We start from the raw sequence: 57,671 nt of genomic DNA, 5'->3' as shown, positions 1-57,671 counted from the left end.
GGGAGAAGCCGTGGGCCCGCGGTCGTGGTGAGGAAGGCGTTCTCGGCCGCCCCGCCCGCCGCCTGCAGGAACTCGGAGCTGTCCGACTGCGAGGAGGCCATGAAATAGCCGGTGTAGCCGGCCTGACGTAGTGCGCTCACGAGCCGTCCACCCGGTCCCGCCGCTCCCGTCCAATAGACGAAGTCCGCCTTGGAGCCGGCGACGGTGCCGGCGAGCTCCGCGAGCTCCGGCTCCTTCACTCCGGCGCTCCGGCTGCTCACTTCCAGGCCGTCGGCTTTGACCCGGTCGGTCACCAGGCCGGACAGCCGCCGCGAGGCCGGCGAGCCGTCACCGAGCACCGCCACCCGCTGCGGGCTCCGGTAGCCCATCCAGTGCACCGCCGCCATCGCCTCCTGGTGGACCGTGCCCTCCATCAGGAACACCGACGGCAGCCCGGCCCCGACCAGCCGGTCGGCACGGGCGGAGGAGACCAGGAACGGCGTACCGTCCGCGGCCACGGCCTTCGCCGCCGCCACCGCCGCGTCCTCGCACAGACCGCCGATCACCCCCACGACACTCTTCGCGGCAAGCCCCGTCGCCGCCTGCTCCGCGGTCGCCGACGCGCAGCCGCCGTCCTCGACGGCCAGGCTCACCTGCCGCCCCAGAACCCCGCCCCGATCGTTGATCTCAGCGGCAGCCAGCCGCGCCCCATCGACGAGGTCTTGTCCACGCTCGGCCATGTCGCCCGAGAGCGGGGCCAGCACCCCGAACGTGATCTCGCCCTGCGGCCTCGGGGCGTCCCTGCCCTCATCGGAGGCAGAGCACGCGTCAAGCAGACCGCTCACTACCAGCACGGTCGCGCCCAGCGCGACCGTGCGCATGGCACCTCGGCGTCGCACCGTCTACCTCCATGCCCGTCGCCATCGAAAGCCGGCCCGAGCGCAGCGTTCCACGCTCGGGCCGGGTGCTTTCAACTCAGACGGTTACTTGTCGCAAGAGTTCCAACAGATCTTCTTGTCCGGCTCGCCGGACAGCTTGCCATCGAACCGCAGCACGTCGACGCCTCGGTTGTAGTCCGCGACGTACACCAGCCCGTTGTGCCAGTAGACGGCCGACGCCGAACCGGCGGTCACGCCCTGCCCCGCCGGCACGCGGAAGTAGCCGACCTGGGTCGGGTTCCTCGGGTCCGACACGTCGATGAAGCGGGTGCCCTGCCCGTACCATCCCTGCGCCACGATGTTGCCGTTCACCGTGAACCAGTGCGAGGAGCAGTTACCGCTGGTGGCGGACCCCTCCTTGCCCCACGGCGACCAGTGGCTGATCAGCTCCAGCCGGAACGGCTTCTCCGGCGTGGACCGCCAGCCCTCGCCGTCGTAGCTGCCCTTCAACGAGGCGATCTTGAACTCGCCCGCCCGTGAGCAGGCCGTGATGTTCTCGTTGGCGATGTAGAGCAGCTCGCCCTTGTCGAAGTCGCCGACCTTCTCGGTGTTGTGGTAGGCGTTGTGGTCGAAGAAGTCGAAGAACTCGGTGCCCGCCGGGTTGGTCGGGACGACGGTCCCGCCCGCGTACGGCACCGGGTCGTACGCCGTCGCGACCCTCTTGCGCTTCTGCACCGGGTCGTAGTGGTTACCCTCGGTCCAGTAGCCGCGTACACCACCCTCACCGGAGACCCAGGCGACACCGTCCTTGTCGACGTCGACACTGTGCACGTAGTCCGTGACCCCGTCGAACCGGCCGAGATCGACCGCCCGGTCGAAGGTGTACGGGTGCTTGATGTCGTGGATGTCGGTCACCCGCACCGGCACGCCGTTCCAGGAGGGGTCCTGGCCTGGCGTACCCGTGTTGGCCGGACCGACCGACCACAGGTACTTGCAGTCGTTGATGCAGGTGGCCGTGTGTCCGGCCGGGACCGGGTGGAAGATGACCGTTTCCGGCTTCCACGGGTTCTTGACGTCGACGATGTAGACGCCGGACTGGCCGGTCGTGACGGTGCCGCCGAAGCCGCGCGGGTCCCGGGTGAGGAAGACCAGCTTGCGCTTCGGGTCGACGGTCATGTTCTCGCCTTCCCAGAACCTGTCCTGGGTGTCCCCCGGAAGGCGCAGCTCGGCTGCCGTGATCTTCGAGACCAGGGCCGGGTGCTCGGGGTCCTTCAGCGACCAGACGGCGAGGCCGCCGGTGCCGTTGGCGACCATGAAGTCGTAGCCGTACTTGTCATAGTGGATGAAGTTCAGCGCCGAGTAGCCGCTGACTCCTTTGACGTTGTCGAGGAACGTGACGTTGCCTGCGACAGCGGTCGTCGGGACGTTGTGGACGTCGTCGAGGATCGGACCGCCGTGGGCGGAGTTGTCCGACGGGCTCGAGTTGGGCGGCGTGTCAGCGAATGCTGAGCCGGCTCCAGACAGCTGCAGTGCCGCAGCCATTGCCAGAGCAACCGCACCCGCCACGAGGGGCTTCGTTTTCACCAGACCCTCCTTGGGGTCTATCAGTGCAGGTTGAGAACCGCGCGGTCGAAGATCGCACGTGGCACGATCTTAGAGAGCGGTACGAACGGCCGTCATGGTGCAAATGTCGAAAATGTCGCCTTACGGCTCCGTCATTTGTCGTGATCGTGCCCTGACACGCCCTTACGGCCGCGATCGTCACCAGTTGGTCGGTTTGCCGGAGCGGTAGAGCCAGACGCCGAAGGAGCCAGATGAAAGACGGGTTCCCGGCGGACGCGTACCTGCGGGTCACGCTGGACTTCCACCGCCACCCTGACATTCCTGAGGACGCTTCCCCGCTGCCTGTGGACAACGTCCGTCCCGTGTTCACCACCTCCGTGCCCGGGTCCGTCGGGTGCCGTCGCCCTCGTCCAGCAACACTCATGCGGGAAAGCAGTCGCCGGCCTGCCGAGGCTTCCGCCACGGCAGGCCGGCGATTTTTCTACGCTGCGCCCTTGACGAGGACGTCCAGCCTCTTGGCCCGGTAGTTCTCACCGTTGCCATTCGGGTCGTAGTTGTTCTCGACGTTTCCTGCCGGATCGACCGAGAACCACTTCACCGTCGCGTTCCGTGGGACCAGCAAGGTCTCACCGCCCTCACGGATGCCGCTGGCACGGTACTTCGACGACTGGAAGCTCGGCCGGCTGCCGTCCATCGTGTAGTAGACCGTCGCCGGCTTGTCGACCTCGAAACGCACCTCGACCATCCCGCTGTCACTGGTGCCGTCGACCACCAGCTCGGACTTCGGGCGCTTGTGGTCCTTGCCGTAGTCCATCGCGATCTTGAACATTTCCATGACGCCGTTGGAGTACTCCAGGGCCTCTTCGTAGGCCTCGTCCCAGGCGGGCTGGAACGAGCCGCCGACCCAGCGGCCACGCTCCGGGTCCCACAGGGACCCCCCGACCTCCCAGCCGAAGGCGTAGATGCCGTACGTGTAGTAGAGGTGCTCACGTACGTTGCCCGACGAGGAGTAGAGCACGTCCGCGGACGCGCCGACGTTGCCCGGCTGGACCACGGTGTCCCGGTGCGCCTTCACCTGCGACAGGATCTGCCCGGCCATCTGCCAGTAGTAGGCCTCGTCGCGGTACTGCGGTCGCGGCAGTGTCTCCCGGCCCGCGTCCTTGTACGCGCCCGGCTGCCAGAACAGCTGGCCCCCGTTGCTGTGGATCGTCATGTAGAACTTGATGTTCGGGTTGTTGTCGACGACCCAGACCGTGTTCCTGGTCTCCGGCTCGGACAGCTTCGCCGGGCCGGCGTAGGTGTCGCTCGTGCAGCTCGCGGAGCCGCCGGAGTAACCGTCGTGCGACGACGCGACGCCGTAGTTGCGGTTGAGGTCGACCCCCCACGAGTTGCGGTAGCCGGGGTCGGACTGGTTGGGGCCGCAGTGGTTGGTCATGTTGCGGCGCTGCATGTTGTAGTCGAAGAAGCTGTAGTGCGAGCCGTCCGGATTGTTCGACGGGACGATGAAGATGTCGGTGTTGTTGACGATCTGCTTCGTCTCCGCGTCGGTCGCGTAGTTGCGCAGCAACCGTTCCGCCGACTCGAGCGCGATGAGTGGGGGCACCCATTCCCGGGCGTGGTCCTCGGCCTGGATGAGGACGCCCGGCTTCGAGCCGTCCCGGTGCTTGCCGATGCGGATCGCACGGATCGCGAACGGGTCGCGGGAGATCCCGGCCGGCGCCTTGAGGAAGTCGGTGAGCGCGATCGGGCCGGTCGGTGCGACGATGCCCGTCCCGGCGTTACCGCGGTAGGTCGTCGCCTCAACGGGCATGCCGGTGCCGGCGTTCAACGCGTTGACCACGTCCACGGCACGGCTGGTGGGGCTGCCGTTCGAGTCGGTGGCAAGGGTGACGACGACCGCCTTCCCTTCGACGCGGACCGCGAGCCGCTCGCCGGGCCTGCCGGTCGACTCCAGCTGTACGGTCAGGTCATTGCCGCCTTCGTGTCCCCACTTCTTCGACGTGACGACCACCGACTGGGCAGCCACCGTGCCGAGCACCGCCTGCGCGTGGCGCCGGTAGCCGTTCGTCTTGTTCGGCATCTCCACGATCTCCGCGAGGTCCGGATACGCCTTCGCCAGCGCCTCGATCCGGTCGTAGAGCTCGGTGGCGTTCATGTAGTGGTCGACGAAGCCGGTCCGGTAGCCCTTGCGCGTGCTGGGGGGCGTCACGTCGTACAGCCAGTCCGACACGTTGGCGGTCGCCTCGCCGCCGAGGCTGCTCGTCACGCGCACCAGCGACGGCCTCGCGCCGACCGGGATCAGGACGTTGTGGTACATGTACACACCGGCGTCGACGAAGCGTGACATCACGGTGGTGCCGCCGGCGCCGGGTGCCGTGCCCGGTCCGGCGTCCCAGACCAGCGTCATGCCCGCACCCGGATCGCTGCCCTTCGAGGTCTTGGCCTCGACCGAGATGAAGCCCTGCCCCTTGGTCGTGAAGTAGTCGACGCGACCGATCTTGACCGTGTCGGCCGCCTCGGCGGCACCGGCTGAGTGCGGCGCGGCCGCTCCGTCTGCGCGGGTCGCCATCGTGGGGCCGGATCGCGCGGAGTCGACGACCCGAGCGCCGAGCCCCCGCACCGCCGCCAGCTCCTCGGCGGTGAGGACCGCGTCGACCTCGATGCCGTCCTCGACCCGCTCCAGGCCGCCGGCCAGGTCGTACCCCGCCTCGACGACCTCGTCGAGCGCGTCCTTGCCGGATAGGTGCAGGCGGACAAGGGAGGTCGGCTCGGGGCTCTCCAGCGGGGACCGCGCGGTGGCCACCGGCGCACCATCCGCTGGCTCGCCCGGCTCGGCGGCCATGGCCGCAGTGCCGGACAGGATCAGGCCGGCGCCGAGTAATCCGGCCAGGGCTGCCGCCAATCCACGGCGTCGACGTCTGTGCGTAGTCATCTGGACCCTTCTGTAGGTCTACGGTGAGTGAGCGCCCCCTCCCGGCACCCCGGAAGAGGGCACTCACCATGGCGGTTAGTGAAGTGCGGGTACGCCCTTACAGGCGGCCTCGAACACGGCCGAGCCCACGAGTTCCAGCCCCATCTGCAGCCGCCCGGTGGCTGCGGGTCAGGTCACAACCCCGCGCACTGGCCGGCCTTCGGGCCCTGCACCGAGTTCGACAGCCCGAGGTTGACCGGTCCGGGGGTGTTGCCGCTGCACTTCAGCGGGCCGCCCACGGTGTTCCCGGCCACGAGGGGCGGGTCGTCCCCGGTGTGGTTGCCCGCCAGGTCGACCGGCCCGGCGATCTTGGAGTCGGCGATGGCCACCGCGCCGCTGGTGTCCGAGATCCGTACCGGCCCGTTCACCGTGGTGTCGGACAGCACGACCGCAGCGGCGCCGGTGGCGGTCACCGGCCCACTGATCGTCGCGCCGGTCGCGATCATTGCGGCGCCCGGCTTGACCGTGACCGGGCCTGACACCGTCGCGCCATCGAGGCAGGTGACACCGGAGGAGACGACCAAGGGACCGGTGTGGGGGCCCGACATGGTCGGGTAGACCCGCTCGGCTCTGACCAGCCCCTCAACGGCCTGGGAGTCGAGGAGCAGAGGGATCAGCCCCCGCTCGGGTTGGGCCATGGGGACGATGTACTCCTTGCCGACCTTCGCGACCTTCCAGCCGTGTGCCGCGATGCGCTGCGCCGCCGTGGTGCGCTTGCCGGCGGGACCGTCGGTGCGCGGCCCGTTGTACTGCTCCTCGGTCAGCTTGTAGGCGCACGGCACCTGCTCGAGGATCTGGGAGTCCTTGGGGGCGTCAAGGGGGGGCGGGCTCTCTCCCGGATGCGGCGCGGAGAACGCCGGGATGGGGCGCGACCCCCGGAAGACGATCCGGCCGGTGTTCGAGACCTGGAAGCTGATCGCCTCCGCCCGCGCCTTCTTGATCGCCCCCAGGTTGGCCGGGTGGTAGTCGAGGAACTGGTTGAAGGTCCACATGGCCGAGTACGTCTTGCGCCGGCGGTTGTTCGCCGCGTTGCCCTCGTCCGGGCGGGTCGCCCCACCCGAGCTACGCAGCTCGAGCAGCGAGTTGACCACGTTCTTCAGACCCAGGGTGTTGCGCAGGATCGTCTCCTCGCTCAGCCCCACGTTCCCGCCGTTCGCGCATCCATAAGGACACGGCCACCAGCCGTCCTTCGCGCCCTGCTCGTACATGTGGCCCACGATCATGTTCTGGGACTCGTCGAAGATCGGCTGAGCCACGTTCTGGTGGCGCGGTGGCAGCATCGGCAGGTCACCAGCGCTGGAGTTGCCGAACTCGTGCCCGTCGTAGCCCGCCACGGGCTGGTAGTCGCGCAGCATCTTCACGAACGCGAACGTCTCGGGCTCGCGGATCAGCGAGTAGTCGCGGTTCAGATCCTGACCCGTGAAGTTGCCGCGGGTGTTGTTCGCCCGGCCGTCAGCGTTGATGGTGGGGACGATGAGCACCGTCGTGTGCGACAGCAGGTCGATGGTCCTGGCGTCGTTGCTGAACGCGAGCTTGCGGGCCATGATCAGGCAGCCCTCGCGGTCGCTCGACTCGTTGCCGTGCACGTTGCAGTTGATCAGCAGCGGCGATGTGGCCGCGACCCCCTGTGGGGTGGCCGGTGGGGCCGGATAGCCGATGATGAACATGTTGATCGGCCGGTCCTGCACGGTCCGCCCGATCTCCGCCACCCGTACCCGATCGCTCAACTGATCGATCGCCGCGGTGTAGGCGTACTCGTTCACGTCGCTGGTGAACTGCGCGGCCTGCGTGGTCTCCCACTGCGTACGCAGGTTCTCGCCCGGCACATTCGGGTCGCCCCACGGCGGCGACGTCGTGTCGGACAACGGCTCCGAATAGGGCTGCCCGGTGGTCCCGAACCGAGCCCGCACCCGCCACTGGAAGCGGGCGCCGGGATTGAACCCCGCGTCGGCGAAGGTCGGCGACTCATTGTGCACCTGGCGGTTCGGCAACCAGACGCCGGTGATCACCGACGCGCCCGTGGCGACGTTCTGGTCGTTCACGGGCGTGCGCTCGATCTGGTAGTCCGTGGCGCCGTCGACCGGGATCCACGCCAGGGTGGCGTATCCCTCCCCCTGCACCACCGTGAGCCCCTGGACCTGATTCGGGTCCTGCGCCACCTCCTGGGCGCTCGAGACCGACGGCAGCCCGATCACCATCAAGAGCGCGGACAGCCCCGCGATGGTTAACAGCCTTGCCCGACCGCGGGCTCGGGACCCGACCGGGCCCCTCTCCTCCCGGTGCGCGGGGGGTCGGCCACCCCACGTCCTTCTGAGGCCGACCCTCGCAAGGATCGTCCACCTCGCTCCGTGCGGCATGCATCTTCCCTTCTCTTGTTCCGTGCCGAGTTGGTTCTGTGCCGGGTTTTCGGTAAGGACCGGACGCCGTCTCACTGCGGGCGCGGCAAGCAGCGGCACAGAGGCGAGGATGAGGAGACGGGCAGCGCGCGGGGCGCGGCTGCGCGAGGAGGCTCTTGCCTGGATCGGGTCCGTCGGAATCCAGGGATGCGTGACACTTTCATGATCGTGCACTGACCTCGTAGTACGTCGTCGTCTGAATCCCCAAGAGCCTGAGCGCGCGCCAGCCGATCGTCACGGTTGGTTAAAATGAGACGTAATCAGCGGATTTGACACCAGTCAAGAACTGTTGAGGAACCCCTGAGGTTCCTCTGCGGTAACCTCCGCACCCCGGCGGCCCGGGGGCGGCGCCAACGGCTGGGGGACGGCGGCGGAGCGCCCGCCGGCGGGTCCGCTGGTATCGTCGCGGGATGCTCCTCCCCGAGCTGACCCGCCGTGGTCTGGGGCTCTTACTGACCGCCGCCCTCACCGCGTGCTCGGCCTCCAGCGATGGCCGCACGATGGCTCACGTACGCGTCGCGACGGGTGGCACGAAGGGTGTCTACTACTCCTACGGCCAGGAGCTGGCCAAAGTGCTCAATGGCCGGCTCGAAGGGGTCGACGCGTCGGTCGACCCCACCGCCGGCTCCGTGGAGAACCTGCAGCGCATCGCCGACAGCCGGAGCACACTCGCCTTCGTCGCCGCCGACGCTGCCGCCGACGCGGTGGAGGGCCGCGGCCCCTTCTCGGAACCCCTTCCGATCAGGGCGGTCGCCCGCGTTTACGACGACTTCGTCCATCTGGTCGTAAGCTCTGCCAGCTCCGCGCGCGACATCACAGGCCTGCGCGGTCTGCGCGTGTCCGTGGGGTCCCCGTCATCCGGTACCGAGCTGATCGCGAACCGGATGCTGTCCATCGCCGGGCTCGACTGGAAAAAAGACATCCGGCGGGTCCGGCTCGGCATCAACGAGTCGGCCAACGCGCTCCGCAACGGCGACATCGACGCCTTCTTCTGGTCCGGTGGCCTGCCGACCAGCGGAGTGACGGAGCTGTCCCAGAGCGTGCCGGTCCGGCTGCTGCCGCTCGGTGAGCTGGTCGACGAGATGCGGGAGCGGTACGGCCCGTCGTACCGCCGCGCGACCATACCCATCGGGACGTACAGCACCGCGGCCGAGGTCACCACCATCGCGGTACCGAACTACCTGGTGACGAACGCCTCGACGGACAGCGGGCTCATCCGTCGCCTGACCTGGGTGCTGTTCGCCCGGCGTGACGAGATGGCCCGCGCGGTGCCCGCGGTGGCGCTGCTCGATCGGCGCGCCGCCATCGCCACCGTGCCGGTGCCGCTGCATGACGGGGCGCTCCGCTACTACCGCGATGTCAAGCGGTGACCGCCGGGACGAGTACGGCCACGACGAGGCCCCGCTCCGCGCCCGGCCGCACCTCGAGCCGTCCGCCCGATGGGGTCAACAGCGTCTTCGCGATGGACAGGCCGAGCCCTGTCCCCTCGATGTTCTGGTGCCGGGGGCTGCGCCAGAAGCGGTCGCCGACCCGCGCGATCTCCTCCGGAGACAGCCCCGTCCCTTCGTCCCTCACCCGGACCTCGACCCCATCCTCGGCCTGAGCCACCTCGACGCGGACCCGGCTGCCCGGTGGGCTGAACTTGAGCGCGTTGTCGAGCACGGTGTCCAACGCGCCGCTCACCGCCGCCCGGTCCGCGATCGCACACACGGGCTCCGATGCATCCACTTCGAGGTCGATTCCGCGTCGGTCGGCGACGACCCGCCACACCGCCAGCCGCTCGCCGACGAGGGCCGCGAAGTCGAGCCGGTCGGGCGCGTGGGCGCAGTGCTCGGCCCGTGCCAGCACGAGCAGCTGGTCGAGGATGTGTGTCAGCCGGCGGCCCTCCGCCCGGGCCAGGTCAAGATCATGGCTCCACTCCTCGCCAAGGCCGGCGCCCAGATACTCGAAGCGCAGGAGTAAGGCGCTGAGCGGGTTGCGCAGCTCGTGGGAAGCGTCCGCGACGAACGCGCGCTGCTCGTCGAGCAGGGTCTCGACGTGGTCGGCCATCTCGTTGAACGTCGTGACGAGGCTGCGCAGCTCCGGAGGGCCGCTCGCGCCGGACACCCGTGCGCCCAGCCCTCCGGTCGCGATGACGTGCGCCACCCGGCCCAGGGTGTGCACCGGCTTGAGCACCCACCGGGTGAACCGGAGGGCCAGCAGAACGCAGACGGCCAGCACGACAAGCTCGCCGATCGCGAGCAGCGCCCACCAGCGCAGGACCCGGCCGGCGAGGGCGTCGGTCGGCGAGACGGTCATCACCACCCCCACGACGTCGCCGCCTTGGAGCACCGGCTCCGCGACGACGATCGGCCTGCGGTCCCACGGCCAACGGAGATGCGGGTTCTCGCTGCGCCGCCCGCTCAGCGCCGCACGCACCGCGGACCGGCCTGATCCGTCAAACGCCGGCATCAGGGCCCGCGATGCCACCCGGACCTCGCCGCCCCTGTCGAGCACTGCGCCGGCGATGCCGTACACCTGGTCGTACCTCGCGAGCTCGTCGCCGAGCGTACGCAGATCGGTGGCCGTCATCCCCTGCTGTGCGATCGCGGCGAACCGTGTCGTGTCGCCCAGCCGGTCGACGTACATCGCCTGCTGCTGGCCCTCAGCGATGCTCCGTGCGAGCAGCATGCCCAGTACGAGGACAATGCTGCCCATGAGCCCTACGAGCAGAACGAGAAGCCGGGTGCGCACGCAGGGGCCTTAGATTACGGACATCGCCAGCCGGTAACCCACACCGCGTACGGTCTCGATGACAGCCGGGACGCCGAGCTTCGCCCGCAGCGAGGCCACGTGTACCTCCAGCGTGCGGCCCGCCCCCTCCCAGCTTGTCTGCCACACCTCGGCGAGGATCCTCTCCCGGCGCACGACCACGCCGGGCGCGGACGCCAGCAGGTCCAGCACGTCGAACTCCTTGCGGGTGAGGGAGACCGGCGCGTTATGTACGGTGACCTGCCGGCTGCCGCGGTCGATGCGTACGCCCTGAACCATGACGACCTGAGTCCGGCCCCGGCCGGGCTGCCCGTCGGTGCCGACACCACGGGTCCGGCGAGTGACCGCGTGGATGCGTGCCATCAGCTCCCGAAGGTCGTACGGCTTCACCATGTAGTCGTCAGCGCCGATGCTCAGCCCGTGGACACGGGCGTTCAGCTCCGTACGCGCGGTCACGACGATGATCGGGACGTCGTACGCCCGGCGCATCCGGCCGCACACCTCCAAGCCGTCCCGATCAGGGAGGCCGAGGTCGAGCAGCACGAGGTCGATCGGCTGCCGTTCGAGGGCCTCGAGGCCGGCCCGCCCCGTCGCCGCTCGTACGACGCCGAAGCCGTGCATGCGCAAGACCGAGGACAACGCGGCGGCTACACCATCGTCGTCCTCCACTACGAGCAAGCGCACCGGCTCTCTCCTCGCCTGCCATCGAGCCGTCGCAGGGCTTGACGTCGAATGTCGAAATTTCGCTTAATTTTGCTGAATGCGGCCGACTGGCGTCAATAGGACAGCGTGGCCGATATGTCTAACTTATCCCTAATCACGGTAAATGTGGATGTTGGCGGTTAAAAAGCAAGCCGAGAAGATAATGTCGGAAAAGTCGGAATTCTCGTGCTCTTAGGGTCTGCTCGGTAGTCAGTTCGTCGTCCCCGCTCCGGATTCTCCGTACGCGGCAGAAACGCCAAGGCGGCTTCCGTGAACGCCTCGGGCTCGGCCAGGCCGCGGTGTGGGACGAGCACGGCGTAGATGAAGGAAGATCGCGCGCAGTGGTCCGGCATCTGTCGAACGGACCCGCACGGGCTATAGGATCCCCCTCCGAAGACTGACGAAGGGTGCGTCGACATCTACTGCTATCACTCATCCGGCTTGCCAACCGCTGAGGATGGTGTTCGGTGAGCGGCGGGGTGGCCCTGCAGGCGTTCCTGAGCGGGTTGGCTCTGGGTGCGGCCTACGGCTTGATCGCGATGGGGTTCAGCCTCGTCTACCGGCTCACCAGAGTGATCGCTTTCGCGCACGGTGATCTCGTGATCGGTGGCGTGTTCATCGGTGTACTGGTGGTGCTCGGGTCCACGCCGGTGGCGGCAGCCCTGGACGTGACGCACTCTGTCGGGCTGGCGGTGCTGGTCATCGCTGCCGGAGCCGCACTGTCAGCGGGTGTCTACCTCATCGCCGTAAGGCCCTTCCTACCAGGAGTCGGGCGCCAGTCCACCCGCGGGGACGTCCTGGGCTGGGTGGCGGGTGGCCTGGCCGCTGGGCTGCTGATCCGGGAGGTTCTCGGGCTGGTGCTCACTCAGAACGCCTACGCGGTGCCGGATCCGTTGCGGCTGGGTCGGTTGACGCCTTCAGGGGTGCTGCAACTACCCGGAGGAGGGACGGTGGCGGTCCGTGCTCTCGGTGTCATAGGGATCGGGCTGGCTGTGGGGATCCTGGTCGAGCGGCTGCTCGTGCTCACCCGGACCGGCACGGCGATGAAGGCGGTCAGTGAGGATCCCACTGCTGCCGCGCTGCTCGGACTTCCGGTGCAACGGCTGGTGCTCATCGCTTTCGTGGTGGCCGGCGCATTGGCAGGTCTGGCGGGGCTTCTGATCTCGCCGGACCGTTCGCTTGGTGTTGACGATGGCGTCATCCTCGGCCTCAAGGCGATAGCGGCTGCGCTGTTGGGCGGCCTGGGATCGGTGCGTGGCGCGCTGGCCGGAGGGCTGGCGCTTGGTGTGATCGAGTCGTTCATTGTCACGTCGAGCGTTCTTGGCCCGCACTACGCCGATGTGGTGCCGCTGGCGATCCTGCTGATCGTGCTGGCCCTGGGGCGGCAGGGCCTGCGACTGCGGCTGCGTGAGGACCCGGAATGATCGTCGACCTGGCACACCATCTGTATCTGTTGGTCGCGGTGCTCGGGCTGGCTCTGTCCGTCTCGTACGGAGGGCAACCCGTCCTGTGCCAGGGCGCGTTCCTGGCCGTGGGCAGCTTCGGTGTCGTGCATCTGGAACGCGCCGGATTGCCGCTCGTCGCGGCCGCGTCCGCCAGCGCCGTATTTGCAGCGTTCGCCGGCTACCTGGTCGGCCTGCTCACGGCTCATCTGCGCGGCGCGGCGGTTGCGCTGTCGACGTGGGCATTTGCCTGGCTCGCGTACGCAATGCTCCATGCGTTTCCCGCCGTGTCCGGTGGGAGCCAAGGGCTGATCCGTCCGTCGCCGGCCCGCCTGCACTCACAGATCTTCGGGGTGACCATCACTCTTACACCGCTGGCGCACGTCGCCGTGGCGGGGTCGGTGTGTCTGCTCTTGCTGGCCGCCATCGCCCGATTGAACCGCGGGCCGGCCGGACTGGACTGGGCAGCCCTCCGTGAAGCTCCTGCGCTGGCCACATCCCTCGGAGTACCGGTGCTTCACCGCAGGGCGGCCCTCTTCGCCACGACCGCGGCCATCGCAGCAGTGTCCGGCGCGGGCATCACCGTACTGCTCGGGGTCGCCGCCCCGTCCGACGTCTCGCCACTGCTGTCCCTCCAGTTGTTCGTGGCGGTGCTGATCGGGGGTACGGCACGGCTGTGGGGGCCGGTGCTCGGCCTGCTCGTGATCGCCGTGATTCCACCGCTGGCTGACACGCTTGCCGGCACGGTTGGTCTTCCGTCTGAACGATCCGGTGGCGTGCTCACCGCCTTGGCGCTGGTCACAGTCCCCTTCCTCCGCGGGCCGATCGAACGGCTGGCCGGCCGGTGGCCCGAGCGCGCGGAGCGCCCGCGTGGGCCAGTGGAACTTTCCGGGGAACTCGCCACCCGCACCGCTTCCCGAGAAGGGGTGATGTTGGCTGCCCAGGGGTTGGATGTCCGTATTGGGGAGACGCACATCCTCACGGAGGTCGATCTGGAGGTACGAGCCGGAGAGGTCCACGCGCTCATCGGGCCTAACGGCAGCGGCAAGACGACGGCCTTACGTGCCCTCGCCGGCGCCCTGCAGCCCACGGGCGGCCGGATTCTGATGGAGCAGACCGACGTCACCGGGGCCGGCCAGCTCGAGATGGTCAGGAGAGGAGTGACCCGCACGTTCCAGCGCACGGTCGGTCTGGAGCGGCTCTGTCCTTACCGTCAGGTGCTGCTGGGAGTGCGCGGAGGAACACCGGTGCCGTTCGCCGCCATCCGACACCTTCTCGGAAGTACGTCGGCACGGGACCACGCAGCCGCCGCTGACCGCGAGGCGTGGAGGGCGCTGCATCTGACGGAACTCGCCGAGCGCGCGTTCGACCGCCCAAGGGAGCTCGGCGCCGGCGAACAACGCCTCCTGCAGGTGGCCCGGGCCGTGGCGACCGGGGCGCGCGTGCTGCTGCTCGACGAACCAGCCGTCGGCATGACCGGGCCGGAACGAGCCACGTTGGCCCGTGTCCTGCGTCGCCTCGCGGAAGGCGGCGCGGCCATTCTGCTGGTCGAACATGACCTGGCGCTGGTGTACGGCGTCGCCGACAGGATCACCGTCCTGGATCGCGGCCGGGTGCTGGCGGGCGGAACCCCCGAGTCGATGGCCGCCGATCCTGCGGTACGTCGGGTCTACCTCGGCGATGTCGATCTATCGTCCGCGCACGGCTGACGTACTGAGAGGAGACTGCGTGGCGCTACTCGAGGTCCGCGGACTATGCGTCTGCTACGGCGCTGTCCAGGTGCTGGACGGCGTGTCCTTTCACGTCGAGCGCGGCGAGATCGTCGCGTTGCTCGGCGGCAACGGCGCGGGCAAGACGACCATCGCCCGTTCGGTGTCGGGCCTGCATCGGGCGAGCTCGGGCGAGGTGCTGTTCGACGGCCGGGACATCACCCGGTGCGGTCCGCGGCGGATCGTCCAGTGGGGACTGAGTCACGTACCCGACGGTAGACGCGTCTTCCCCAGTCTCACGGTCGAGGAGAACCTAGACCTCGGTGCCTATCTCGACGGCCGCCGAAAGAACATCGTCGCCGAGCGCCGGGAGGGCGTCTACCGCACCTTTCCGCGACTGGCGGAGCGGCGTACGCAGCGCGCCGGCAGCCTGTCCGGCGGAGAGCAGCAGATGCTCGTCATCGGCCGTGGCCTCATGTCGGAACCCTCGCTGCTGATCCTCGACGAACCGTCGGCTGGTCTGGCTCCTACGTCGATCGCCGCGCTTAGCGAGGGCATCGCTGCCATTCGAGCAGGGGGCACGGCTGTTGTGCTCATCGAGCAACACCTTCAGTTGGCTTTGGGGCTCGCCGATCGGCTCGTCGTGCTGCAGGAAGGGCACGTGATCCTCAGTGGGCGCACTGCGGCGGTGGCGGCCGATCCGCGGATCGGGCAGATGTACTTCGGAGACAGAAACTCCCTGAAGACTTAGCTTCAGGCCGTGATCATGCGCTTTTCGCCCTTGGCGGATGGGCCGGAACGATCGTCACCGCCACATCGCAAGAACGCGGTCAGGGCCTCCGGGTGGGTGCGGGTAGCTGCTTCTTGTGTCGCGTGCGTCCCCAACACCTCGCCCGAAGGCCCTGACCGGTCATCGAACGGTGGCGACCACCGAACCGGTCCCTGGATGACCTGCATCACCGTCGTAGCCCGCGTCGGTCTTGACCACGATGATGTGAGCGGTGTCGCCGGAGATGGCCGAGCCGGTCTTGGAGATCGAGCTCGAAACAATCACTCCCATATAGTCGGGTAGTGGTCCCTTCGGAGGGTTCGATCCGTTGCCGGGGTCCGACCTCCAGTTGGTGCCGTGGTCCGGGTTCGCTGGAGCGTTGGCGTATCCCTTGAACGATGCGGGGGCCGAGCCGCCGCTGAGGAGATTGGCCTTCGCCCACTGCGCGCCCCAATACGTGACCGAGTTGCTCGCGCTCTCGTCCCCGACGACGAACGCTCCACCCCCCGGCGCGAAATCGTAGATCAGGGTCGTCGAACTGGCTGAGCCGGTGCTGCCGCCCCTGTCATGGACGCTGGTTGTGATGGTGAAGTTTCCCGTGCCCGTGTACGTGTGCGCGGCCGCCACCTTGAAATTGCCCTCGCCGCCGGTCACCGTCCCGGGCGAACTCGAGCCGTCGCCCCAGTCGACCGTTGCGGTGAAGTCGGATGGATCCGCAAGGCGGTTGCCGTCAGTGAAGGTCGCAACGGTTCCGCTGAGCTCCTGCGTCGACAGCGCCGGAGCGGCACCAGTCGCGGCGAGTGGCGCGTCAGCCACGACTACGGTCGACGTCACCGAGGCTTCCGAGCCATCCTCGGCGGCGATCGACACGGTCGCTTGGAATGTGCCTTCCTCGGCGTAGACATGCGAGCCGCTGACGCTGAACTTGCCGTTGCCGCCACTCACCGTTCCGACCGACGGCTTCGAGCCGTCGCCCCAGTCGATCGATGCGGTGAGGTCGGACGGCGTGGAGTCCGATACGGCATCTGTGACGTTCGCGATCTTGCCGGAGACCGCACTGCCTTCGATTCCGTGGAGGGTCTCGCCGCCGGCGTCGAATCGGCAGGTGGGCAACCGGAACGAGCCGATCCACGTGCTCCAGCTCTGACCGCTGACCTTGTAGTACTGGCCGACATACCAGAAGGTGCAGTCGTCGGCCGGGTCGAGTTCCATGCTGGTGTAGTCACCGTAGCGGTACTGGCTGCCGGTTCCGGTCCGCACGGAGATGCCGTCCTTGATGACACCCTCGTGCTGGGTCATGTGGTTGAGCGGGTCGCCGGCCAGGCGACTGGTGAACCGCACCCCGGGGAAAGTGTTGGATCCGCTGATCGCATGCCCCATCGCGATGTTCCCGCGCCTGTCCATGGCGATGCTGCCCATGAACCGGTGGTTATCGGTGTCCGGCGCGTACGTGCCCTGCTGGTGGAGGACCGGGTCGCCGTTCTGAAGCCGGAGCTCGTACCAGCGATCCGCGCTGGTACCCGCAGGAGAGTTCACGCTGTGCAGCAGCGTCAACGACTCGTGGTCACCGAAATTGCGGTACTTCATCCGCCGCATCAGCTTGTCGCCCTGGGTGTCCAGCTTCTGCGTCACGCCGGGCTGCGGGACGGCTTGGACCAACTGTCCGCCGCCCGCATACACGTAAGGCTCGACCCAGAGCTTGTTGTGGGGATTGAGCTCCGGGGGGCCCAGCGACCCGGCACCGCCGACACCGGGCGGGAACTCGCTGTTGCGGGGGTCGTGGAAGTTGATCGGCATGTACGTGCTGTTGGCCGGGTTGTCCCAGTCGACGTGGAACTTGTACGCATACAGCCCGTCATTGCCGAGAACCCCCGACAGCTGACGGCCTCCCGTCGCTACCTGGATGTTGGGCGCCCCGATCGGAGGGAGCGTGTAACCGTCGAGGTCGGCGGGCAACAGGAACTGCGCTGGGTCCACGGTCATGCACTGCATCGTGGCGGTCGTATCTCCGACCAGCATCTTGGTCCGGTCCACCACGCAACTGATCCGCTCGTTCCCGTCGTCCCCCGAGCTCTGCGTGGTGTAGTAGCCGTCCGGCCAGACACCGAGGACGGGGTAGTCCGGGAAGGCGGGCGACTGGAACGCGTAGCGGTAGTACTCGCCCAGAGCGTCACTGGTCTTGCTGACCAGGTAGCACATGAAGAAGGGACCAGCGGCGGGCTGGAAGGTGGGCAGCACGATAACCCAACGTTGTGCCAGCTGGTCGTAACGGACCACGGCGTCGCCGCTGTTCCTCTGTTCGCAGGAACCGCCGAAACCGGCGAACCAGCTGTTGTTGTTGACCGGCCCGTACAGGGTTCTGCCGGTCCTCTTGTCGAACACGGCCATCTTGGCATTGACCGTCTCGAGTACCTGGGTCGGCCCGACCGCGATGTTTTCGTCCGGCGGGTTGGTGAATCCCGACGTCACGGTGTCACCGTTCGCGGCCTTCATCTGGTAGCCCTCGCCCTCGAAGCTAGCCAGCAGCGGAGGCGCGGCCCGGGTGCCGTCAACCGTCTGCACGGACGCGTGACCACCCGGCGCCACTACCGCGGCGGTTCGCGAGAACGCAAGGCCGGGAGCCGGACCTTCGTGCTCGCATGGATTGGTGGTGTCCGCACATGGGTCCGCCCACTCGACCCCCGAGTCCTCCATCGACCCCACCGGGGGGGACACGTCCTGGAACATGGCCGCGTAGGTCACGGCCTTTGGACCGGTATGCGAGGACGCTCCGCGTCCGTCAACCGTGGTCAGCGTCATCAGCAACGCCATGCCTGCCACTGCGACGACCAGGGCGAGCGTACGCAGAGGTCTGATCGAGCGGCTCAGTCCGACTCGTTGGAAAGAAATCACTTCGCACCTTATGATGGAATGTGATATTGCACTGCCGTGAGTGTGTCAGTGCATAAACCACGTGTCAACGGTGGATCAACCACGTCAACCCGAATTTTCACGCGTTGACCGCGACAGTGATGCCTCATCGACACCTCCGAACCGACCCACGGTCGCGGTCCCTTACGCTCCCGTGACGTCGACGGCCTCGTGGTGCGCGGGCATGGCACCCAGTGACGGAACGTCAGTCTTGCAGCTGATTCACAGAGGGGAGGGTGTCGGAGAGCGGGTCGTCGTCGACGGGTTCGAAGACGAAGCCGTGGAACCGGGCGAAGTACATGTCGCTGGGGTTGACACCCTCGTGCTGGTTGGCCGCATAACCGCGGTAGTCGCCGTTGGCGCCGGTGATGCTGACCTTGTTCAGGGCCTCCATGAGCGGTTGGCCCAGTTCGCCGCCCTCGCTGAGCGATGCGGCGATCAGGCGAACCGCGTCATAGGAGAACATCGGCCAGTCTGGCGGCTGCACGACCTGCTTGCCGTCCTGGTGGACGCCGACCAGATCGACGCCCATCTTCGCCTCGTAGTTGGCGCGGAACTCCTCAAACGGCCTCGGCCCGACCTCGCTGGTCATCCGGAACGAGGCGAAGGTGACCTGGTCGAGCCAGTCCGGATGCTCGGCGAAGCGCTGGCGGACCAGCGGGTCTTCACCGGTCGGTCCGGTGTAGATGGGCACCTTCCAGCCCAGCGCGTGGACGGCCTGGATGGCGGCGATCACGTCGCTCGCGCTGGCCCATACCACCAGCTTGTCGGCGCCTGCCTGCCGCGCGGCCAGTACCTGCGTTGTCAGGTCGGAGGAACGTGTCGGTGCCTTCTGGTCCGCCACCACCTCCACCTCGTCGATCTTGAAGGCTTGCAGCAGCGCGTCCCGGCCTTGCTCTCCGTACGTGGAGTCATCACTGATCACGCCGACCTTGGGGCGGCTGTTCGCGATGTAGTCGGCGAGCCGGCGTGCCATGGGCTTGTTGGCCGGCGCCATCCGGAACAGGCTCGGCCAGCGGGACGGGTCGATCAGCGCCTCGCCGCCTTCGAAGCAGATGAAGACCGGCAGGTGTGCAGGGTCGGTGACCGAGGCAACGGAGGCCGCGCCGGTCCCGTCGGTGAGCAGAACGGCCGCGTGGTCGTCGACCGCCTTGCGGGCGTTCGCAGCGGCTTTGGCCGGCGATCCGGCGTTGTCGAGCACCGCCAGCTTGACTCGGCGTGCTCCGGACGGGGTGGTGACCCCGCCGTGTGCGTTGAGCTCGTCGACCGCGAGCCGCGCCCCTCGTTCGATGAAGGTGCCGATCCACGGCTCAGTGGACATCGGCGCGCTGACCACCACCAGCACGTCGTCGGTGGATGCACCCTGCGATCCGCCGCCCGAACAGGCGGAGACCAGCACGATGAGCGGAGCGAGCAACATTGTCGCGATCCGAAGCCTATGGCCGCGCCAGCGAACCTGGTAGCCTCGCCGCCCATAAATGCTTCCGCCCGTTTTGGGGGCTTCCTGCCGATACATGCGCAGGACCATATCCTACGTCTCGAGGAATCCATTTCATGAACATCAAACGACTGATCGCCATGGCGAGCGTCACTGTGGCCGCTGCGGCGTCGCTTGCCGGCTGCGGGGAAAGTTCGACTGGTGCTGATCCTGTGAGCACGGCTCCGGAGGCGGCGAGCCCTGCGGCAGCGGGCAACGGCATCGCCTGCTCGCAGGCCGGAGACCTGACTGCCACCCCCGACTTGAAGCCGCCCGCGGACGTGCCGATGGTGCCCGGCGGCCAGATCTACCTGGCCAAGGGTCCCTTCGGCAAGACCGAGCTGTTCTTCCTCTGGAAGGACGCGGATCCCACAAACCTCGATGCTGTCCGTGACGAGGCAGCCGACGTACTCGCCAAGGCCGGATACACGATCGAGCGCAAGGACCAGGAAGAAGGTTCGGAAGCCGAAGCGCACCTGTCTGGACCTCACGACGTCGCCATCCAGGTGATCCAGCTGTGCGAAGGGAAGGTACGGATCAAGTACAACATCTCGTAGGGGGACAGACCTCGAGTTCGTTGCTTCCTGCATCTGTCGTGTGATCACTTGTGATCATCCCCTGCTGGCTAATTTGCCCCCCAACCTCGGCCGCATGACGGAGTGTGTGGTGTTGTTGCAGCCGCGTCCGTGGCCGGAGGTTCCGGAGATGACCGGGGAGAGGCGCCCTCGATCTACGCCTCGCAGCATGACCGGGAATTAGCCAGCAGCGGGACCGGGGCATCATTTAGACAAATGTCTAAATGATGCTAGACAGATGTCCGATTGACGCGATTTTGCCTCTCTTTTACCTTTGAGCGCTAGCTGTCCTGTCGTGGACAGGTGACTTGGAGGCGGAATGATCAAGAGGCGCAATGTCCGAATGAGGCGGCCTACGTTACCCGTGATCGGCGCGGTGGGGGCGCTCGCACTCGCCGTATCGGCCTTGACCTTCCAGGCGCCCGCGTACTCGGGCCAGACAATCCAGGCCGCGGAAAGCCAGACAAGCCCCTCTCTGCAGCTTCCCGGCGAGGAGGAGGACGGTGGCCCCGCCGAACCGGCGGACTACCTCACACAGAAGTTCACCTCCGGCAAGGAGGTGACGCCGGGGCAAGTCAAACAAGCGGTCCAGCAAGCCAGAGCGCTCAAGCCGGGCGACGGTACCTGGGAACTCGTCGGCCCCTCGAACATCGGAGGCCGTGTCACCGACCTGGCCGTAGACCCCGCCCACGCCGACACGTTGTACATCGCGGCATCAGGCGGCGGTGTCTGGAAGAGCACGGATGCCGGCGACACCTTCGAGCCGGCCTGGCCGGGCGACTACACTCAGACGATCGGCGCGCTGGCGATGGGCTCCGACGGCACGTTGTGGGCCGGGACCGGCGAGACGAACCCGTCCGGCGGTGGTCTGACCTATTTCGGCGACGGTGTCTACAAGTCGGACGACGGCGGCAAGCACTGGAAGCAGTGGGGCCTTACCGGGAGCGCGGCGATCGGCAGGATCGTCGTCGACCCCACAGACCCGCAGACCGTCTTCGTCGCGGCTTCGGGGAACCTCTCCGGGTCGGCGAGTGAGCGCGGCATCTACCGGCTGACGAACAGCGGCAAGGACTGGAAGCTCGTCCTGCCGACGCCGAACAACACCACGGGCGGCGTCGACCTGGCGATCGACCCGACGAACCCCAAGCGGATCTTCGCGGCGCTCTGGGACCACCAGCGCAACAGCGGCGCACGCCTCTACGGCGGTGCCGGCTCCGGCCTGTACCGGTCCGACGACGGCGGCGACACGTGGAAGCGGCTGGAGAACGTGACCGGCAAGCATGTCACGGACGCGTCGGGCACCGGCCTGACCAGCGACGCGGGCCTGGGCCGCATCGGCGTGGCGGTCGCGCCGAGCGACCCGAACCGGGTCTACGTGATTTCCGGGACGACGTACGGTGCCGACAAGGGCTTCTACGTCTCCGACGACGGCGGCGACTCGTTCGTGCCGAGCGGCCGTGCAGGCGGCTCAAGCGGCTTCGAGTGGTGGTTCGGGCGCCTGTTTGTCGACCCGAAGGACAAGAACCACGTGTTCAATGCCGACGTCAACCTGCGCGAGTCCAAGGACGGCGGCGCGACGTGGGCCACCTCCAGCGGACCGCACGCCGACCAGCACATGGTTAAGTGGGACCCCAACGTCCCGGACCGGGTCTACCTCGGCAACGACGGCGGTGTCTACCGCTCTGAGGCCAATGGCGCGACCCGCTCGTGGATCCACGCGACGTACGAGCCGTTCAACCAGTCGTACCACCTCGCGGTGGCCAACGACGACCCGAACCGGCTCGCCACCGGCCTGCAGGACAACGGCAGCAACCGTACCTGGACCAACACCGCCGGGCCTTCGGACCTGACGCAGTGGAACTCCTACGGCGGCGGTGACGGCCACTACGTCCTGATCGATCCGAGCGACCACAACATCTACTACGAGTGCTCCCAGGTCGGAGTGTGCTCGCGGCACGAGGACGCGAACGGCACTTCCCGCACCATCCGGTTCGGAAAGCGGGCCTCCTCGCGGATCACGACCGACGCCCCGATCGTCCTCGACCCGAACGACCCGTCGATTCTGTACTTCGGTGGCAACGTGCTCGAGCGTTCGACTGACCGGGGCACGACCTTCACACAGATCAGCCCGCCCGGGGACTACCTCACGGGACCGGTACCGCCGGAGCAGAACGACAAGGGATCTTACGGAGGCCTTTACTCCGCAATCACCGCGATCGGTCTGGCGAAGACCGATGGCAACACGATCTACGTCGGCACCGACACCGGCCGGCTCTGGAAGACGACCGACCTCGGTGCCAACTGGACCGAGTTCACCGGCAAGGGTCTGCCCGTCCGGTGGGTCAACTCGATCATCGTAGACCCGGCCAACGCCGACCACGTGTACGTGGCCTACTCGGGCTACCGCGAGGGCGACACCGCGGCGAACATCTGGGAGACGACCAACGGCGGCAATAGCTGGCAGAACATCAGCGGAAAGCTGCCGAACGCGCCGGTCGAGATGCTCGCCTACGACCAGCCGAACGACCAGCTCTACGCCGCGACCGACTTCGGCGTCTTCTACGACAAGAACGGCAAGAAGAACTGGAAGCGGGTCGGCGACGGCCTGCCCAACACGCCGGTGCTCGACATCAAGATCACCGGTGACGGCAAAACGCTCTATGCGGCGACGTTTGGCCGTAGCGTCTGGAAGATCTCGCTTCCGCAGAAGTAGCGAGCTGCGCCCAGACGGTCAGGGAGGGCGGGCACACAAGGGCCCGTCCTCCCTCACCAGCGCGGTCCGCTCGACGGGCACGTTGCCGAGGTACGACAGCACGATGGCGGCGGCGTTGACGTTCGGCCCATAGGTCACCGTCCGAGGGTGCCCGGATCGCCGAGCACCTGACATGGGTTTCCAACCCGCTACCGCGTTTCCGTTGTCTGGCGTAGAATGCGGCATCTCCGTGGACTAGCCTTCGACGATCGGCTGCGCACCGCGGGTCCCTCCGATGGACTTGTATCGCGACACACAATCAGTGCCGGATGTCCAGCCGCTTGCGACGGACAAGGCGCCTCCAGGCCACGACACCGACCGCCGATGCGACGGCGACGGCGCCGATCTTGAGCGACATGCCGATCGGACTCCCACGGTCAGATACGGGGGCGGCCTCCGCTGCCTTGGGCACGGCGGGGATGTCTCGTGCTATCACGTTCGCCGTCGTGTGCGTCTTGGACGGCTTGGTCGTGGTCACTGTGACACGCCACTTGCCGTTCGGCAGCGGCTGGGCGGAGTGGTAGAGGTTCTGGCCCTCGGGCGCCGACATGAGCCGGACCGGACCGAAGGAACGGCCGTCGGTGGAGGTTGCGACCAACGTCGCGTCGACGATGTCTCTGACCGGATGGCCATCCGCTTTCCAGGTGACCAGCACGTTGATGTCATGACTGCCGTCCCCGGTCACCTCCAGCTTGATCGGTCCGCCATGGGCGGAAGCCGCCGGTGCGCCGAACAGCAGAACGAGTCCGGCTAGCAGGACAGTCGTCGCGGCGTTCCTGAGTGCCATGTTCACGAATGGTGACTCCCCTCGTGTTCGGCGTCTGAGGTGAGTGCCCCGCTGCCAGGCGATGTCGGTAAGAACACGTGCTGGTGCCCGTAGCCCGCGTCGATGTTCACGGCGTCGAGAGCGGTGGCCCCGATCAACCAGGTGAAGATCGCGTCAGCTCGTTGCCGTACGGCGAGGTCCACCGCGGTCTCGCGGGTGGACCCGGTAAGTGCCTGCGAGGTTGCGTATGTGTCCGTGCCAGAGCCAGAATTCAGCCGACGTTGACACCGTGTGCTTTCAGTTGAACACGGAGCGGCTGTACGGCTGTTCTGCGAGCACCCTGTCCTTACCTCTCAGGTCAGTACAGCTAGTCGACGCTGATTCGGACGCGCTTGGCGGGCAAGGGACTGTCGTTCCGTCCGTGCCAACGTCGGCCGTCCCAGAGCCGGTATCGGCGCACGGCGAAGGGAACGGGCCGGGCGGTGAGCGGATCGGGGCCGTTCATCACCTGCAGGTGCAGGTGCGGCCCAAGGGCGTTACCTGAGGCACCGATCAGCCCGATCGTCTCCCGCGCGCGCACTGCCTGGCCGGAGGCGACGCGGACCGATCCCTGCTGCAGGTGGGCAAGCAGTACATAGGTGCCGTCCGCACCGAGGACCACGTGGTTTCCGGCCATCGCCGGGATTTGCTTACCGAGGAGCAACGGCCGGAGCAGGAGTCCCGCCGGGACGTCGCGCCAGGGGACGAGCCGATCGCGGTCGGGTTCACCGTCGTGACCGACCAGAACCTCACCGTCGAGAGGCGAACGGACCGGCCGTGCCCAGCCGCTGACGTCGGAGGAGCGCAACCGGCAGGTCAGGTAGCGCCACCATCCGCCCTCCGCCACAGCTGCGGAGCCGGGCTCCAGCGGAAGGAGGTCGAACGCCCAGCGCGAATGGCCGGGAGGATTGAGCACCCAGCACTCCCCCTGTGACCGGGAAGTCGATGACCGTATCACCGCGGCTCTCGGCGCTCATGCCGCCCGCTCGGCTCGTTCGACGAGCTTGCCGGCTTGGAACATGTGGTCGCCGCGCTCGACGCCATTCGAGGCGAGATCCGCGCAACAACGTGAACAGTACTGAAGCCCGACCCGCAGGTCGTCAGGAGCGAGCACTCGGAAAAGGTGGTCGACCTGATCGCGGAAAGCATGTCGTGACGGTGCCGGGTGAGTGTCTGAGCCCCCATGTGGCGATGCCACAGCGCGATCACATCCGATTAAAGGCTCGCGTCGTACAGTGCATGGCGCCCGAGCCAGGCCGGCCCGGGCGCGCTCTCAATCTGCTCGGCGCTGGTACGCCGTGATCAGGGTGTCGCCCCCACGGCAGCGGCCGCGTTGACGAAGCCGGCGCCGTAGAAGTTGGTCCGCACTCCCTCGGCCTTGCAGATGCCCGCGGTCACCGGGTAGTTCACGGGGCACGGCGCGGGCGTGGCCGTCGCGTAAAGACGCTCACGGATCTGGTCGGCACTCAGCTCGGGGAAGCGGCTCGCGACCAGGGCGGCGACACCGGCGACCTGCGGTGAGGCCATCGAAGTGCCGGAGGCGGGGCGGTACTGGCCGTTCGGCCACGTCGACCACGTGTTCGCGCCGGGAGCGCCCAGCCCCACTGAGCCGAAACCGAAGTTGGAGAACGTGGCCTTGCGCAGGTTCTGGTCAAGGGCCGATGCGCCGATGACACCCGGCAGCTGGTGCGGCAGGCGGAGGCAGGTGGTGTCGATGGTCCGCTTGACCGGAGTCGTGTCCGCGGGGCTGTCGACGTCCTGCGTACGGGTGTCCCAGTCGGTCCCGGCATTGCCCGCAGAGGCGACGAACAGCACGTTGCGGCTCTGCGCGTAAGCGGCCGCCCGGGAAACGGCCTTGAGGATGGCGGCCTGGTCCGGGTCGCTCGGGCAGGAGAAGCGCCAGGGGTAGGTGCGGTAGCTGTTGTTGACGATCCGGAAGCCGTGCTCTGCGGCCCAAATGTAGCCGCAGACCTCGGACTCCGGGGTCTCCTCGTCATCGCCATCGGCCATCTTGACCGCGGCAATCCGCACGTCCGGGGCGATGCCGACGGTCCCCTTGCCGTCCCGGGCGGCGGCGATGGTGCCGGCCAGATGGGTGCCGTGGCCGTCCCTGGTGTTGCGCCACGCGCCGTACGTCTGGTCGGCCCAGCCCGCGACGCAGGTGACGGACTGGCTCGTGTCGACGGCGTGCTGGATCTCGGGGTGGGTGTCGTCCACGCCCGTGTCGAGGATGCCGACGGTGACGTCCTTGCTGCCGGTGGTGACCTCATGTGCCTTGGCGACGTCGATCGCCAGCGTGTCCCACCCCTGGCCCTCGGCCGGAACCTCGTTGGACCGAGGATAGGGCGCGCCGGTGAACTCGGCCTTGGCGCGCTGGGCGAAGAAACCTGCCGGGATCTTGGCCGTTCGCGTCGCGCCGACCGCCTCGATCGTCTTGTCCTGGCGCAGCCGGGCGGAGAAGTCGTCTGCTGCGGAGTAGGCGACGACGACGCCGACCTGCGGGTAGGAGGAGACGACCGTGCCGCCGTTGCTACTGATGATCCGCTCGGTCTTCATCGTCTGGCCCTGGTTGGCCCGGGTGACCACGACGTATGGCATGACCCGCTGGTTCGGGTCGGCGATCACCGGACGGGTTGTGATGGGGGCGTCGGCCTGAGCAGGCCCTGCGAGTGCGGCTACCCCTAAAGCCAGCGCAACGGGCAATGCGCCCGCCAGGATTATGTGCAATTTGCGCATTATGTCCTCCATTGGTTACCGGGAGACTAACGAAGGCCAAACTTTCGATCAAGCACAAATCGCCCAAGGCTGCTCGATACGGGCAACCACATCGAGATACGGGCAATCACGTCGAGATGCGGGCAACCACGTCGAGCAGTCCGGCCCGCTTCGCCTGCCGTGGCGGCAAATCGAGGCGATGATGGCCCCTTTCGCGCTGGAGCGTGACCTGCTGCTGACCATTCCGGGGCTGGGTCGCGCCGCCACTGCCGTGGGGTATGCGCTGCTACCGGGAAGGAGCGCTCCGCTGCAAGAGGGAGAGGAACGCTGCAGGAGAGGATCAGCGTGTGGCCGGCAAGCGGCTCAGCTCGGTAGGGGTCCTGGGTGCTGCAGTGACCGCCCCCACCCCGGGGCCGGCGAGCCGGACCGCGCGGCCCCGGGGAGAGACATCACTTGCCGATGTTGGACCGCGCAGCCGCGCTGACCAGGGCGCCGCGATCGCGTCCGCTGATCAGGTCGGCCGCCGCCAGCTGGTCGGCCACGTCACCGACGTGGCTGACGAACTGCCCGTGGTTCTTCCACTTCTCCTGGTCGAGGATGTGGTGCCTGATGGTGCAGGTGCCGGCCAGTACCCGGTTCTGGACACCGCTGTCCACGCCCCCGATCACCACGGTCTTGGAGCTGTCTGCAGGACAGATGCCCACGGCCAACGGGCCGCCCACGACCGGCAGCTTGACCGACGTCCCGGCGAGGTCGACGGTCAGTCGGGTCCCGGGCTGCGGGCGCAAGGTGAACTCCGCGTCGGTCGAGAAGATCATCAGTCCGAGCTGCTGGCCCGGCTGCAGCACCTTGTCGGTGGGCTCCAGCGGGAAGGTGACGTCATAGAACCGGCCAGGCGTCAACGGCTCGCCGTAGGTCAGCGAGCTGTGGTTCTGCGGGTCCGCCCAGCCGCGGGTGATGATGCTGGTGCTGGTCCCCTGCGTGCTCGAGGTGCATCCTGACGCGCCGGTCCACGGCAGGCGGACCAGGGCGACCGACAGGTTCGCCGCCGGCTTGCTGGATGCCAGCCGCACGGTGATCTGCGGTGTTCCGGACAGGTGCATCGGTGCCGTGAGCACCGGTGTGGTGTAGAGCAGCCGGTTCTCGGACTGTTGGGTTGCCAGAGTTCCGGCGTTGCAGGCGGTGTTCCCAGCGTCGACCAGCGTCTCGTTCCCGGTTCCGGGCTTGGCCAGCGACGTAAGGCCACCGGCGGTGTTACCGCCGGGCTGCAGCTGGAACGTGACCTGGGAGGCGGCCGGGTTCGGGTAGTCAGCGTACGGGGTCGGGTTCGCCGCCGAACACGCGATGCTCACGGTGGTCCCGTTGGCGACTCGCTGACCGGCTGCGGTTGCCACAGGCGACGCGAGCACCAGCGTGGTCGAGTCGGGGATCGAATCAACCACGCGAGTGGTGTTGGTGACCGTCCCATTCGCATTGGTCTGGGGCACCGTCAGCGTGAAGCCGAGGGGGATCTGGCTCGTGTCGGCAACCTTCAGTGTCGCGGCGTTTGCCTGGTCGCCCACCACGGTCGCGGTCCTTGGCGGACAGGCCTCGGCCTCCCGCGCGACCCATGCCTTCGGGTCGTTTTCGACGCCGTTCTGTACCCCGTACAGGTAGCGGGTGAACCACTTGTTCGTCATCACAAGCGGTGGGTTCCCGCCGTGGCCGCCCTGGTGGAAATAGGCCTGGAGCGGTATCCCCTTGGCCTTGAGCGCCTCGTAGATGCGCACACTGTGCTCGGGAACCACGTTCCAGTCGTTGAAGGCGTGCGCCATCAACGTGGCCGCCTTCACCTTGTCGAGTTGGTTGAGGTAGTCCCGCCCGGCCCAGAAGTCGTTGTAGTCACCGGTGACCCGATCCTGATGGGCGTTCATCTCCTTGACGCGGACGGTCTCGGCGCAGTACGCACGCCGGTCCGGGTAGCCGCTGCTGATGTAGTCGAACAGGAAGTCGATGTCCTCGCCCGGCCAGCCGCCTGGGTTCCTGACCAGGCCGTTGGACCGGTAGTAGTGGTAGTACGAGGTGTTCGGCGCGACCGGGATGATGGCCTCCAGGCCGTCGACGCCGGTGGTCGCCGCGGCGAGCGGCAGCGTGCCGTTGTACGAGGTGCCGGTCATGCCGACCTTGCCCGTGGACCAGCCGGTGGCTACGACCTCGTCGCCACCGTCCACCGCGGTGTAGCCCTTTGCCCGGCCGTTCATCCAGTCGATGACCGCCTTCGGGGCCAGGGATTCATTCGGGGCGCCAACCGTTGGGCACCCCTGGGACAGGCCGGTGCCAGGCGAGTCGGAGTGAACCACGGCGAAGCCGCGCGGCACCCACGTGCTCACCATGCTGGTCGAGACGGACGTCCGGTTGGCCTGGAACGGGATCAGCGGAGGTGAAGTGCGCGGCGGGGGCACGGCTCCCAGTTCGTGGGAGACGTTCCAAAGATACTGGGAGTTCGTGGACGCCGTGCCGGCGTAGTAGGGACTGGTCTCGTAGATGACCGGGACCTTCAGACCTTCGGTCTCGGTCTGCCGAGGCCGGGTCACGTCGACATGCACACGATCGCGTTTGCCGTCGCCGTCGGTGTCGAACTCGGTCTCCACCCACAGCTGCTGGCGGATCCACTGCGAGGAGTCCGAAAACTCGGGAACGATCTGCGCCTGCCCGTCACTGAAGATCGGGCCGGCCTTCGGCTGCGCGTTTGCCACACCGGTTGCGGTGAGCACCGTGGCGGTCAGGACACCGGCGCAGATTGCTGCAGCCGCGGCACGGGCACGCAGGCGTCCTCGGTATAAGGCCATCGACTTCCCTCCACCCATGTGTGACATTTCACATATCACATGTTTGAAAGGGAAGATATGGGATGGTCGGCCTGCCCACAAGGGCTGTCCATGACTCAGCCTGGATCCACGGCGTGAATTCTGCTGATCGTTTTCTGGTCCAAATCCTCGACGGGCACCGTTCCGCCAGGTAAGGGCCCCGTTTTGGGGCGTGGCGGAGCCGCCGCGCCCGGGTCGCGGCCTATCCGGGTGTCCTTCGGGTCGGGGGTGGGGGTACGCAGCAGCTTGGTGGCCGCAGCGTCGTCGAGGAAGCGGGGCAGCCGGTACATGGTGGAGACCGAGCACAGATAGACGCCCTCGTCCAACAGGGTCGCCCACACCTGCGGCCGCCTTCAGTGCCCCATGGTCACGAGCCAGCCGCCAGTCCAGGATGTACGTGGAGTACAGGCCCTCGCGGCGGAGCAACGCGCCTTGGCGCCCGGCTCGGTCAGCGCGTCGTACTCCGCGCTGAACTTCCGCCGCTTGGGCCGCTCGGCCCGCCGGCCCTCCAGCTCCGAGCTCACAGCCACATCATCACGCACACCGACACCCAGCTCGGCAACACTCAAGGTCTCGATCCTCAAAGGTCCTGTCTCGCCCTACTAAGCATCAGAAGGTTACTTCCTCCTCATGTCTCACTAGAGCCTGCCGAAGAGGACCATCCCCTTGCCAACACGGACCTGACAATCTCCGGCACAATGGCATTACAAAACCTGATCAGCTCTCCAGAGACCAGCCGTGATTCCTCATGCTGCGAGATCAGCATGTCCAGTGTCGGTGGAGGAGGAATACGGCGCCGACAGACACCCGTTTCCGTGTCATCGGTGACAGTCACTCAGTTAGTCACCCAACAACAGAAAAGGGTGCCACGTGATCTCGTGACACTCTATCCGACCTGCGAAAACGCGGTCAGGACGACAGGATTTGAACCTGCGACCCCTTGACCCCCAGGACGTTGGGGTAGGTGTTTTCGCAGCTCAACGGCTTTCAGGTGGCTACGGATGGCGTCGGGTGACGTGCGGGTTGTTCGGCTGCGTGCACGACGTGTGGTCCACACCTGGTCCCCGTGCGTTGCTACCTCTTGAGCGGCCCTCTTAACAATGTAGATCACGTAGATACGGATGTCTTCCAACTGGACACCTCCCGGGCTCGGCTCGCCTACGCGGTTGGAGCGTCCGAGGAGGAAGCAGACGCCATCCTGCGCAGCAATGTTCGTACAGCGCGCCGGACAAGCAGGTGACCGGATTCGACCACGGCGACAACCGTTCATAGGTAACAGGCGTCCCACACGTACCCCGAAATGTGGAGGACCCGTGAGCTACACGCCTGGCTACGGCCAGCAACCCCCACCCGGATACGGCTACGGGTACGCAGCCCCGCCGCCGAAAACCAACGGGCTCGCCGTCGCCAGCCTTGTGCTCGGCCTTACAGGGTTCATCACCTGCGGATTCACATCGATCTTGGCCGTGGTGTTCGGACACGTGGCCCTCGGCCAAATCAGGAGGGATCGTACCGACGGCCACAGCATGGCGTTGACCGGCGTCATCCTCGGCTGGATCCTCACCGGCCTATGGATCCTCTACTGGGTGCTCGTCGTCAGCGGCATCGTCGGCGCCGGGTTCAGCGCCCTCGACGACCCCGGACCCAACACAGGGCGCACGCAGCTCAGCCACAGCAGCCCGCCCGCCGCGCAAGAGGAGCAGGAGAACACGTCGGGTGCGCACACGGTGCTGTTCGAAGCCATCGGCAGCGACGGGGCCACCAGCGCGGGCAACATCACCTACAGCGTGAAGTACGACATCAAGCAAGCGCAGGGCGTGCCCCTGCCGTACAGCAAAGAGATCAAAGTCGGCGACACCCCGTACCTGTACCTGTGGGCGCAGAACGCAGGTGCCAAAGGGTCGGTGACGTGCCGCATCACGGTCGATGACGAAGTCATTTGGGAGGACGTCGCGAATGGCCCGTACGGGGTGTGCACCGTCACTGGCAACGGCCCATAGGCCAGCTCCTCGTCGGGCCCTGCATCCGGACATGGAACCTAACTGCCCCGGTTGACCGCTGAGCCGATCGGCCCGACTCCGCGAGAGGGCCAGAAGCCGCCCCCGTTTGCGAGAGATGAAGCGACGCCTCCGGTGCAGGTCAGAGGGTTACGGCGGACGCGTCGGCCTGTAGGCCGGGTTCTAATTCGGCGTGCTCACGACCTGCACGCCAGCCAGCGGTCTGCCGTCTGACCTGCAGGAACGCTGCCGTCCTTTGACATTGTTCTCCGCCTCCTTCCAATGCCATGTGCCCCCAATGTGCCCTCGGGGTATTCCGGCCAGGTGCGCGATTCGGCTCAGCCCGCTGCCGCCTTCGCGTGAACCGACTGGCGCCACTCCAGGGCCTCAGCAGTATCCCGGTACTCCAGAAGGTGCTGGCCCGCGATCTTCTGCAACAGGTCCCTGACATCGGCGGGCGTGGCGCGGAAGAACTCGCGGCGGAGGTTGACCTTGTTGACGCGCCGGTCGTTCAACGCGGCGTGCAGCCGCCCCTCAAGCCCGACCGCGTCGTCACTGAAGATCAGCGCGTGCGTGTCGAACTTGAACGGCACGGAAGCATCACCCAGCTCCCGGACGCGGCCCTCGGGTTCCAGTCGTCGGGTCATGCCGATCTTGACGACGTTCTCACCGAACGCGCCGATGTTGGAGATCACGTACACGTAGCCGGCCCGGACGTTGGCCTCCCGCGCCTCGACATCGCTGACCACCGCCCCGATCTCCTCCAGCTTCGCCTTGAGCTCCTCCGCTCCGGCTTCATCACCCTTGACCAGCAGCTTGGACAGCGCAGAGCGGTAATGAGCCTCCTCCTTACGGAGTCTGGCCTTCTCCCGCTCGAACTCCCGCCGCGCGGCCTCCTCCTCACGCTGTTGCTCCCGCTGGGCACGGGTGCGCTCCTTTTCCTCCTCCTGTTTGGCCAGGTAGTCGGCGGTCAGCTCCAGCTCGTAGATCCGCAGCCGGTGGTAGTCACCGCTGACGTGGATGTTCATCGTCTTGCCGAGCTTGACGATCATCTCCACGGCCTTCTCCAGGCGGTCGACGGCCGACTGCAGCTTGTAGGGACGCATCGTGCGCACGCAGTTGTCGGCCTCGGCGTTGTAGGCACGCAGCATCAGCTTGGAGAAGTCACGCACCATCCGGCGTCCCTCGGCCGCTGACCCGTTGACCTGCCAGCCGGTGGAGCCCAGCACCGCCTTGCCATTCTTGGACAGCGCCTTGATGCGGGCCTTGACCTGCGCCAGCCGCTCCTTGTAGGCCACCGCGTCACTCAGTGGGTGCCGATACTCATAGACACTGGCCTCCTGCAACAGCACGGTCTCCTCGGTCTGCACGATCAGCTGCTCAACCTCGCGCAGACGCCGCGTGGCATCCGCGATGGCCGCCTGCAGTCCCTGGTGCTCGGCATGCAGCGCCTCGGTCATCGCAGAGACGCGCATGGCGTCCATTCCGCCCAGCCGCTCGACCCACGCGCGCAACTCGGCGTTCTCCGCCTCCAGCTTCTTCTTACCGCCGAACAGCCCTCCACCGCTGCGCTCCGGCATCACGGGAGCGGGAACGGGCTGTGGCTGAACCGGAGGTGCAGAAGGCGGAGGCGACGGCTGTACCGGAACCCAGAACTCCCAGCCGGGCGGCGCCGGAGGCTACGACGGATTCGGTTGCCATCCCTGCGGAGGCCGCCAGCCCACAGGGGGAACCGGCCATCCGGGAGGCGAGTTAAACCGGTGCTCCATCGTCACGCCCTCCTCGACCACGTGCGCCGTCGCGACACATGCCACAAGAAGACAGCCGCCTCGGCTCATTGGTTTACAACAACCCCAACAATTCGCAGGGATGCCCACCAACGGCAGACACCAGGCATAGAGGGTCAAATAAGGATCTCTCCCACCCCTGACCGGTTGGTTGCAGAGACTCATGAAGGTGCACACAAAATAGGCTAATTTCGGACTTATAGTGCAAATCCAGCAAAGGACACAGCAAATTCTCATAAGTTACATGATTCTCGCTCGACACGAGAGAGTCGGATGGGATAAAACACCTCTGAACTTTTCCCGCGATTGGCCGGCACTCGCCGTGCTTCCCTCCTGAACGGAGCCCGGTGAACCAGCACATGCCGGCAACCGCTGCTCTCCGACCGCTCACCGTTGAAGATCCGCCACAGATTGGTCCGTATCGCCTGGTGGGACGTCTCGGAGCAGGCGGTATGGGAGTCGTCTTCGCGGGCATCGACACTCTTGGGGTTCGCGTAGCCGTCAAACTCATTCATGCCTCATACGCGAGCGACTCGGAGTTCCGCGCACGATTCACTCGGGAGATCTCCGTCCTCGATCGCGTCAACGGCGCCTGCACCGCGCGAATCCTTGACTCTGACGGGAACGCGGCTCGGCCATGGCTGGCTGCCGAATACGTGCCAGGCCCAACGCTTGAGAGTCATGTCAGGACTCACGGGACGCTCCAGGGCGACGCGTTGTTCGGGCTCGCAGCCGGACTCGCCGAAGCATTGGTGGCCGTGCACGCGGTAGGCGTGGTTCACCGTGACATCAAGCCGTCGAACGTCATCCTCTCGCCGAACGGCCCTAAGCTCGTCGACTTCGGCATCGCCCGCGCGCTCGACGCGAGTGTTATGACCCGCACCGGTACTCTCGTCGGATCGCCAGGGTGGGTGAGCCCCGAAGAGTACAGCGACGCACCAGCCGGGCCACCCGCCGATGTCTACGGCTGGGCGATGCTGGTCGTATACGCGGCCACGGGCGTTCCACCTTATGGGGCCGGGCGCCCGGAGGTCCTGGCACTCAAGGTGCTGAACGAAACCGTCAATACCTCTATGCTCCCCAACCTTCTACGCGGCCTGGTCGATAGAGCATTGGCCAAGCTCCCCGAGACACGCCCCTCATCGCGCGAACTGTTGGACATGGCTGCTGAAGCCTGGCGAGCGCACCAAGAAACCCAGGCGATCGACAGTTTCGAGGCGGCCGACAATGTCACGGCTCGATTGGACCGAACATGGGTTCTTCCCGTCGAAGATCCGAGCTGGCCTGCCGTACCGGCTGCGACACGGAAAGCCCCAAAGAGTCGTCGAACAGGTGCGGTGACCGCGATCGCCGTTGGACTCGCGGCGGTCATCGCCCTGAAGGTGCTACCGGGCGATACAGATGAGCGGAAGCAGCAGACCGACGTCACCGCCGTCCCGACCAGCCATCCGAGTTCAACGAGCGCAAACCTCAAATCGACGCCCACCGCTACAGCAGCCGTGAAGACCGAGTCTTCGCCGCCCCAACCAGCCCCGCCACCGAGCACGATTACAGAGCTGGCCGCCGCGATCGAGCTCGCCATGGAGGCCACCCCGGCGGGGACGTTCAGCTTCGAGGGGGGATTCACTCAGAGCAACGCCGGCGGAATAGCCACCGGACGATTCATGAACCATCTGGCGTACGACGATCTCGACGTAAAGATCATGACTTACGAGGGTTTTAGCCGTCGTTATGTGGTCCTGAGCAAGACGGTCTATCCCAAGAACCAGGGTTCGGATGGATCACCCATTGAGAGAATAAGCTCGGCAAATCCGGACTGGTATGGGCTTGTCGTTGCCGGTACGGCTGGGCCGTCGATCATCCGGGAGATCGTCGCCAACTCCGCCCGGTTGAAGCGCAAGGGGCGCAACTACTCCGGGACCCTCGCCATCGAGGACACCAACGGCCCGCTTCGACAGTTGCTCAACTCATGGACGGGTGACGACGTCGCCAAGACGAATGCCGACTCGTACATCATCTTCAAGCTCACCATCGACAATGAGGACCGACCGAAGAAGTTCGAAATCGCCTGGTGTGTACCAATAACCGATGTAGAAATCTACAAGTCCGTCTTCACGACAACCTACAAGAACTGGACAACTAGCCACAAGATCAAGCAATCGTAGCGGCGGGTGCGCTGATCATGGCCCAGCCGGGTGAGCAGGATGGTGTGCACAAGGCGCTGTCGCCGCCACGGTTGAGCCGGCGGCGAGAGGTTTTGCCGAGGGCGCTTCGATCGGGTTGCCGCCGCACAGGGGCCCTTCAGGTTCCGCGGCCACGATCGACACTCGCTTTAGAGAGAGTAAGCGGAGTCGCTTCGCCATATGCCCTGAACTGCAGAAACACGGTCGTGATCTCGTGCAGCAAGCTTGATCATCCCGCGCATGTCCCACGTCAGCCGCTGACTACGGCGATCACATCATCCAGTAGACGCCCAGTAGCGGCGACAAACCAGAAGTTCAGCCTGCGGCTGATTTCAAGCGCGATACGAGGGCCCACCTAAGCATGACAGTGGGCCCCATTTGTTGATTTTGGGGATCTTGATCGCGCACGTCTTTAGGTTCTGGATCAAAGATTGTGGAGCGATGACGCCTTTCGCTGGAACTCGACACGTCCAGCTCGAAGGGAGCCGAGGCCTCGATCACCCTCGAACCTGATCACCTGAGCGCACGTGCTGGTTCGCCAATCGGACGGAAATTATCCTAGCCAGGTCGTACCATCTCGGCTTATCAAGGCGCGGCGGTCAAAGGAGGCCTATGACGCCATTTTTAGGGGAGGCGGACGAGCCAGGGAGCGGGCCCGTTGCGGCGGATGTGTTCGCCATCGGCTCCGACGGGCTCAGTGTGCACGAGTCCTCTTTTCCCGCGCGCGTGGCGGCGTTCCTGAGGTTCAGCCCGGTGATCGAAGCCGCGCAAGCGGCTCACCGCCGGGACTGGCCGGAGGGAATCTATGACATCGTCACTCTGGCCTTAACCGCCATCGATCTGGTCGTGGCGCGACAGGGCTTCGAGTTCGAAGCCACCCGGCAGGACGTGGTGGACGCGCTGTCGGTGCTGTCCGGGGTGGCGGCTCCGGAACGCCCGGTCGGCGAGCACGTGGACGTCGCGATGTTCGTGGTGGACGCCCTGCTGAACCGGTCGAGCGGCCAGGCCCCCTTCCGATACGTCACCAGCGACTACTCCGATTATGAAACCGGTCACCGGCAGCGCGAGGTCCCCTTCTCCCTCCTGGTCGAGCACGATCATGCGTCGCGCGACGAGAATGTGCTCCGCGCCACGAAAGACGCCATCAACGCCTTGATCGGCGGCCTCGACTTCGATGTCGAAGACGAGCAGGTCGCCACGGAGCTGGTGCTGGAACGGCAGCTGGCCCGCAACGCGTTCGATGCGGCGTTGAAGTCCGCAGAACGAGCCCGGCTGCTGTCAGTCAGCCTCGCGGAAGGGCTGGATCGGCTGCTGAAGCAAACGCGCCGTGATCTGCGGATCGTGGAGGAGGAATGGGCCGCGACAGTACCGGACAGCTTGGAGGCTGCTCGCAAGCACATCAGGGAGCGGCTGAACACCGAACGGCACCTGCTGGGGAAGGTCCGGGAGGCGCTGGTGAACGGCGAGGCGAAGCTTCTTACGTCCGGGGTGCGGATCGCTCAGCTGCTGGAGGAATGCCAGCGCCGCCACGAGTCATTGCATCATCGGGTCATCGCGGCCCGAGGGGTGTTCCTGGAGGAGCAGGAACGCCAAGCCTTCCGCCCGCCCGCGTTGGTCAACTTGCCGGATCCGCAGCAGGAGATCCTCCTGCCGGTCCTGGAGCTGGGCAGCGCCGAGGCGGGCACTCTGACCGAGCGGTTCCTGATCGACATGGCGGGCCCCCGTAGCCCGCGACTGCCCCGCCTCTACCGGCTGATCAACGACTTGTGGATGCGCAGCGGCGGCACCGCCGCAGGCGAGCGGGGCGACGATGAGGCCGAGCTCGCCGACCTGCCGGCACCACTCATCCGGGCAGAGGTCGTCGATGTGGCGATCCGCGCCGTACGGAGCGTCGGCCTGCCCGCCCGGCTGTCCCGGCTGCTGCACGCCTGCCTGAACGATGCCCAAGCCCCCTCTCCTCATGTCCGCCAGCAGAGTGCCGAGGTCCTGAACCTGGCCGTGTTGTGGGCTTTCTCCCCCGAGGACGCCGACGATGAAGGCGGCCGGATGGCCGATGACCTGATGGCCCGCATCCTGGGAACGCGCACCGCCGTCGACACTGACGGCACACCGTTGCAACTGCCCGGGTGGGACGGCGACGACGTCATCGTCGCCCCCAACGCCGATGCCCTCGCCGATGCGAATCCGGTCCCGATCAGCAGGAAGTCAGCATGAGTCTCATCGACACCGACCACACCGATATAGGCCTCCTGGTGTCGTTCGCGATCCGGCCGACTCAGCGGCCCGGCCGCAACCCCGACTACCAGCGGGTTCTCAGTCGCTACCGGACCGAACTGGAGTTCAAGACCGCTGCGAACGCGATTTTGCACGGCTTGGGAGCGCGGGTTCTGTCCGACGGCGACTTCGGGCTCATCCTGGGTATCGAGCCCGAGTCTCCGCTGGCCTTCCGCATCTCCGACCTGCCCTACACGGGAAAGCCGGAGAACAAGCTGCTGGCCGGTCTGGTTCTCACCGGCCTGGTCGCGTTCGTCTACCCCAGTACGCAGGAGCTCGGCGACGACCGCGTCCGGCGTATCTCAGCCAGGGACTTCGATGCATGGCTGCGGGAGCTGTGCGAGCGTTTGCGCTCTCACGACGCCGCCGGCGACATCATCCCCGAGGAGGGGCTGGACGAGGCCTGGCGGAGCTATCTGGCCTTGCCGTCGGTGCATTACGGGGAGGCCGGCCGCGGCTCCGGCAAGTTGACCAGCCGCTGCACCCGCTATTGGGTGCAGACGATCCTGACCTGGCTGACAGGACAGGGTATGGCCCGCGTCGACAGTTCGGCCGAGGACACCTGGACGCTGACCGAACGGTTTCGGGTGCACGCTAAGGAAGTCGCTCTCGAGCGGGCCTACAGTTTCATCGCCGAGCTGCACCGCAGAGAGGAATCCCGCGGATGACCTATCAGCTCGCCGGGCTGCGGTTTCGGACCGTGGGCGAACGTTCCGCCCGATTCACCGATCTTCCACTCGACTTCACCGCGCCGGTCGACGGCGCCGCCGTACCTCAGGACTCGGTCGTCTGGCTGCGCAACGGCGGAGGCAAGTCGAGCATCCTGTCGCTGACGTACGCGCTTCTGTTGCCGCACGCCAACGACTTCATGGGCAGGACCGTGCAGCGCAGCCTCACCGACTACGTCGACACGGGCGACACCTCACACGTGATCGCGACATGGCAGCCTCATGACACCAGCCGGACCCTGCTGGGCGACCCGGAGGAAATCCTCGTCACCGGTGTGGTCCATGAATGGTCGGACTTGCGCAAGCCTGTGAAGGCCGCCGACTCCAAGGACAAGCTGAGCAGCTACTTCTACGCCTTCCACGCCGTCTCCGGCGTTTTGGAGCCGGACACGTTGCCGTTCTGCGACGATTCCGGACGCCCCAGGCGGCTTACCGGGTTCCTGGAGGAGCTGCGCGAGCTGGCCAAACCACATGCCCGGCACGCGAACCTGGTGGTTACCGACAAGCAGCACGTCTGGACGAAAGCGCTCCTGGACCGGCACTTGGATCCGGAGATCTTCCGTACGCAGAAGCAGATGAACCACGTCGAGGGCGGCGTGGAAGACCTGTTCAAGTTCCCCGCTGCCAAGGACTTCATCAACTTCCTGCTGGATCTGGCCACCCAGCCGGCCGCCGCCACCAGCGTCGCGACCCGGCTCGCGAGCGTCACGGCCCTGCTGGCGGCCAAGCCGCAGAAGATCGAGGAGCGCGACTTCTGCAGCGCCGCCGCCGACGATCTGAGCGACGTCGCCGCCAGCTATGAGCATGTGCAAGCCGCTGCCGGTGAACTGACCGCTGTCACCACCGCCGCGGAGGTTCTGGCCGCGTCCTTCACCGCCGCAGTCGCCGCCGCAGAGGAGCTCCAGGAAAGCCTGAAAACACAACTGACGGTGTTCGCAGAAGCCCGCACCGCGGCCAACAACGATCGCTCCACGGCCACTGACCTGGCCTACCTGTACCGGAAGGAAGGCGCCAGGCTGCGTCTGGCCGAGGCCGAAACCCAAGAGCAGGAGGCGGGCCAGAACGTCGACCAAGCGCGAGCTCTGGTGCAGGCCTGGGAGACCACCGTCCAGCTTGCCTCGTTCGCCGAACTGGAGTCACGCTTGGCCCAGGCCGAGCTGCTGGCCGCAGCCGAAGAAGCCGAGATCGCCCCACTCCGCGAAGAACATGCCCGGCATGCGGCCCTGCTGCGACACCGTCTGAACGCGCTCGCCGAAGAAGCCGATTTCGCGGCCGACCTGGCCGACGAGCAGAAGGAGACCGCGAGGGAGGCCCTCACGAAATATGGAGAGCTGGAGGAGCGAGCGCGAACCGACAAGACACAGGCGACCACCGACGAATCCCAGGCCCAGACCCAGCTCAACATTCTCGATCAACGCCGCAGGGACGGCGTCGCCCGCGGTCACCTCCCCAGCCACACCATCCCACTCCAAAGCCACCTCGACATAGTGATCACCGAGCGCGCCGGAGTCGATCGGCAGCTCAAGGAACTGGCGGCACGGTGCGAGGACCGCCGTACCCGCCGTACCGAGATCACCGACCGGGACGCCGCCCTGGCGGGCGAGCACAGCACCGCCGACGCGACGCGCACCCAGACAGTCGAGCGGCACGCCGATCTGGATGCCAAATGGGCCGAGCTGACCGGTTCTGAACGGCTACGCGGGCTGGCTGAGACCGCCGGTGACGAGATCGTCGACCTGTGGGTCGAGGGCCCGATCCTGCTGCGCCGGTTGAGCGACGCGGTCATCGCGGCGGACGACGAGCGTATCCTGCGCAGAGCCGAACAACACGCCGACAGGAGGAGCATCGAGGCGCAGGAACGCAACCAGGTCCTGCCGTCCAGCCTGGACGCCGAACGCATCGAACGCGAGCTCCTTGACGCCGGCGTACCCGCCCAGACCGGCTGGGCCCATCTGCGCTCGGTCATGCCCGCTCACCACCTGATGACTGCACTGAACCTGCCCGAGATCGCCCGGCTCGGTTGTGGAGTGGTAGTCCCGACCAGCCGGGTCGCCGACGCGACCCGAGTCTTGAACTCCCGTGCGGCTGTCACGACCTCGCTCATCGGGGTCTACTCCGCCGAAGCCGCGGACGTCCTGGTCCGGGGCGGGGTGGTGTCGGCGGACTCCCTGGCCGCCGCGGCTTGGACCCGGCTGCAACCGGGCTTGGTCGACCAGAATGAGGCAGCGGCAGCGGTCCGGCTACTCAAGGAACGCGTCCACGCCCACACCCTCAAGGACCAGGGTCTGGCCCGGCAGCGCGCGGCCGACGACGAGCTGCGCCGCCAGATCACCCAGTTTCTCGACGACTGTCCCGCCGGACACCTGGCCATCCTGAGCGACGAGATCGATCGGCTCGACCGCAAGCTGCAGGCCATCAACGACGAGCAGGAGGACAATAGAGCAGAGCTTCAGGGCCTCGATGACGGCGACCGGCTGGACGATGCTCTTCGTGACGTGCTCAACACCGATCTTCGCAAAGCCGACGCCACCATCAACTGGCTTGAGGAGTTCGCCCTCGTCTTGGCCGATGCAGACAGCTGGCGCGAGCAGCTGACAGCCGCGCAAGAGCGCGGCGCCGACGCGGACCGTCGCGCCCGCCAGCACAACGCCGATGCCCGGCAAGCCCTCCTTGAGACCAAGCAGTGGGAGGTCACCGCTGAAACCGAGCGCCGCAGAGCGGCTGACTACCGGTCAGAACGCGACAGCCTCCCCGACACCGCGACCGATCCACTGGACGTGCGTGGGGATCCGGCCACACCTCTGGATGCTCTGCGCCGCTGCCAGCAAGACGCACTCAAGGCTCTGGAAATCCGTGCCGCCCAATCGGTGCTGGCTGACCGGGTGCAGGGCCTCGCCCGGCAAGTCGCCGACGCCAAGCGCGAAGTCATGCAACGGCCTGCCGCCGATCGCGCCACCGCCGGGCGATTACTTGCCTCCCCCGAAGGCCAAGAGCCGCACCTTCGATCCGCCGCCCTCGCCCGCGCCCGGCAGGATTCGGAAGCGGCGACCGACGAACGCGGCGCGGCCAGGAATCAGGTGAAACAACGTGGTTCCGAACTGGAGGCGATCGAACGGGTCTATCGGCAGCCGCCACGCCGTACCCTGCCCGTCGTCCCGACCAGTTCCCAGGAAGCCGATGCCCTCGCCGCCGAGCAGGAGCTCCGCAACCAGGGGGCGCAGGAACGGCTCACCCAGGCCGAAGGCTTCATCAACGGCGTCGAGCAGCAGACTTCGCAAGCCGAGCACCGCAAGACGCTCCTCGGCACGCTCCTGGAATCGCTCCCGGATCCGGGCGAGCAGCTCGCGGAGCCGTTCGCCGAAGACGAGGACACGGCGCGCACCCGATCCCGGCAGGCCAGGGATGCGGTGAGCACCGCGGCCAAGACCCTCACCGGCACCGAGGTCGGCCTCAACACGTCCGTGGACCGGCTCCGGCGCACGGCCGCTCGCTTCACGGGGATCTCCGGGCCGATGAAGGACCGGGTGGCGAACGATCCGCCCGCGCTTCTCGGCCCGCACGCCGACGAGCTGGGCGGCAAACTGCGGCTGCGGGCGCAGACCCTGGCCGGCGAACTCGGTGCCATCGCCCAGGACCAGGCCATCCTCAGCGAGGCGCTCGCGCACCTGGTGAAGGACAGCCTTGACATGCTTGGCAAAGCAGAACGCGCCTCCCACATGAAGACCGGCTCCGGGTCGTGGGCCGACAAGAAGGTCCTGCGGATCAGCTTTGACCGGCCCGATGACGCCGACCTAGTCGTCTACGCCGAGAGAGTCATCGACAGGCTCGTGGAGAAGGGGCTCAAGCCCGAAGGCATGCCGCTGCTGAAGGCCGCCGTTCACGAAGCCGCAGGACCTCGAGGTTTCACCGTCAAGGTCCTCAAACCCACCGATGACACCACCGGGACCACCGAGGACATCAGCCGCCTCGCCAAGTGGAGCGGCGGCGAGAAGCTGACCGTATGCGTCGCGCTTTATTGCACCCTCGCCGCGCTACGCGCTGCGCACACCGGCCGCAAGGGACGTTCCGGAGGGGTCTTGCTACTCGACAATCCCATCGGCCGGGCTTCATCCGCCTCCTTGATACGGCTGCAGCGCAATGTCGCCGCCTCACACGGCGTCCAGCTCATCTACACCACCGGAGTGAAGGACCCGGCCGCCGTGATCCAGTTCCCCAACGTCATCCGGCTCGACAACCGGGAAGGACGCACCCATAACCGCCGCTACATCGTCCCCGAAGCCAGTTACGTCACCGGCATCCGCGTCGCGCACACCGACCACCCGTGGGACAGCGCCGAATGAACCAGCCGATGTCACCGCTCGCCGCCGAGCTTGCCCGGCTCGTCATCCGGTTCCGCGGCAAACGGATCCCCGTGACTGATCTATTCGGTGAGGCCAGCAGGTTCGATCCTGGGTTGGTCGGCGATGCTGAGGGGCTGGCCAGATTCCGTAGCGCCCTCGGCGAACTCGAGAATGCTAAGAGGATCACGCTGCCGGCGCCGAGATCGGCTACCGGCTGGGATCGTCGAACCGTTCCCGCCATCCCGTTCTGGGTCATGCGCGTCGAACCGCTGACCGTCATGCACCCGTCTCATTCTCCACGTGTGTGGCCTCATCTGCTCGAAGCCGCCGGGGCCATCGCCACCAGAGCCGACGAACGGAAGATCCTCGATCGGATCGCCACCTGGATCCGCGACGATCCCTCCCCCGAGTTCGTTCCCGTCCAGGAACGCTCCCTGGAACTCTTCGACGACGAGAAGGCCATCGACGGCTACCTGAACAACCGGCTCTTCACCTCCGGTGCTCTCACTCTGGAGCTGCTGGCCTGCTTCCCGCCCGCCTTGCCGTTCGTATCCCAGCACGTGCCAGGCGCCGGACCTACCGGACTGCTCGTCCTGGAGAACCGCGCCACCTACACGTCCTTTCTCACCGCCCTGCGCGACCTCGATCCAGCGGCGAGACCCGACCTGCACCTCGGCTGGGGCCATGGCAACGGCTTCGTGCAAAGCGTCCTGAGCATCCCCTTGCTCGAACCAGCTCCCGACGTCGTGCATTACTTCGGAGATCTCGACCTCGCCGGGCTTCTCACCGCAGCCAACGCCGCCGCGCAAGCTGCCGCCGCAGGACTTCCGACGTTGCGTCCGGCTTCTTCCTATTACCGGTTTCTCCTGGATGGACCGTCACGCTGGCGGAGCAACGACGCCAGCAACCAGCGCACCAGCACCGACTACCCCGCGGTCTGCTCCTGGCTGCCTCCGGCATTACGCCCGCGGGCGGTCGAGCTGCTCTCTACCCGCCTGCGTGTGCCGCAGGAACGACTCGGTCTTAAGACGCTGCGTCGCCACCCACATTTCTGGGATGGCTTCGCTGCGGGCGAGCGGTGATAACTCGAGGATGTCCCGCAGTTCGTGGAACTTGAAGAGCGGTCCCGCGGTCAGGCGACGTTCTCGTTGTAGCAGTTTGAAGTGGCGTTCTGGGGCGTGACGTGCCGTTCGAGCGCGACTCTGAGCTTGGGCAGGTGCAGGAAGCCGTTTACACGGCGAAACTGCTTGGAGGCCTCGGCCATGCCGGCCGCGCACCAGCGCAGGGCCATCTGCCCGTTCTTCCAGTTCTTGACGTTGACGGCATGGTCGCGGCAGATGGAGATCATCGACTCGATCGGGTTGGTCGAGCGCAGCGTACGCGCCAACGTCGGCGGCACCTGCAGCCGCAAGACGGTCAGCGTCTCGTCCATGCCTTCCCGCAGTGAGGCCGCCGCGCCGGGATACTTCATGTCCAACTCGGTGGCCAGCGCGGTGGGTCCGGCCTCGGCGGCCAGGAGCGTGTCAGCGTGGTAAGCCTCATGCATCCGCTTTTCGGCTGCGGCGCGGAGTTTCAGCGGCAGCCGGTCGCGGACATTTCGGATCTTGTGAAGCTGGCAGCGCTGGATCACCGGATGGTCGAACACGTCCAACACGGCCCGGCGTAGCGCCTTGGAGCCGTCCAGGACGACCAGGATCGGGCCGGTGACGTCCAAGCCGCGCTCGCGCAGGCCGACGATGAGCTCACGAGCCAGTGTGGCGTTCTCGGTGGAGCCCTCTACCAGTGCCAGCGGGTACTTGGTGCCGTCGATGCCGATCCCGAGCGCCACGATGCAGGTGTGCTCGCCGAAGTGCACGCCGTCCAGCATCAACGCGGCCAGCTGCAGCCCGGACAGGTCGGCCGACATCATGTCCGCGAGTGCGCGCTCGGTGGCGGCGACGAACCGCCGCGAGATCGACGATTTGGAGGTGCCGGTGGCGGCCTGCTCGATGCGGCCGCCGACCGGCTCCAGACCAAGCGGGTAGCGGCGGATGGACAGTTTGCCGAGCATCTTGCCCAGCGCCGTCTCATCCAGGATCTCGGTGGAGGAGAACAGTTCGTAGGACGGGATGGCAACCTCGCCGGTGCCGTCGGCGGTGCGGACGCGCGGGCGGCGGATCGGTAGCCGGCGGCCGCCGAGCACTACCGATCCGGCGTCGCTGCCATGCCGGACCGCGGTCCGGCCGGGGTTGTGCCGGCCCCGCGGCCCGCAGATGACGGTGACGTCCTCGTCCAGGATCGCGAACATGACGGCCAGTCCGGACTGGACAGCCAGGGCGAGCAGGCCGTCTCTCATGGAGGTGGCGATCTGGTCCATGGCCACGCTAACGGTCTGTGGAACGGCCATGTTTTCGGCAACGTGCCGTGCGGGTCGGCGCTTGTTCTGGTAGGTCTTGCTCACGGTCCCCGTCTCCATACTCGGAGTGATGTGGTAGTTGCTCGAGACCTACCACCAGGTAGGCCGCGAGGCGGGGACCGCCACATCAAGTTCTACGAGCTACGGGACAACCTCCACAATCAGTCCACGCCTCGGAAGGCAGAAGCTTGCTATTGCCGATTGCGCCTTCGGACCCCTGACTGCTCGCTTTTGACCTGCTCCCCGCCCTGAGGGACGGGGGTTCCCGTGCCGCTTACGCGGCAGCTCGCGGCGCGCCGCGAGCTATGGAACGGGGTGCTTGACGCTTCACCGACCCGGGCAACCCCGAGTCTCCACGCCCTGAGACGACCGGCCCGGCCGCCTGCCCTCTGGCCTTGATGCACTTTGCGGCGTTCACGTCAGCGTGCTCGGTATACCCGCAGGTGGTGCAACGGAAGAGGGCTTGGCTCTCGCGACTCTTCGCGTCCACCTTCCCGCAGGCTGGAGCCGAGCACGTCTGGGACGTGTAGGCGGCAGGGACCTTACCGATGACGCTGCCGGTATAGCGGGCCTTGGACCGCAACGCGACTTCCAGCCCGTACCAGCCCTTATCCAAGATCGCCTTATTGAGGCCAGACTTTTGAGCGACCCGCGAACCCGGCTCCTCGATCGTGCCGGACGCCGAGGCGGTCATGCCACGGACGCCCAGATCCTCCAAGACGATGTGCCCGTAGTCGCGGGTGAGCCGGTGCGCGGCCTGGGCGTTGAAGTCCGCCCGGCGCCACCGAACCCGCCGCATGATCTCCCCCACCGCACCGGCCACCACCTTGCGCCGGGCCGAGCCCTTCTCCGTACGGGCCAACCGGCGTTGCAGCCGCAGACACCGCTGCGCCTCACCGGCCGACAGGTAGCCCAGATCGGCCTCGCGGCCGGTCTTTTCCTCCTTCGGGGGCACCGGTGAGGACACGCCAGACTCGCTGGCATGGCGGCGGTCGAAGAACTCCCCGTCGCAGGTGACGGCAGCCGTCACCACCCCCCGGTCCACCCCCGCCACCTGGTCGGGGCGTGCATGCCTCGGCATTTGAGTGATGCCGTCGTCGACCAGGAACGAGACGGACCAGTGCTTACCGTCGCGCGAGACGGTCGCGGACCTCACGGTCTGGCCCAGCGGGCGCGACAGGCGGAACCTCACCCACCCGAACTTGGGCAGGAACACTCGCCCCCACTTGCGGTTGATCTTCTCGACCGGGATGTGCTTGGCGGTCGGGAACCGAAACGACGGCGTCCACTTCGCTCTGCTCTTCCAGCGGACCTTCCAGGTGCCGTGCCTGCGGCACGCCTCGTCCAGGTCCTTGAGCGTCTGCTGGATGACCTGGGCGGGAGCATCAGCCAGCCAGGTGAACTCGCCCTTGGCATCGGCGAGTTGCCTGCACTGCTCGGCGTAGCCGATGAAAGCGCCCCTGCGCCGGTAGTCGCGACGTTGTTGCAGGCCGGTGTTCCACACCGACCGACAGATCCCGGCCACCCGCTCGGCGAACAGCTGCTGCCCGAAGTCCAGCTCCAGCCGGTACTTACGCCCCGTCAGTATGCGAAACACCTCCCTTGCCCCACCTGTCGTTCACGTCTCACAGATTCGAACACATTAGCATCTGGTCTATGACTCAAGAAGCCGAATACCGGCGTGGTAGACATGTGGTTTCCGCGATGCATGCCCATCTGGTCTTCGTGACCAAATATCGCAGGAACGTCTTCGACGACGAGATGCTGCGCCGCTGCGAAGAAATCATGATCGAGGTGTGCGACGGCTTCGAGGCCGAGCTACGCGAGTTCAACGGCGAAGACGATCACATCCACCTGCTGGTCCACTACCCGCCCAAAGTCGCCATCAGCAAACTGGTCAACTCGTTGAAGGGCGTGTCCTCGCACTACCTACGCAAGGAGTTCACCGGCCGGGTCAACCGCGCCATCATGCACGGCCACTTCTGGTCCCCCAGCTACCTCGCCGCCTCCTGTGGCGGAGCTCCACCGACCATCATCAAGGCCTACATCGAACAGCAACGCCGTCCAGCCTGACGTTCTGGGTCCGCGCTTCGCGCTCCGGGATGTCCCGCCTGACGGCGGGCCATCCCCTGACGGGGACCGCATTCATCCCCGGCCCGAAGGCCGAGGCTTTCTGCGGACCTTCGGTAAGGCACGCCAGGGGGCACGGATCCTGGGCGATCCAGGATCTCACCTTGGTGAACGTTCCGCCCAGATGCTCGGCCGTCCGCACGCGTCCGGGGCCGTTGTCACTCAGATAGTCACTCAGCGAGGCGGTGGCGGCAGCCTGGAGACGTGTCTGGGGTCGGAGACGTGCAGGATCTCAGCTGTCTAGATGAATGAGTCCAAGGGTTGTGGCGCGGACTATCCCCTCGTCTGGCGCCAGGAGTTCGGGGGCGGCCGCCCGTTCTACACCGCGCTCGGCGGCAGCGCCGACGCCTAAAGGGATGAGGCTGAGCGGTCCGTCGCGGTGTCAGGGCTGGGTCGCGGACGAGGTTGTCCGTGCAGCGCCGGGAGCCGGGCGACCCATACCCAGGCGCCGACCGATCCGGCTCATCGCCTGGGACATGCGGGACGGGAAGGCATCGGGGGCGGGGATGGTCACCGGCCGCACCCGTCCGTTGTGGATGGCGGAGATCCGCCAGCCCTGTTCGGTGCGGACGACCACGAGGGTCTGCCGAGACAGGCGGCGCTTGGGCAACTTGGAGCGCCAGGGCATCAGCACCGATGCCATGCCGTGAACGATGGCAACGTCCGCGGTGATGTGGCGGATCGACTCCAGGTCGCCAACGAGCGCCGAGCCGGCCAACACGCCGCGGAAGAGCCGGTCGTGGTTGTCCTGGAGGGCCGGCCGGCCGGTCGCGTGGGTGCCGTCATAGGAGACGTAGTCGGCATCAGCGGTGAAGCAGGCGCCGAAGGCGACGGCGTCGTTGGCGGTCCACGCCTGCATGAACCGGTCGAACAACTGCGTGATCTGTTCGTCGCTGGTGGGCATGGCAGCCTCCTTAAGCTATAATTTCGACTATCGAATATTAAGATAACAGAAAGATTCGAATGTCGAAAGATGATGACATGCGCGAAGTCGCCGTGCGAATGAGAACGCTTCAGCAGAGCTTCGATGCCTTCGACGAAGCAGCCGCGGCCGCGCTGGGGCTGAACCGCACCGACCTGCGCTGCCTGGATCTGATCCTGGCCAAAGAGCCCATGTCAGCCGGAGAACTCACCACTGCGGCCAAGCTCAGCCCGGCCGCGACGACGACCGCCATCGACCGCCTCGAACGAGCGGGCTACGTCACCCGCAGCCGCCATGCCGCCAACCGGCGGCGGGTTCTGGTCACCGCCACCGAGGCCGCCCGAACTGCCGAGAACGAGGTATACGGACCCGTCGGCGAGGCCGGGATGCTGGCGCTCCGACGCTACGACGAGCAGCAAATCGCCGTGATCATCGACTTCTTGGAGACGGCCCGCCAGGTCCAGGAAGAACAGACAACGCGCCTCAAAGGACTACCGGCCGGTGGATGAATGCAGGCATGACCCTGTCCTCGCCCCGGCAGGCACCGGCCCTGCGGTTGACCGTCCGGGCCCCACTTGTTGTTGGCGAATTGGCTGCGCAGGCGGGGCGAGGGCGTCCAAAGTCGGTTTGTGACGACCGAATTGGACACCCTCGCTACGGCACTGTACGTCAAGACCGACGACCTGTTGAAAGCTTCGCCGCAGCTCACACCCTGGCGGCCGAAGATCGGGATCTCCCCGAGGCTCAGCGATGCCGAGCTGGTCACCCTCGCAGTGATGCAGGCCCTGCTCGGGTTCACCTCCGAGGCCCGCTGGCTGCGCCACGCCCATGCCCACCTGCGACACCTGTTCCCGTACCTGCCCCAGCAGAGCGGCTACAACAAGCGCCTGCGCCGGGCAGCCGGCCTCATCCGGCATGTCGTCCGGGCGCTGGCCATGGACACCACGCTGTGGAGCGACGACGTCTGGGTGATTGACTCCACCTCCGTCGAATGCGGACGCTCCCGGGAGACCGCCAAACGCTCCGATCTGGCCGGATGGGCCCAGTACGGCTACTGCGCCAGCCACTCACGCTACTTCTGGGGCCTGCGCCTGCACCTGGTCTGCACCCTCGGCGGACTGCCGGTCGCCTTCGCACTGACCGGCGCCAAGGCCAACGAACAGCAGACGCTGTTGGAGATTTTCGCCGCCGAGCCGGGTCTGCTCACCAGTAGGCCCGGCCAGACCTTGATCGGCGACCGGAACTACTTCGGCAACGCCTTCGAAGCACACCTGGCCACCGAGGGCGTGGAACTGCTACGGCCCGCGCGCAAGGGTGAAGCCGAGCGGCCCGGCGCCAAGCTGTTCAAACCACTGAGGCAGACCATCGAGTCGATCAACCAGACCCTCAAGGGCCAGCTCGACCTGGAACGACACGGAGGCCGGACACCCGCAGGGGTCATCACCCGGGTCCTGCAACGGACCCTGGCCCTCACCGTCGCCATCTGGCACAACGACAAGACCGGCGCACCGATCCACCGCTCACTGACCGCCTACGATCACTGAACCCTTGGATTCATTCATCTAGCGTTGCTTGAGGCGGAGTGCTTCTTTGCGGGCCTCGGCGTAGCTGGACCGCTCGCGCTCCAGCCACGCCGGGTTCTCCGCTTTCAGCGCATCGATCTCAGCGGTGGTGAGTGGTCCGGTGATCCCACCTCTGATCAGGCCGGCAATGGAGACCCTGAGCTTCGCGGCGATGACCTGCTTGGTGTGCGGGCCGTTGCGGCGCAGGTCAGCGAGCCAGGCGGGTGGCGTCGACTGCAACTCGTTCAGCTCGTCCCTGGAGACGACACTCGCCTGGAACTCGGCGGGAGTGGCCGAGAGGGGGACACCCAGCTTCTTGGCCGCGGTCACGGGCTTCATTGTCTGGATGGTCTTCGGTTTGGGCGAGGTCATGACGTCAAGAGTAGTCAGCCGGAACAGGTTCCCTTGACATCGGTACCCTGAGGAAGTGACTGATGGAGAGACCGGTACGACGTTTCGACTGGCTTACGTGCCTGGGGTGACACCCGCGAAATGGGTCAGCGTCTGGACCGAGAGAATGCCCGGCGTGCCGGTTACCCTGGTCGCGGTTCCCGCCGCCGAGGTGGTGGGACTCCTGCGGAATGGCGGCGCCGACGCCGGATTCGTCAGGCTGCCGGTCGACCGGGACGGGCTCAGCGTGATTCCTCTCTACGTGGAGACCACGGTGGTCATGGTGCCTAAGGACCACGCGGTGGCCGCCGCCGACGAGGTGGCCATCGCCGACCTTATCGACGACGAGGTGTTCAATCCTCTGGACGACACCATCGAGTGGACGGTCCGGCCTGGGCTGCCCGCGTTCACCCGCCCGGCCACAACGGCGGACGCGGTCGAGCTGGTAGCGGCCGGCACTGGGATTCTCCTAGTTCCGCTGTCGCTGGCACGCCTCCACCACCGCAGGGATCTCACTTACCGGCCGGTGCCGGACGCGCCGCAGTCTCAGGTTGCGCTGACCTGGCCCACGGACGCGACCACTGACCTGGTGGAAGATTTCATCGGCATCGTCCGCGGCCGGACGGTGAACAGCTCGCGGGGCCGTACCCCCGCCTCCCCTGCGGAGAAACCGGCACAGCGGCAGGCACAAAAACCCGCACAGAATGGCTCCGGTCGCCGGGCCGTGCCAGCCAGCCGTAAAAGGAAGGGCTACCGGCCTCGGTGACCTGCAGACAGATGTGAAGATGCGCCGTCACCTTGACGACGTCGGAGAAGTCGAGGCCGCGGGCGGCGAGCAAGGCGCTGAGGTTGCGCAGCACCTGTTGTGTCTGCTCGGTGATGGTGTCGCCGACGACCTCGCCGGTGGCGGGATCGTGTGGCCTCGTGCCGGGAAGCTGAGGGATCGGCGGACGTCGTGGGCGTGTCGGCGAATGCCTGTCCCACTATCAGCGGGACAGAGATTGCCGCCGCGGCTGCTGCGGCAAGGGCTCGGCGTCGCCGGCTCGGGCGAACGTGCCGGCTTCCAAGGAGTGTCCTCAGGCGGGCCCACTACAGCAAGTGAACGAGCGACTGAGTGATCGCTTCGTGGCGCGATCTCGCGCGGCCATCGCAGCAGGCGGCCACTCAGGGAACCGGCGAAGGTCGGCAAGGCGGCCGTTCTCCTTGTACAGACCGACCTGAACCGATGGTGTCCATCGGGTTTGCCGCGTCTGATCTCCCGGTCGACGGCCCCCGCCCATCGAGTTCCGACTCACTCCCGAGATGCCGTCGACGTCGCCCGCACCGGTATAGACCGGCTGTGGCAACAACCACCGTTGTTGCCAATCCGATAGATGGCGGTATAGACCAAAACTTTAACTTCTGCTTACCCTGACGGCCTGAGATCCCCACATAAGGGATCTATCCGCCGCCCAAGACCGCCAACCGGTATAGACCAGTCACCCCCCAAATAGCAAGGCGGTAATCGAGATGAGCAAGAAGATCGCCGGGACGGTCGGTCTCCTGGCCGCGTGAACTCCCCCACCACCACATCAGGAAGCTGCACGGACGCTGCAGCGTCGAGCGGGTGCGCCGGACATGTCCAATCAATGCCCGAACGCGGCCCGTGCTGGAGGTATGCAGTACCCCGATTTAAGGAGTGACGTGAAGATCTCGTTCCTATCGGCGAAGCGCGAGCAGAGAAGGGACCGTGGCGCAAGTCGACGGCCTCGGGCCCGCGCGGTCTCTGCTTTGACAATCGGTGCGCTCCTCGCCACATCCCTCACCGGTGTCATGGCGAACGCCGCACAGGCCGGCACGGTGTCGACCTCGCCAGCATCACCCCGGATCGTCCCCCTCCCGGTTTCGATGAGCACCACGGCCGAGAGCGTCAATCTCGCCCTCCTGCCGGGTGTGGTCGCCTCCGCCAAGTCTCAACGTATGAACTGGCCCGATGCGACGTACGCGCCCGCCAACGCCATCGACGTCTTCGTCCACAACGGTTGGACCTCGAACTATGCGTCGGTCGGGGGTGGCTATGACCCGACTCAGGACTGGTTCCAGGTCAAGCTGGCCAAGCCCGCCCCGGTCTACGAGGTGTTCAGCCTCTGGACGTCGCCGGCCAAGCCGACGGAGTACGACCTGCAGGTCGCCACGGACGCCGACTGTCAGACGTGGTCGACGGTCGCCCACGTGGTGAATCCGAGCGACAAGGATTCCCAGGTGATCGATCGCAAGGACCCGATCTCCTGCGTCCGGATGCAGGCCCTGGCCACGAATTCCAAGACCGGATACACGATCAACGAGTTCGAGGTATGGTCCGGCCCCAAGCCGGCGCCAGTCGTGGGTCAAATCATTCCCGTGCCGGTGCAGCAGACGCCCGGCACCGGTCAGCCGTGGGAGCTCACGGCTAAATCCCGGATCGTGGTCTCCGGCAGTGGCCTCGCTGCCACGGCTGAGGTTCTTGCGGACTACCTGCGGCCGGCTACCGGGTACAGACTCCCCGTGGTGACAGGTTCTGCCACCGCCGCCGATATCGCCCTCACCCTCGCGCCAGTGCCCGGCCTTCCACAGGGCAACGAGGTCGCCGCAGCCGAAGGCTACTCCCTCACGGTGTCAAGTACGGGCGTAAACGTCGTGGCCCCGAACATGCACGGCCTGTTCAACGGCTTTCAGACCCTTCGGCAGTTGTTGCCGGCGGCGAGCCACTCGCCTTCCATTGGCGTGGGGCCATGGACGGCACAGCCCATAACGGTCGTGGACTACCCACGTTATGCGCATCGAGGTCTCCAACTCGACCCTGCCCGTAACTTCCTGACGGTGGCCGAAGTAAGGTCCATGATCGACCAACTGGCAGCGTTGAAGGGCGACCAACTGCACCTGCACCTGAGCGACAGCCAGTCCTGGCGCCTTGAGATCAAGGGCTACCCGGCACTGGACGGCACCGGGTGCAACGGAGCGGGCTGCCTGGCGGGTTTCTACACGCAAGAGGACTTCAAGGACTTGGTCAAGTACGCGGCCGATCGGTTCATCGAGATCGTCCCCGAACTGGAGAGCCCGGCCCATGCCACGGCGGCAGTCACAGCCCTGGGCGGCCGCGCGGTCATGGGTTGCCAAGGCCAGACCCAGACCGACCGGTTCTGCACCAATCCGAATGACCCGGCCAGTGCGCGGGCCCTCGCGTTCTGGAGAGACGCGATCGCGCAGCTTGCCGCGATCTCTCCCGCACCCATCATCCACATCGGCGGGGACGAGGCCATCGGGATGCCCCACGAGGACTACAAGTGGTGGATCCGGCAGATGGAGATCATCGTCAACGACAACGGCAAGCGGATGATGGGCTGGAACCCAGCGCTGGAAGGATACGCACCGAATTCCACCTCCATCAACCATTACTGGTCCGACTACACCGGCGGTGGGCCCGCTCTCATCAAGCCTGAGTGGTTCAACCAAGGCCGGGACGTCATCGTGACCCCGGAATACAACGCCTATCTCGACTTCGGGTATGACGGGTCCCCCGGCAGGACGCCGCGGACGGAACTTCTCCAGTCCTACTCGTGGGACCCGGAATGGGTGTACGAAAAGTACCGGTCGGTCTGGGCTCAACCCGCCTACGGCGGGCCGAAGGCGGAGGACATCCTCGGTATCGAGGCGCCCATCTGGGGCGAGCAGATGCGTGGGCTGGCCACGAACGAGTACATGGTCTTCCCGCGGCTAGCCGGAATCCTCGAAAAGGCCTGGTCCCCCAAAGTGCTCACCCAGGACTACGACGCGTATCGGCAGCGGCTCAGCGTGGCCGGACCCCGATGGGCGTTCGCGAACGTGAACTTCGGCACCATATCCCAGGTCACCTGGAGCACGGCGGCGATGGGGACGGTCGCCCGTTTCGGCGTGGACAAGACCCTGAGCAATGCGCCCCTGGCGCGTATGACCGCTGGCTCGATTCCGCCCGGTAATGTCGCGGCCGTGATCGATTGGGGCGACGGATCCCCGACGGAGCCGGCCAGCATCGCGGGGCGCGATTACGTGGCGAGCCAACGGCAGGGTAGAAACCTGATGTCGGTCAGCGGGAGCCACACCTATCCGGCGGACCAGGTGTACCGCGGAACCGTCACCTACAGTTATCAGGACCAGACCTGGGTCGTGCCGTTCACAGCGACCGGCGTCCCGTCCTGCACGAAGACGATCATCGGGCCCCACTCTGGCCCATTGACCGTCTCCTCGGGTGTCACGTGCCTCGATGACGCGACGATCACCGGACCCGTGACCGTGCGTGCAGGTGCCGGGCTTTACGCGTCCGGGTCCGAAGTGCGCGGCCCGCTGACGGCGTCCGGGGCCGTCGACGTTCTGCTGTGCGGTACCACAGTGTCCGGGCCGGCCACCCTGACCGGTGGGGCGCGGGCCTGGCTCGGCAACCACAAGGGGGACTGCGCGCCGGCGACGATCAAGGGCCCGGTGAGGGTCACTGGTATGACGGGTCAGGTGACGATCGACGGCTCGACGGTTAGTGGCCCGCTCGTCCTGCAGGACAACACGGCGGCGACGATTGTCGCCGGCAACCACATTGGCGGGCCACTGTCGTGCGCGGGGAACTCCCCTGCGCCGACCAACGCCGGCGAGCCCAATACCGCGTCCGGCCCGAAGTCGGGGCAGTGCGCCGGGCTGTAGACGGACGAAATGACCGGCCGAGGCGTTAAGCCCGGTAGGTGAACGCTGGTCACGGTGGCCCTCCCGCATTCGTGAGATGGGGAGGGCCACCGTGACCGGTCAGGCACGGGCAGCCGTTCAGATCCGGGGTAGCCGCAGGCCCGACATGCCGCCGTCGACGGCGAGCGACATCCCGGTAGTCGCGCCGGCCGCGGGACCAGCGAGGTAGGCGACGTCCATCCACGACCCCGGCCGTTCGGGGGACGTCGTCAGACGGCCAGGCGGAGACAGGCCAACCAAGCAGCCGGGCACCATCGACATCCTGTTACGTGCGGTGGCCGACGACGAAATCAACGGTGTGCTCCTCGGGCCGCCGGATCTCGGCTGGCTGTATCACCCCTATGACGGCGGCGCCGACGTAATCCTGTCCACGCGAGCCGAACGCAACGGGCTCAAAGCACGGCACCACACCTGGCTGTCCGACCACCCGGCCGGCCTCTAAGGACACTGCACCGACCAGGTAACGGCGCCATCCAGCTTGACCACCGGTCAAGCATTGACACGCGTCCCGCCAATGCTTGATCTCGGTCCCCGAGACGCCGAGAGGGTCGATCCGAACTCTCGGATCGACCCTCTGAACTGCGTCGGGACGACAGGATTTGAACCTGCGACCCCTTGACCCCCAGGCAACCCAGGAGGGGGCGGGACCATGCCTGATACCCGCCCCCACCTGCGCATACGGTCCACGGTGATCCACCGACGTCCAGCCCCGTCCGGGGTCGTTGTCACTCAGTTGGTCACCCAGAGATTCACCTGTCCGAGCCGGTCAGAGCGCGCTTCCATCCGTACGACCAGCAGCCGTGAGCGCCTCCTTCAAGATGACGGCCTGGGGTGACTTGCGCTCGGCAAGCAAGACCGCGACATCGACCAGTTCCTTACTCGCGTGGCGGTTCAGCTCGACGGCATCGGCCACGACACGAAGACTCACCTGTACGGCCATCGCCGCGTCTCCGGCCTCGACGTGAGCCTTGGCCAGGCATGAGCCGTACCAGGCGCGGTCGCGCTTGTAACTCTCCGGCAGGCCCGACAGCCCTTCCGTCAGTAGGTCGACCTTGGACCAGTTGCCGAGCTGTAGTTCGGTCATGCCGCGCTGGAGGCGGAACCAGGTCTCGTCGTAGAAGTACATCCACGCGGGCTCGTCGTCGGCGTGTTCTGCGGCCTGGCGGATCAGAGCCTCGGCCTCGTCCAGCAGCGTGCGGGCGGGCCGGGCATCACTGGCGAGTGCGTGCCCGCGGGCAGCCATCTGCGCGGCCATCCCCCGCACGCCGGGGGTAACCTGGCCGTCGTGCCAGCGGGCCGCGTCGGCGAGCCGTACGCATCTGCGGGCGTTGCCCGCACTCCACGCCTGGTGGGCCTTCATGCTGAGCGTGGTGGTAGCCATGTTCACGTCGCCGATCTCCAACGCCCAGTCATGGGCGCGGTCGTACCAGGCGAGCGCGGCGGCCTGGTCGTCGATGTCCAGGGACATCCACGCGACGAACTGGGCGTACTGCGAGGCCAGGTCAACCACCGTGTCGGCCAGCGATCCGCGGGCGCCCTGGGCAAGCTCGACCACCACGCCAAGCTGTTGCCGCACGATGCCAAGCAACGGACGCGAGCCGATGGTGTCCTCGACCTTGCGATGTTCGGCAAGACAGGTCGCCAGCCAGTCCACGGTGCGCTGATCCACCCGGCTGGGTCGCTGGACGCTGCGGGCGATCCGCTCGAACAGATCGGCATCAGGTGCGATGGTCGGCAGGGGCAGCGCGGGCACCGGGAGGCTGGGGCGCTCGGCGAGGTCGAACAGGTCGGCCTCGGTGCTCCGCAGCGCGCGGGCGTACAGCAGGCGGTAACGCTCGCGGGGGTAGTGGCTGCCGCGTTCCCATCCCCGGATGGTCCGGGCGAGGTCGTCGATGCTGGGCAGCTTGCCGCGCTGCTCCCCGGCGACTTCCTTGAGCCGACGTGCCATGTCGGCCACGGTGCCAACCTTGGCCTTGCGCTCGTCGCGCAGCCGTACGGCCCACTCGGGGGGTGTTCCTGGGGTGCCCATCGTTCACCTCCGGATATTCGCGGATACGGCCGTATCCCTGGCTATCTCCCATTGTCATCGTGCCCTGCCGGAGTGCGGCGGCTTAGCTGAACGTGATGATTACTTCACAGGTTTCGACGGCTGACGATCCGGCTCTGTGCTCGATGCAACGGCTTCACGCGGAGCTTGAGAGTCTCGGCATCACCTCTGACGTCCACCATGGGCACGGTGCGGCCCTGCTGAGCGTGTGGGTGGACCTGCTCGTGTGGTCCGACGGCTTTCGCTTCATGTGGTGGAACGGCGAACACTCCGCGCGGACGGGCCGCAGGAAGTACGCCGCTCACACGGCGGACAACCCGGCGACAGCCGCTCGCCGGATCGCTGACCGTTACGCCGCTCTCCGCGCGACGCACCCCGCGCCCCCTCCCAGAGCGGGGGCGGCGCCGTTGTGATGTTGCTTGAGACGTGCGTGAGCCCGCACCTGGGCATGGCGCAACGTGATCACGTCCGGCTCGACTGGCACAAGCCGCACCACACATCGGAGCGGGTGCGGCCGGTGGCGTGGACCTGCGTGTGCCGGGCCACGGTCTATGAACTGTGCGAGGGCGGCGGACGGGCGTTCATCCGACGCACCACGCAACTCGACAGCGGCCACCAGGTGGACGAGAGTCACCGCTGGTCGATCGCCGAAGCTCGGGCGACCTGGACGGCACTGCTGTCCGGGAAGGCCCGGTAGAGACGGGCGTGGCGGCGTGTGCTTCGGAGGGACGGCGTCGCCACGCCTGCCAGGAGTCCACCATGCAGGGCTCCTGGCCCATTCCTCCCCCGCCCCCGATAGCTGCCAGATTGTGTGTCCCGACCGAGGGGTCAACTCCGTCTTCGCGTGTCCGTCCGCGGTCACGTCCAGCGAAGTGGTGTATGAGTTGATCTCCGCGTGATCCTGTTTCTGCAGGTTAAGCGGTAAGTGTCTGCGGAATGGGTTTCTGCTGC

The 57,671-nt window shown here is 66.6% G+C and carries 40 protein-coding genes and 1 pseudogene (1 of these 41 running past the window's edge); 20 read left to right on the top strand and 21 right to left on the bottom strand.

Annotated features, from left to right (window positions below):
- The 4 genes from ACIN94_RS30625 to ACIN94_RS30610 form a co-directional block, all read right to left on the bottom strand.
- A protein-coding gene (locus tag ACIN94_RS30625; RefSeq protein WP_400713712.1) for a branched-chain amino acid ABC transporter substrate-binding protein crosses the window boundary here: on the bottom strand, positions 1-878 show its 5' portion. It extends 298 nt beyond the left edge of the window; 878 of the gene's 1,176 nt are visible here — the first part of the coding sequence; it begins with the start codon at positions 876-878; the stop codon falls past the left edge of the window.
- Positions 879-962: 84 nt separating this feature from the next.
- Positions 963-2,441, bottom strand: coding sequence for an LVIVD repeat-containing protein (locus tag ACIN94_RS30620; RefSeq protein WP_400713709.1), 1,479 nt, complete (start codon positions 2,439-2,441; stop codon positions 963-965).
- A gap of 460 nt (positions 2,442-2,901) precedes the next feature.
- The gene (locus ACIN94_RS30615; RefSeq protein WP_400713707.1) at positions 2,902-5,352 is read right to left on the bottom strand and encodes a M14 family metallopeptidase; all 2,451 of its coding nucleotides are present in this window, start codon (positions 5,350-5,352) and stop codon (positions 2,902-2,904) included.
- A 173-nt stretch (positions 5,353-5,525) separates the two neighbouring features.
- Positions 5,526-7,589 (bottom strand): M14 family zinc carboxypeptidase, encoded by a 2,064-nt coding sequence (locus tag ACIN94_RS30610; RefSeq protein WP_400713704.1) that lies wholly within the window; start codon positions 7,587-7,589, stop codon positions 5,526-5,528.
- Positions 7,590-8,197: 608 nt separating this feature from the next.
- On the opposite strand from ACIN94_RS30610, the gene ACIN94_RS30605 reads away from it, so the two are divergent.
- Complete coding sequence (locus ACIN94_RS30605) at positions 8,198-9,157, top strand: TAXI family TRAP transporter solute-binding subunit (protein ID WP_400713701.1); 960 nt, start codon at positions 8,198-8,200, stop codon at positions 9,155-9,157.
- On the opposite strand, the gene ACIN94_RS30600 is transcribed toward ACIN94_RS30605, so the two are convergent.
- Both ACIN94_RS30600 and ACIN94_RS30595 read right to left on the bottom strand, forming a co-directional pair.
- Complete coding sequence (locus ACIN94_RS30600; RefSeq protein ID WP_400713698.1) at positions 9,147-10,484, bottom strand: ATP-binding protein; 1,338 nt, start codon at positions 10,482-10,484, stop codon at positions 9,147-9,149. The two genes, ACIN94_RS30605 and ACIN94_RS30600, sit on opposite strands and share 11 nt — an antisense overlap.
- A 45-nt stretch (positions 10,485-10,529) precedes the next feature.
- The gene (locus ACIN94_RS30595) at positions 10,530-11,222 is read right to left on the bottom strand and encodes a response regulator transcription factor (protein WP_400713695.1); all 693 of its coding nucleotides are present in this window, start codon (positions 11,220-11,222) and stop codon (positions 10,530-10,532) included.
- A 485-nt stretch (positions 11,223-11,707) separates the two neighbouring features.
- Here ACIN94_RS30595 and ACIN94_RS30590 point away from each other — a divergent pair, with 485 nt between their 5' ends.
- Genes ACIN94_RS30590 through ACIN94_RS30580 form a run of 3 tightly spaced genes read left to right on the top strand, consistent with a single transcriptional unit; the run spans position 11,708 to position 15,142 of the window.
- Positions 11,708-12,664: a branched-chain amino acid ABC transporter permease gene (locus ACIN94_RS30590; protein WP_400713692.1), complete on the top strand. Its 957-nt coding sequence runs from the start codon at positions 11,708-11,710 to the stop codon at positions 12,662-12,664.
- On the top strand, positions 12,661-14,391 hold the full coding sequence (locus tag ACIN94_RS30585) for a branched-chain amino acid ABC transporter ATP-binding protein/permease (RefSeq protein WP_400713689.1): 1,731 nt from the start codon (positions 12,661-12,663) through the stop codon (positions 14,389-14,391). Before ACIN94_RS30590 ends, ACIN94_RS30585 begins: the two co-directional genes overlap by 4 nt.
- 19 nt (positions 14,392-14,410) lie before the next feature.
- A complete protein-coding gene (locus ACIN94_RS30580; RefSeq protein WP_400713686.1) occupies positions 14,411-15,142 on the top strand; it encodes an ABC transporter ATP-binding protein in 732 nt (243 codons plus the stop codon).
- A 159-nt stretch (positions 15,143-15,301) separates the two neighbouring features.
- Here ACIN94_RS30580 and ACIN94_RS30575 read toward each other — a convergent pair whose 3' ends face one another.
- Positions 15,302-17,722, bottom strand: coding sequence for a hypothetical protein (locus tag ACIN94_RS30575; protein WP_400713684.1), 2,421 nt, complete (start codon positions 17,720-17,722; stop codon positions 15,302-15,304).
- A 553-nt stretch (positions 17,723-18,275) separates the two neighbouring features.
- A complete protein-coding gene (locus tag ACIN94_RS30570; protein WP_400713681.1) occupies positions 18,276-19,490 on the bottom strand; it encodes an ABC transporter substrate-binding protein in 1,215 nt (404 codons plus the stop codon).
- 134 nt (positions 19,491-19,624) lie between these two features.
- Between ACIN94_RS30570 and ACIN94_RS30565 the strand changes: the two genes are divergently transcribed.
- Positions 19,625-20,104, top strand: a complete 480-nt coding sequence (locus ACIN94_RS30565; protein ID WP_400713678.1) for a hypothetical protein — start codon at positions 19,625-19,627, stop codon at positions 20,102-20,104.
- 361 nt (positions 20,105-20,465) lie between these two features.
- Entirely contained in the window at positions 20,466-22,835 is a 2,370-nt protein-coding gene (locus ACIN94_RS30560) for a WD40/YVTN/BNR-like repeat-containing protein (protein WP_400713676.1), read from the top strand.
- 298 nt (positions 22,836-23,133) lie between these two features.
- On the opposite strand, the gene ACIN94_RS30555 is transcribed toward ACIN94_RS30560, so the two are convergent.
- The 6 genes from ACIN94_RS30555 to ACIN94_RS30530 all read right to left on the bottom strand — a co-directional run bounded on the left by ACIN94_RS30555 (position 23,134) and on the right by ACIN94_RS30530 (position 29,809).
- Complete coding sequence (locus ACIN94_RS30555; protein ID WP_400713673.1) at positions 23,134-23,661, bottom strand: hypothetical protein; 528 nt, start codon at positions 23,659-23,661, stop codon at positions 23,134-23,136.
- Positions 23,662-24,007: 346 nt separating this feature from the next.
- On the bottom strand, positions 24,008-24,595 hold the full coding sequence (locus ACIN94_RS30550) for a M23 family metallopeptidase (protein WP_400713670.1): 588 nt from the start codon (positions 24,593-24,595) through the stop codon (positions 24,008-24,010).
- Between the two features lie 386 nt (positions 24,596-24,981).
- Positions 24,982-26,304 (bottom strand): S8 family peptidase, encoded by a 1,323-nt coding sequence (locus tag ACIN94_RS30545; protein ID WP_400713667.1) that lies wholly within the window; start codon positions 26,302-26,304, stop codon positions 24,982-24,984.
- A gap of 539 nt (positions 26,305-26,843) precedes the next feature.
- Entirely contained in the window at positions 26,844-29,222 is a 2,379-nt protein-coding gene (locus ACIN94_RS30540) for a Xaa-Pro dipeptidyl-peptidase (RefSeq protein ID WP_400713664.1), read from the bottom strand.
- A 95-nt stretch (positions 29,223-29,317) separates the two neighbouring features.
- Positions 29,318-29,581 (bottom strand): hypothetical protein, encoded by a 264-nt coding sequence (locus ACIN94_RS30535; RefSeq protein WP_400713661.1) that lies wholly within the window; start codon positions 29,579-29,581, stop codon positions 29,318-29,320.
- 12 nt (positions 29,582-29,593) lie between these two features.
- Positions 29,594-29,809 (bottom strand): hypothetical protein, encoded by a 216-nt coding sequence (locus ACIN94_RS30530; protein ID WP_400713658.1) that lies wholly within the window; start codon positions 29,807-29,809, stop codon positions 29,594-29,596.
- 744 nt (positions 29,810-30,553) lie between these two features.
- Here ACIN94_RS30530 and ACIN94_RS30525 point away from each other — a divergent pair.
- The gene (locus tag ACIN94_RS30525; protein ID WP_400713655.1) at positions 30,554-31,240 is read left to right on the top strand and encodes an MmpS family transport accessory protein; all 687 of its coding nucleotides are present in this window, start codon (positions 30,554-30,556) and stop codon (positions 31,238-31,240) included.
- Positions 31,241-31,575: 335 nt separating this feature from the next.
- On the opposite strand, the gene ACIN94_RS30520 is transcribed toward ACIN94_RS30525, so the two are convergent.
- Entirely contained in the window at positions 31,576-32,817 is a 1,242-nt protein-coding gene (locus ACIN94_RS30520; protein ID WP_400713652.1) for a DUF4041 domain-containing protein, read from the bottom strand.
- A 566-nt stretch (positions 32,818-33,383) separates the two neighbouring features.
- Here ACIN94_RS30520 and ACIN94_RS30515 point away from each other — a divergent pair.
- The 5 genes from ACIN94_RS30515 to ACIN94_RS30495 all read left to right on the top strand — a co-directional run bounded on the left by ACIN94_RS30515 (position 33,384) and on the right by ACIN94_RS30495 (position 43,631).
- Complete coding sequence (locus ACIN94_RS30515; protein WP_400713742.1) at positions 33,384-35,189, top strand: serine/threonine protein kinase; 1,806 nt, start codon at positions 33,384-33,386, stop codon at positions 35,187-35,189.
- 630 nt (positions 35,190-35,819) lie between these two features.
- Positions 35,820-37,421 (top strand): hypothetical protein, encoded by a 1,602-nt coding sequence (locus ACIN94_RS30510; RefSeq protein ID WP_400713649.1) that lies wholly within the window; start codon positions 35,820-35,822, stop codon positions 37,419-37,421.
- Positions 37,418-38,149, top strand: a complete 732-nt coding sequence (locus ACIN94_RS30505; protein ID WP_400713646.1) for a hypothetical protein — start codon at positions 37,418-37,420, stop codon at positions 38,147-38,149. Before ACIN94_RS30510 ends, ACIN94_RS30505 begins: the two co-directional genes overlap by 4 nt.
- Entirely contained in the window at positions 38,146-42,549 is a 4,404-nt protein-coding gene (locus ACIN94_RS30500) for a hypothetical protein (RefSeq protein WP_400713643.1), read from the top strand. The genes ACIN94_RS30505 and ACIN94_RS30500 overlap by 4 nt, the downstream gene beginning before the upstream one ends.
- The gene (locus tag ACIN94_RS30495; protein WP_400713640.1) at positions 42,546-43,631 is read left to right on the top strand and encodes a hypothetical protein; all 1,086 of its coding nucleotides are present in this window, start codon (positions 42,546-42,548) and stop codon (positions 43,629-43,631) included. Before ACIN94_RS30500 ends, ACIN94_RS30495 begins: the two co-directional genes overlap by 4 nt.
- A gap of 50 nt (positions 43,632-43,681) precedes the next feature.
- On the opposite strand, the gene ACIN94_RS30490 is transcribed toward ACIN94_RS30495, so the two are convergent.
- Both ACIN94_RS30490 and ACIN94_RS30485 read right to left on the bottom strand, forming a co-directional pair.
- Positions 43,682-44,989, bottom strand: a complete 1,308-nt coding sequence (locus ACIN94_RS30490) for an IS256 family transposase (protein WP_400713636.1) — start codon at positions 44,987-44,989, stop codon at positions 43,682-43,684.
- 229 nt (positions 44,990-45,218) lie between these two features.
- Positions 45,219-46,541 (bottom strand): RNA-guided endonuclease InsQ/TnpB family protein, encoded by a 1,323-nt coding sequence (locus ACIN94_RS30485; RefSeq protein WP_400713633.1) that lies wholly within the window; start codon positions 46,539-46,541, stop codon positions 45,219-45,221.
- A 59-nt stretch (positions 46,542-46,600) separates the two neighbouring features.
- Between ACIN94_RS30485 and tnpA the strand changes: the two genes are divergently transcribed.
- Complete coding sequence (tnpA, locus tag ACIN94_RS30480) at positions 46,601-47,017, top strand: IS200/IS605 family transposase (protein ID WP_400713630.1); 417 nt, start codon at positions 46,601-46,603, stop codon at positions 47,015-47,017.
- A 439-nt stretch (positions 47,018-47,456) separates the two neighbouring features.
- Here the strand turns inward: tnpA and ACIN94_RS30475 are convergent, their stop codons facing one another.
- Positions 47,457-47,978: an SgcJ/EcaC family oxidoreductase gene (locus ACIN94_RS30475; RefSeq protein ID WP_400713628.1), complete on the bottom strand. Its 522-nt coding sequence runs from the start codon at positions 47,976-47,978 to the stop codon at positions 47,457-47,459.
- Positions 47,979-48,055: 77 nt separating this feature from the next.
- Here ACIN94_RS30475 and ACIN94_RS30470 point away from each other — a divergent pair, with 77 nt between their 5' ends.
- Positions 48,056-48,505: a MarR family winged helix-turn-helix transcriptional regulator gene (locus ACIN94_RS30470; protein ID WP_400713626.1), complete on the top strand. Its 450-nt coding sequence runs from the start codon at positions 48,056-48,058 to the stop codon at positions 48,503-48,505.
- A 120-nt stretch (positions 48,506-48,625) separates the two neighbouring features.
- A complete protein-coding gene (locus ACIN94_RS30465; protein WP_400713624.1) occupies positions 48,626-49,540 on the top strand; it encodes an IS982 family transposase in 915 nt (304 codons plus the stop codon).
- A gap of 18 nt (positions 49,541-49,558) precedes the next feature.
- On the opposite strand, the gene ACIN94_RS30460 is transcribed toward ACIN94_RS30465, so the two are convergent.
- Positions 49,559-49,930: a DUF5997 family protein gene (locus tag ACIN94_RS30460; RefSeq protein WP_400713622.1), complete on the bottom strand. Its 372-nt coding sequence runs from the start codon at positions 49,928-49,930 to the stop codon at positions 49,559-49,561.
- Positions 49,931-49,985: 55 nt separating this feature from the next.
- Here ACIN94_RS30460 and ACIN94_RS30455 point away from each other — a divergent pair, with 55 nt between their 5' ends.
- On the top strand, positions 49,986-50,714 hold the full coding sequence (locus ACIN94_RS30455; RefSeq protein ID WP_400713620.1) for a LysR family substrate-binding domain-containing protein: 729 nt from the start codon (positions 49,986-49,988) through the stop codon (positions 50,712-50,714).
- 28 nt (positions 50,715-50,742) lie between these two features.
- Here the strand turns inward: ACIN94_RS30455 and ACIN94_RS30450 are convergent.
- A pseudogene (locus ACIN94_RS30450) lies at positions 50,743-50,892 on the bottom strand (Rid family hydrolase); the annotation flags it as partial.
- A gap of 739 nt (positions 50,893-51,631) precedes the next feature.
- On the opposite strand from ACIN94_RS30450, the gene ACIN94_RS30445 reads away from it, so the two are divergent.
- A complete protein-coding gene (locus tag ACIN94_RS30445) occupies positions 51,632-54,634 on the top strand; it encodes a family 20 glycosylhydrolase (protein WP_400713618.1) in 3,003 nt (1,000 codons plus the stop codon).
- Positions 54,635-54,947: 313 nt separating this feature from the next.
- Positions 54,948-55,115 carry a hypothetical protein gene (locus ACIN94_RS30440; RefSeq protein WP_400713615.1) on the top strand — a complete coding sequence of 56 codons (168 nt, stop codon included), beginning with the start codon at positions 54,948-54,950 and terminating at the stop codon, positions 55,113-55,115.
- Between the two features lie 324 nt (positions 55,116-55,439).
- On the opposite strand, the gene ACIN94_RS30435 is transcribed toward ACIN94_RS30440, so the two are convergent.
- Positions 55,440-56,702, bottom strand: coding sequence for an XRE family transcriptional regulator (locus ACIN94_RS30435; protein WP_400713612.1), 1,263 nt, complete (start codon positions 56,700-56,702; stop codon positions 55,440-55,442).
- A gap of 143 nt (positions 56,703-56,845) precedes the next feature.
- On the opposite strand from ACIN94_RS30435, the gene ACIN94_RS30430 reads away from it, so the two are divergent.
- Together ACIN94_RS30430 and ACIN94_RS30425 are read left to right on the top strand one after the other, a co-directional pair.
- Entirely contained in the window at positions 56,846-57,133 is a 288-nt protein-coding gene (locus tag ACIN94_RS30430) for a hypothetical protein (protein WP_400713609.1), read from the top strand.
- 17 nt (positions 57,134-57,150) lie between these two features.
- Positions 57,151-57,417, top strand: coding sequence for a hypothetical protein (locus ACIN94_RS30425; protein WP_400713606.1), 267 nt, complete (start codon positions 57,151-57,153; stop codon positions 57,415-57,417).
- The last annotated feature ends 254 nt before the right edge of the window (positions 57,418-57,671 follow it).

The organism is Streptosporangium sp. NPDC087985 (assembly GCF_044741965.1).
Classification (GTDB): Bacteria; Actinomycetota; Actinomycetes; order Streptosporangiales; family Streptosporangiaceae; genus Streptosporangium.
This window is presented reverse-complemented; position numbering and strand designations above follow the sequence as displayed.

Bases quoted from the DNA above. Each gene is read 5' to 3' on its own strand.
- ACIN94_RS30520 (WP_400713652.1), bottom strand. From the start codon at position 32,817: ATGCCGGAGCGCAGCGGTGGAGGGCTGTTCGGCGGTAAGAAGAAGCTG.
- ACIN94_RS30600 (WP_400713698.1), bottom strand. From the start codon at position 10,484: ATGGGCAGCATTGTCCTCGTACTGGGCATGCTGCTCGCACGGAGCATC.
- ACIN94_RS30605 (WP_400713701.1), top strand. From the start codon at position 8,198: ATGCTCCTCCCCGAGCTGACCCGCCGTGGTCTGGGGCTCTTACTGACC.
- ACIN94_RS30430 (WP_400713609.1), top strand. From the start codon at position 56,846: ATGCAACGGCTTCACGCGGAGCTTGAGAGTCTCGGCATCACCTCTGAC.
- ACIN94_RS30495 (WP_400713640.1), top strand. From the start codon at position 42,546: ATGAACCAGCCGATGTCACCGCTCGCCGCCGAGCTTGCCCGGCTCGTC.
- ACIN94_RS30435 (WP_400713612.1), bottom strand. From the start codon at position 56,702: ATGGGCACCCCAGGAACACCCCCCGAGTGGGCCGTACGGCTGCGCGAC.
- ACIN94_RS30460 (WP_400713622.1), bottom strand. From the start codon at position 49,930: ATGACCTCGCCCAAACCGAAGACCATCCAGACAATGAAGCCCGTGACC.
- ACIN94_RS30510 (WP_400713649.1), top strand. From the start codon at position 35,820: ATGACGCCATTTTTAGGGGAGGCGGACGAGCCAGGGAGCGGGCCCGTT.
- ACIN94_RS30515 (WP_400713742.1), top strand. From the start codon at position 33,384: ATGCCGGCAACCGCTGCTCTCCGACCGCTCACCGTTGAAGATCCGCCA.
- ACIN94_RS30540 (WP_400713664.1), bottom strand. From the start codon at position 29,222: ATGGCCTTATACCGAGGACGCCTGCGTGCCCGTGCCGCGGCTGCAGCA.
- ACIN94_RS30615 (WP_400713707.1), bottom strand. From the start codon at position 5,352: ATGACTACGCACAGACGTCGACGCCGTGGATTGGCGGCAGCCCTGGCC.
- tnpA (WP_400713630.1), top strand. From the start codon at position 46,601: ATGACTCAAGAAGCCGAATACCGGCGTGGTAGACATGTGGTTTCCGCG.
- ACIN94_RS30475 (WP_400713628.1), bottom strand. From the start codon at position 47,978: ATGCCCACCAGCGACGAACAGATCACGCAGTTGTTCGACCGGTTCATG.
- ACIN94_RS30555 (WP_400713673.1), bottom strand. From the start codon at position 23,661: ATGGCACTCAGGAACGCCGCGACGACTGTCCTGCTAGCCGGACTCGTT.
- ACIN94_RS30505 (WP_400713646.1), top strand. From the start codon at position 37,418: ATGAGTCTCATCGACACCGACCACACCGATATAGGCCTCCTGGTGTCG.
- ACIN94_RS30470 (WP_400713626.1), top strand. From the start codon at position 48,056: ATGCGCGAAGTCGCCGTGCGAATGAGAACGCTTCAGCAGAGCTTCGAT.
- ACIN94_RS30565 (WP_400713678.1), top strand. From the start codon at position 19,625: ATGAACATCAAACGACTGATCGCCATGGCGAGCGTCACTGTGGCCGCT.
- ACIN94_RS30585 (WP_400713689.1), top strand. From the start codon at position 12,661: ATGATCGTCGACCTGGCACACCATCTGTATCTGTTGGTCGCGGTGCTC.
- ACIN94_RS30610 (WP_400713704.1), bottom strand. From the start codon at position 7,589: ATGGTGATCGGGCTGCCGTCGGTCTCGAGCGCCCAGGAGGTGGCGCAG.
- ACIN94_RS30560 (WP_400713676.1), top strand. From the start codon at position 20,466: ATGAGGCGGCCTACGTTACCCGTGATCGGCGCGGTGGGGGCGCTCGCA.
- ACIN94_RS30500 (WP_400713643.1), top strand. From the start codon at position 38,146: ATGACCTATCAGCTCGCCGGGCTGCGGTTTCGGACCGTGGGCGAACGT.
- ACIN94_RS30570 (WP_400713681.1), bottom strand. From the start codon at position 19,490: ATGTTGCTCGCTCCGCTCATCGTGCTGGTCTCCGCCTGTTCGGGCGGC.